This window comes from Blautia sp. AM28-27, from assembly GCF_003480905.1.
Taxonomy (GTDB): Bacteria; Bacillota; Clostridia; order Lachnospirales; family Lachnospiraceae; genus Fusicatenibacter; species Fusicatenibacter saccharivorans.
Genome location: NZ_QUJK01000007.1, coordinates 57,672 through 113,130, shown reverse-complemented (window position 1 = coordinate 113,130; position 55,459 = coordinate 57,672). Strand labels below are relative to the sequence as shown.

Genomic DNA, 55,459 nt, shown 5'->3' with positions numbered 1-55,459 from the left:
TTTTCCCCCCGGGGGGGCGAGCCGTTCCGCTTCTCTTGGGACTGGCTTGTGCCGTCGGGGCTTTCTACAAAGGACTTTATCGCCCCGTCCTCGTTCCGTTTTGGCGACGGGCGCACGTTCCGCATGGGGCGAAAACTTGGTGCGGTATCGTTCCTTGAAATCCTTGCGCCGGAGCTGAATGACCGTATGCTTTCGGACATTCTCGACCTTGAAAACGGGATAATCGTCAATATGCATATCCGCAGTATCGACCAGAGCGAAGCAATCAAGACTATCAAGCGCAAGATAACCGACCTCGACAAGATGAAGATTGAGGAACAGAAAAAAGCGGTACGCAGCGGGTATGACATGGATATAATTCCGTCCGACCTTGCTACTTTCGGCAGCGAAGCAAAAAATCTGTTGCAGGATTTACAGAGCCGCAACGAGCGAATGTTTCTGCTGACGTTCCTTGTGGTAAACATGGCAGACACAAAACGGAAACTAGATAATGACGTATTTGCTACGGCGGGCTTTGCACAGAAAAACAACTGCGCTCTGACCCGCCTTGACTATTTGCAGGAAGCGGGCTTTATGTCCTCTATTCCTCTTGGGGAGAACCTTATCCCCATTCAAAGAGGGCTTACGACCAGTAGCACCGCTATTTTTATCCCGTTCATCACGCAGGAGCTTTTCCAAAGGGGTGCAGCCCTTTACTACGGCTTAAATGCCCTTAGTAACAACATGATACTCTGCGACCGCAAGCAACTGAAAAATCCCAACGGGCTTATTCTTGGAACACCGGGAAGCGGTAAATCCTTTGCGGCAAAACGGGAAATGACAAACGCCTTTCTCATTACCGACGACGATATTATTATCTGCGACCCGGAAGCAGAATATTTTTCCCTTGTGCAGCGTTTGGGCGGGCAAGTGATACGTCTGTCGCCTGCCGGAAAAGGCATGGACGGCAAGCCCCAGTATGTGAACCCTATGGATATTAACCTCAACTACTCCGAGGACGACAACCCGCTTGCCTTGAAATCCGACTTTATCCTTTCCCTCTGCGAGCTTGTTATCGGCGGCAAAGAGGGCTTGCAGCCCGTGGAAAAGACCGTCATTGACCGCGCCGTTAGGAATGTGTACCGACCTTTCCTTGCAGACCCCGCCCCGGCAAAAATGCCGATTTTGGGCGACCTCTACAACGAACTGCTGAAACAGCCGGAGCCGGAAGCTGCCCGCATTGCGGCGGCATTGGAGCTTTATGTTTCCGGCTCTCTGAACGTCTTTAACCACCGTACCAACGTGGAGCTTTCAAACCGTCTTGTCTGCTTTGATATTAAGCAGCTTGGAAAGCAGCTCAAAAAATTAGGTATGCTCATTGTGCAAGACCAGGTGTGGAACCGCGTGACCGTCAACCGCGCCGAGAAAAAGGCAACCCGTTACTATATGGACGAATTTCATTTGCTTTTGAAAGAGGAACAGACCGCAGCCTATTCTGTGGAGATTTGGAAGCGTTTTCGTAAATGGGGCGGCATACCGACGGCTATCACACAGAACGTCAAAGACCTTTTAAGCAGCCGCGAAGTCGAGAATATCTTTGAAAACTCCGATTTTGTCCTCATGCTCAATCAGGCACAGGGCGACCGGGCTATCCTTGCAAAGCAGCTTAACATCTCCCCGCAGCAGATGAAGTATGTAACCCACACCGAAGCGGGCGAGGGGCTTATCTTTTACGGGAATGTGGTGCTGCCGTTCATTGACCGCTTCCCGACGGACACCGAGCTTTACTGTCTGCTTACGACAAAGCCGGAGGAAGTGAGCAAGCCATGAAAACAGACGTAATCATCAACCGCGACGCCCTCTATGCCCTGCGGGAGCTTCCGAGCGAAAGCGTGAACTGCTGCGTCACAAGCCCGCCTTACTATGGACTAAGGGACTACGGGCTTGACGCGCAGATTGGACGTGAGGACACGCCGGAGCAGTATATCGGGCGGCTTGTGGAAGTGTTCCGGGAGCTGCGCCGGGTACTCAAAGACGACGGGACATTTTGGCTGAATATCGCAGACACATACTGCGGCAGCGGCATGAAAGCGGGCTGCAAGCAAAAGGATTTAATCGGTATTCCGTGGCTTCTTGCCTTTGCCCTGCGCTCTGACGGGTGGTATTTACGCAGCGATATTATCTGGCTGAAAGAAAACCCTATGCCGGAAAGCTGCCGCGACCGACCGAGCCGCTGCTATGAGCATATCTTTTTACTGACGAAATCAAAGAAATATTACTATGACGCTGCCGCCATTGCAGAGCCGATCGCGCCGGGAACGGCTGCGCGCTACAGGCAAGGGCGCAGCGCAGGACACAAATACGCCGAGGAAGTACCAGGACAGGGCAAGGTACAGGGTATCAATCAGCCCCGCAGCGGCAGCTATTATGACGACGCCCTTATGCCGACCACAAGAAACAAGCGGGACGTTTGGCTTATCAATACCGTACCGTACAAGGGCGGGCATTTTGCCGCCTATCCCCCGAAGCTCGCGGAAACGTGCATACTTGCGGGCTGTCCGAAAGGCGGCGTTGTGATAGACCCGTTCTTTGGAAGCGGCACCACCGGGCTTGCAGCGCAAAGCCTTGACCGCCGCTATATCGGCATTGAACTGAACGCCGAGTATTGCGCCCTTGCAGGGGCGCGGATTGGAGGTGGTAACACTTGAAAGACCCATTAAAGCCCCGCGATAAAATCACGCAGAAAATGACCCGCGACGGGGCTATCGCAGAAAATCAGACCACGGGAGACACGGAACGTATCAGCAACCGCATACGGGACGCGGATTTACAAAAGACCCCGAAACAACAGGCGGCACAGGACGCTATGCAGCTTCCCCCGGTATCTGATACAAGCCCGCTTCCCCATGTGCCGGGAGCTGCCCCCAAAGCGGACACAGGCAAAACGGAGCGCGTCATGAAGCATATCGACGCCGCCCATACACGAAAAGCCAGTAAAAAGGCAGTACGAAAAGCACAGGCAGAAGCTACCGCCGGGACGAAATCTTCCCGGCTGCAATTTACCGACGAGGAACGCGCTGCCCCGGAGCTTGAAAAGTATATCAAGAAATCCGATAAAGCCGCCGACCGCTTGGATAAGGCAAAGGCAGCTATCCCCAAAGAAAAGAAACTGGTAAAAGAGCGCACCTTTGACGAAACCACCGGGAAAGGCAAGACCCGCCTGCACTTTGAGGAAAAGGACAAGCCGCCCGGATTTAAGGAGAAGCACAACCCGCTATCCCGCCCCACACAGGAAGCCGGGATTTTGGTACATAACAAAATCCATTCTGTCGAAAAGGATAATTCCGGCGTGGAGGGCGCACACAAGAGCGAGGAAGCCGCAGAACGGGGATTGAAGTACGGGGCGCGGAAAATCAAGCAGGGCTACCGCAACCATAAGCTGAAACCCTACCGGGAAGCGGCAAAGGCAGAAAAAGCGGCTTTTCGGGCAAATATGGACTTTCAGTATCACAAGACCCTGCATGAGAACCCGCAGCTAACCAGTAACCCCATTTCCCGGTTTTGGCAGAAGCAGAAAATCAAGCGGCAGTATGCAAAGGAAGCCCGCAATACCGCAAAGGGTATCAAGGGCGCGGCAGAACGCACCCGCAAGGCGGCAGCCAAAGCCGCCGAGAAAACGAAGCAGACCGCAGCATTTGTGGCAAGGCACCCGGCGGGTGTGGCAATCGCTGTCGGGGTGCTACTGCTCTTTATCATGGTTATGTCCGGGCTGTCCTCTTGTGGGGCAATGTTTTCCGGCACGTTAAACGGCGTGCTTGGAACGTCCTATACGTCCGAGGACAGCGACCTTGTGGAAGTGGAAAACAGCTACGCAGGATTGGAAAACGAGCTGCAAAGCAGGATTGACAATATCGAGCGCGACAATCCGGGCTATGACGAGTACCGCTATGACCTTGCAAATATCGGACACAATCCCCATGAATTAGCGTCTTATCTGACCGCAAAATACCAAAGCTACACCTGCGCCGAGGTACAGAGCGAATTACAGCGGATTTTCAATCAACAATACAAGCTGACGCTGACCGAGGAAGTGGAAATACGCTACCGGGAGGAAGAACGCACCGACACATGGACAGATGAGGACGGCAACGAGCATACGGACACCTACACGGTACAAGTGCCTTATGAGTATTACATCTTGAACGTCAAGCTGACGAATACCCCACTATCCACCATTGCGGAAAACAATCTGACCCCGGAACAACTGGAAATGTACCGGGTGTACTTACAGACAAGCGGGAACAAGCCCCTTATCTTTGGCGGCGGCTCTCCCGACACTTCCGCGTCGGAAGATTTAAGCGGCGTGGACTTTGTAAACGGAACGCGCCCCGGCAATACCGCTATCGTTGACCTTGCAAAACGGCAAGTCGGAAATGTGGGCGGCTATCCGTATTGGAGCTGGTACGGCTTTAATTCCCGCGTGGAATGGTGCGCCTGTTTCGTGTCCTGGTGCTACGGGCAAATGGGACTTTCCGAGCCGCGCTTTGCCGCCTGCCAGTCGCAGGGTATTCCGTGGTTTACTTCTCACGGACAATGGGGAGCGCGGGGCTATGAAAACATTGCCCCCGGCGACGCTATCTTTTTTGACTGGGATTTAGACGGCAGCGCAGACCATGTAGGACTTGTTATCGGCAGGGACGAAAGCCGCGTCTATACCGTGGAGGGCAATTCCGGCGACGCCTGCAAGATTAAGAGCTATCCCCTTGACTATGCCTGTATCAAAGGGTACGGGCTGATGAACTGGAACTGACACATTTTTTGAAAATCGAAAGGAGAAAAATTTTATGGCAATGAGTAAAATCGAAAGAATTGACAAGGAAATCCAAAAGACCCGTGAGAAAATCACGGAGTATCAGAACAGGCTGCGCGGACTGGAAGCACAGAAAACCGAAGCGGAAAATCTGCAAATCGTTCAGCTTGTGCGCTCTATGCGCCTTACCCCGCAGGAGCTTACCGCTATGCTTGCGGGCGGAGGTATTCCGGGCATTGCCCCTATGCCCGCAGACTATGAGGAACAGGAGGACAATGCAGATGAAGAATAAAATTCTTAGAAGCCTTACCGCACTTTGCGCCGCCCTTATGCTCATGGGCGGCTTTTCTGTTACCGCCTTTGCACAGACACCTACGACGGAAGAAACCGACGACAGCGGCGTGATCGTGGAAACCGAACCGCAGCCCCTTACCCCGGAGGGCAACATGACCCTTGTGGACGACATCGACGGGGACGCTGCCGAGGATAAACAGTTTATCGTCGTGAAAAGCAAAGGCGGCAACTATTTTTACATTATCGTTGACCGGGCAGCCGAGGGGGAAAATTCCGTCCACTTCCTAAATCAAGTAGACGAAAGCGACCTTATGGCGATTATCGGGGAGGAACAGACCGAACAGCCCCCGGCTGTCTGCAACTGTACCGAGAAATGCAAGGCAGGCGAAGTCAACACCGCCTGTCCTGTCTGCTCTGTAACTATCAATAACTGCACAGGCAAGGACACCGAGCCGGAAGCTCCCGCAGAGCCGGAGAAACCCAAAAACAGCATGGGCGGGCTTCTCATCTTCCTTGTTGTGGGACTTCTTGGCGGCGGCGCAGCCCTCTACTACGTTAAGTTTATGAAACCGAAGCAGAACGTAAAAGGCAGCACCGACCTTGACGAGTTCGATTTTGACGAATACGACGAGGACGAGCCGGAGGAAGAAACTGACATCGCAGACACCGAACAGGAGGACGAGGAAGAATGAAACTTGTGATTTGTGAGAAACCCAGCGTCGGGGCGGCGGTTGCCGCCGCCCTTGGCGTTACGGGTAAGAAAGACGGATATATCGAAAATGACAAGTACATCATTTCTTGGTGTATCGGGCATTTGGTACAGCTTTCCGAAGCTGCCGCCTATGGGGAGCAGTACAGAAAATGGAGCTATGACAGCTTACCCATTCTGCCGCAGGAATGGCAGTACACCGTAGCCGCCGACAAGGGAAAACAATTCAAAATCTTGAAAGACCTCATGCACCGCGCCGACGTTTCGGAAGTCGTGAACGCCTGCGACGCGGGGCGCGAGGGAGAATTGATTTTCCGATTTGTCTATGAAATGGCGGGCTGCAAGAAACCCTTTACCCGTCTTTGGATTTCCTCTATGGAAACGGACGCAATTCGAAGCGGCTTTGAACATCTGAAGGACGGGCGCGGGTATGACACCCTCTATCATTCCGCACTATGCAGGGCAAAGGCTGACTGGCTTATCGGTATCAATGCGACCCGCCTTTTCTCCTGCCTGTATGGAAAGACCTTGAACGTGGGACGTGTGCAGACCCCGACCTTAAAAATGCTTGTAGACCGGGACGCTGCCATTACAAACTTCAAGAAAGAAACCTACTATCATGTGCGCCTTATGCTCCCCGGCGCAGAAGCGGCAAGCGCGAAGATCTGCGCCGCTGATGAAGCGGGCAAACTGAAAGCAGCCTGCGAAGCGTCGGCGGCTGTCTGTACTTCCCTTGTGAAAGAAAAGAAAACCATTGCCCCGCCGAAGCTCTTTGACCTTACCAGTTTACAGCGGGAAACAAACCGTATTTACGGGTACACGGCAAAGCAGACCCTTGACCTTGCACAGACCCTCTATGAAAAGAAGCTCTTGACCTATCCGAGAACGGACAGCGCATTTCTGACCGATGACATGGGAGAAACAGCGACGGGCATTATCGCGCTGCTATGCGGGAAGCTGCCCTTTATGGCGGGCATTTCCTTTACGCCGGAAGTTTCCCGCGTTCTGAACAGCAAAAAGGTATCAGACCACCACGCAATCATTCCCACTATGGAGCTTGCAAAGGCTGACCTTACCGCGCTGCCGGAAAGCGAGCGCAATATCCTTACCCTTGCCGGGGCGCGTCTGCTTATGGCGACCGCCGAGCCGTACAGTTTTGAAGCGGTAACGGCGGTTTTCTCCTGCGCCGACCATGAATTTACGGCAAAGGGAAAGGCGGTAATCGCTGCCGGGTGGAAAGACATGGAACGGCTTTACCGGGTGACCCTCAAAAAGAAGCCGGACAGCGACGACGAAAACGAACTTGTTTTAGATGTGCCGGACTTTACCGAGGGACAGACCTTTGAAAACCCTGCTGCAAAGGTTACGGAGCATGAAACGACGCCGCCGAAGCCCCACAATGAAGCGTCCTTACTTTCTGCTATGGAACGCGCTGGGAATGAGGACACCGACCCGGACGCAGAACGCCGGGGGCTTGGGACGCCCGCTACCCGCGCCGCTGTCATTGAAAAGTTAGTAAAAGGCGGCTTTATCGAGCGCAAGGGCAAGCAGCTACTTCCTACCAAAGACGGCACAAACCTTGTGTGCGTCCTGCCGGACAGCTTAACTTCTCCGCAGCTTACGGCTGCATGGGAAAACAATCTGACGCAGATTGCAAAGGGTAACGCTGACCCTGCCGCTTTCATGCAGGGTATCGAAGCAATGACGCAGGAGCTTGTAAAAACCTATGCTTCCGTGTTGGGTGAGAAACAAGAGCTTTTCAAGACAGAAAAAACAGAGCTTGGGAAGTGTCCCCGCTGCAAGTCCCTGGTCTATGAGGGAAAGAAAAACTACTACTGTTCCAACAAAGAGTGCGGCTTTACCATGTGGAAAAATGACCGCTTCTTTGAGGAACGAAAAACCGCCTTTACCCCGAAGATTGCCGCAGCACTTCTTAAATCCGGCAAGGCAACAGTTAAAAAACTGTACTCTCCGAAAACGGGCAAAACCTACGACGGAACGGTACTTTTAGCCGACACGGGCGGTAAATATGTGAATTACAAAGTAACCATTTCAAAGAACAAAGAACTTGAATAGCAAGCATAGGAAGCGGGTACCCACTTCCGTAAATCCCCCGTTTTCGTCTGCCGACGATTGCGGGGGATTTTTCTTGTTGGGAAGTTTCCCAAACCCTCTGCAATTTTTCAAAATCTTTGGCAGAACAGGCGGCGCGTTGTATTTAGGAGCGTAACCACCAACGCGCAGCGTCTACGCTGCCATTTCAGAAAGGAGCGAATACATGAGCGAACAATTTTCCATTCTTATCGACAGCCGCACCCGCTTTGAAACAAGCGAACCGGGCGGCGTGTGGCTTTCCATGCCGACCACAAAGGAGCAGCTTCACGAAGCTATGCAGCGCGTCGGCATTACTGCGGATAACCCGCAGGACTTCTTTATCAACGGCTTTGCAAACACCGAGCAGCAGCCCTTTGACGTGCCGCTTCCCGTTATCCAGAGCGCAGGGCTTGACGAACTGAACTACTTAGGCAATCTGCTTGCCATGCAGCGCGACGAGGACAGGGACAAGTTTACGGCGGCGGTAGCTCTTGGGGAACGTGCCGGAAGTGTCAAAGACCTTATCAACCTTGCACAAAATCTTGACTGCTACTGGCTTTATCCCACCGTACAGAACGAAGAAGATTACGGCTATTACCTTATCGACGAACTGGACGAATTAGAACTGCCCGAAGAAGCAAAAAAGTATTTCATGTATGAGGATTACGGGCGGGACGCTGCTATCAATGACGGAGGACGCTTTACCGAACAGGGCTATATCTACAACAACAAGAACACCTTTACGGAGTGGTACAATGGCAGAGAAAGCGACATACCGAGGGAATACCGCGTTATGAGCTTCCCGCAGCCGCACCGCCCCGACCCGTCAAAGGTAGAAATGGACGCAGCCGCACCGGGACAGAAAACAGTGCAGACCATAGAGCAGCCGCAGGAGCCGCGCCCGGTTATCCCTATTGTGCTGACGAGCGAAAAACCCGCAGAGAAATTGAAAGAGATTACCGACCGTCTGGAACAGGGAATAACGGAACTCTTTGACAGCGAGCGTTACCGGGAATATCTGCGCGTCATGTCAAAATTTCATAATTACAGCTTTAACAATACGCTGCTTATCGCCATGCAGAAGCCGGACGCTTCCCTTGTTGCGGGCTTTTCCGCATGGAAAAATAATTTTGGGCGAAACGTGATAAAAGGGCAAAAAGGAATTAAAATCATTGCCCCGTCGCCTTACAAAGTCAAACAGGAAATGAAGAAAATCGACCCCCACACGCAGCAGCCTATCATTGGGAAAGACGGGAAGCCGGTTACGGAGGAAAAGGAAATCACGATACCCGCTTATAAGGTAGTGTCTGTCTTTGACGTGTCGCAGACCGAGGGGCGCGAGCTTCCCGACATTGCCGTAAATGAACTGACGGGCGACGTGGAGCGTTACAGGGATTTTTTCGCTGCCCTTGAAAAGACTTCCCCCGTTCCTATTGGCTTTGAGCAGATACCGGGTAGCTCTCATGGTTACTACCATTTGGAGGACAAGCGCATTGCCATTGACGAGGGCATGAGCGAGATTCAAACCTTGAAAACGGCGATACATGAAATCGCACACGCAAAGCTGCACGATATAGATTTGAACGCGCCGGAGAACGAACAGCAGCCCCATATTGACAGGCGTACCCGCGAAGTCGAAGCGGAAAGCGTCGCTTATACCGTCTGCCAACACTACGGGCTTGATACGTCGGACTATTCCTTTGGGTACGTCGCCGGGTGGAGCAGCGGCCGCGAGCTTTCCGAACTGAAAAGCTCCCTTGAAACAATCCGCAGCGCAGCCGCCGAGATTATCAATTCCATTGACGAAACATTAGCGGAGCTTTCAAAGGCGCAGGATAAGGAGCAGACTGCCGGACAGGAGCAGCCGGACAAAGAGGAAAACGCCGCGCCGGAGCAGCCGAAACAGGAAGCCTCCGCACAGGAAAAAGCAGCCTTTATCCCGGAAACAGTTTACCGGGTGCGCCGCAATCCTTACAGCGACAGGAAAGAGAACGCCTATCTGCTGCAAGCCTATGTAACGCAGGAAAACGGGCGGGCAAAAATGGGCGCGGTACTTTTCACAGGAACGCCCCAGAAATGCCGCGAGCTTATGGGGCAACTCAAAAGCGGCGAACTGACCGAGGGACAGGTCAAGGAGCTTTACGCAAAGGCACAGGAAACCGCTAAGACCGCCGAACAGGACAAAGGCACCTTTTCCATTTATCAGCTAAAGCATGGCGACGAAACGCGGGACTTGCGCTTTGAGCCATACGACCGCCTGCAGGCGACGGGAAATGTGGTTGATAAGGCGAACTATGAGCTTGTCTATTCCGCAGAGCTTACGCCGGGGACTTCCCTTGAAGATATTTATACCCGTTTCAATATCGACCACCCCAAAGACTTTAAGGGACACAGCCTTTCCGTTTCCGACGTGGTGGTGCTTCATCAGAACGGGCAGGACGCCGCCCACTATGTAGACAGCTTCGGCTATAAGAATGTGCCGGAGTTTTTACAGGAGCAGAAGCAGCTTACGCCCGACGAGTTGGAAACAGGCGAAACAATCAAAACGCCGCGCGGTACTTTCTATGTAACCGATATGAGCCGCGAACAAATGGAAGCCGCCGGATATGGCTTTCACCATCAATCCGACGACGGAAAATATTTAGTCATGGGAAATGGTACGCGGGCGTTTGCCATAGCAGCCGAGCAGCGGGAAAATCCCTTGAAAGCTGCCGAGCAGACCACCGAGCAAAACGAAAACATGATTGACGGGATTATCAACAATACGCCGACCGTTGACGAACTGGAAGCAAAGGTTAAGGCGGGAGAAACGATTTCCCTTGTTGACCTGGCTAACGCGGTCAAAGCCGATAAGGAGCGCGGCAAGGGCAAGCCGGAAAAGAAGCCCTCTATCCGGGCGCAGCTTAAAGCGGATAAGGAAAAGGCACAGAAGAAAGCCGCAGCGAAAACAAAAAATCACGATTTGGAGGTATGAGCATGAACAGATTTACCGTTGAGGAAACAAACCTTTTGAGCATTTACCATGAGGGAAGCAAGGCGCAGCTTACGGAGAACATCAACGCCGCGCTGCCTTACATGGACGCGGATATGCGGGAACTGGCGAAGCGCGCCCTTTCCAAAGTGGACGCGCTGACCGAGGAAGAATTTGCGGAGCTTACCATTTACGCCGCAGAGGAAGTATGAGCAGCATTAAGCGGCTTTCGCCGCCCCAGAGCCGGAAAGTCAATTCCCTTGTGCGCCGGGAGTGCTGCAACTGCGATAACGGACACTGTATTTTGCTTGACGACGGGGACGAGTGCGTATGCCCGCAGCTTATCTCTTATTCGCTGCTTTGCAAATGGTTTCGGATTGCCGTACTTCCCCTTGATAAGCTCCTGTATGCCGAGCTTTTTAAGACCGAGGATAAAAAGCGTTGTACTGTATGCGGCACGTTCTTTGTATCAAAGTCAAACAGCGTCAAATACTGCCCGGACTGCCGCAAGCGTATCACGAACAGACAGGCAGCGGAGCGCATGAGAAAACGACGCGCCCTTGTTACGCGATAAGGGCGAAAATAGCCTTGATTTACAGGGCTTGCAGCGCGTGAAAATCACTTAGGCGATACAGAATACCTTTTCCCTTAAAAACAGCTTTCTACTGCGTAACATACCAAAATCAGCACCCACAAAAAGACAGGGCGCGGGAGGTCATTACTGGCTTTCCGCGTCCTGTCTTTTTTTGCGCCTGTTTATCCGCGCTCTGTTTCCTTGCCCCGTTCCGGCTGCTTTCCTGTCTGCAAAATGCTGTCTATGTTCTGCTTGATAACGTCATATTCCCGGACTTTCTTTTTCAGCTTGCCATAATCGGCGTAAAGGGCTTCTTTCTGCGCTTGGAGTGCTTCATATTCCTTTTGCAGCGTGGCGGGATTGGGGAGCTTTGTAATGCCCGCCGTTTTGAGTGCCTTTGCCGCAGCTTCATGGAGGATAATATCGCGCTCATGTCCGGCGCGGTATCGCTCTTTGTTCTTTGCCTTGCGGTATGCGTCATAGACAGGCTTTGTCTTTTGATAAGTGGCGACGTGCTTCATCAGCACCGCCATATCTGCAAGCCGCTTTTCAACGCCCTTTAATACGTCTGCCGCCTGTTCGCTTTCTGCCGCCACTTCCTCAATCCGGCTGACTAAATCCGCGTACTGTTCAATCTTATTCTCCGTCAAGAAATTCATGGTCTTAGCTGCCTGTTTCAGATTGTGGATTTTCGCCCAGTGTTCATAGCCTTTGCTCTGCGCCGCCTTGATACTGTTTTCAATGTCAATCAGCAGGCTAACGCCGCCGCGATCTGCGCGGGGAGCTTTCGCAGCGCGGGCGCGTTTGCCCTCTATGCGTTCCCTTATGGCTTCCTCTGTATAGTCTGCGCCGAGGGTTTTAAGACGGGTAAAGCGTTCCTGTCCGGGAGCGCGGCAGGACACATATTTTCCCGGCTTTATCTCATAGCCCGCAGCTTGCAGCCGTTGTAACAATTCCTCAAAACTGGACACTTGGGGAATGAGTGCGTCAACGGCGATTTTCAGCTTGCCTTTCCGACTGGTTCCCGTTTTTTCCTCTTGATACTCTGCATAGCTCTTTCCCTTGTTTCCCTTTTTCGGGACAATGACGGATAAGCCGTTTTCCCGGCACAGCCTGTCGCTCATGTTCCGTATGCCGTAATAACTACGCTTATTGGAATTATACTTGTGGTGGTCTACAAAATTGACCGCGCAGAAAATAATGTGATTATGGACGTGTCCTTTGTCAATGTGCGTCGTCAATACATACTCATGCTGCCCTTTTGTTACCGCGTCGGCAAGCTGCTTTCCGATTTTGTGGGCGGTTTCATAATCCACTTCCCCCGGCTCAAAGGACTGTATCAGATGAAAGGCTAAATTGTTGCCCTTTTGGAGAGCTTGCGACAAGGTATATTCAAATTCAATGTCTGCCGTTTCATAGGAGCAGCCAAAAGAGGACACAAGCATTTTCCCGTCCGTCTTATCGGGATTTTGGATATAGTCAAGGGCTTTGCTCAACGTGCTTTTAATAGGCTTAATCTTTGTAACCGCCATATCTCCGCAAGCACCCCCTTTATTTCCTCTATGTCCTCTTGGTAGACGCTGCCCGTACTGTTTACGCGCTTTGCAATCTGGTTGACGTTGACACCGATTTTCTGTATCTCCGCTGTCATGGCTTTTATGTCGGTGTGGTCTACTTGGATAATGTATCCGTCAATGGCAATCTTCCTAAGATATGCCGCCATGTTCCGGGTGGGGACGAGCTTCATTTTTTCAAGAATTAAATCCCGTTCTGCTTCTGTTACTCTGAATTTGATTTGTACCGTTCTTTTGCGTCCGTCCATGCTTTCGCTCCTTTCCATTCCGAGGGTTTGGGACACTTCCCAACAAGCCATTTTCAACCGACGTGCCGCAGCGCAGGAGGGCGAAAATACGGAAGTGGGTACCCGCTTCCTATGCTTGCTACGAAAGTTTTTTCTTAATCCTTACTACAACGGAAAGCCCCGTTTTGCCAAACTTACACAAAAGAAAAACGCTGCAATCTCAAAAAGATTACAACGCTTCCTAAAGCCTATTTAGTTTTCGTTTTCGACTTCTGCAATTTCTTTCGCCGTCGCGGTAACAATCCGTATTCCTGTATCGCTCATATCATCAAGAAGCGCGTCAAGCTGCCGCCGCTTTGTGTCTTTCTCCGGCTGCGTATCTAAAAGAAACTGGTCTACGGATATATGATAGCGCAGCATAAGCTCAAAGAAAATCTGTAAACTTGGGTGCTGCCCGTTGTTCTCAATGTTTGCAAGGTAACGCGGGGAAATATACATTTCGTCGCTTACTTTCTTGCGGCTCTCTTTGCGCTCTTTCCGCGCGTTCTTTATTGCTTGCCCAAAAGCCTTGAAGTCGTACTTTTCTACTGGTCTTTTTGCCATATTCATTCACCCAGTTACATTTTACTGTTCCCCTTTCTTCTTGGATATGTCTATATACTTCCTATAACGAACCTAAATAATGCCTATTTCCGTACTTGCTATTATTCGCCATACCGTATATAATTATACTGATAAACTTTGAAGAAAGGACGGGTGGCTTATGGAATATATGTCTTGTGCAGAAGCAGCGGGCAAATGGGGCATTTCAGAAAGACGGGTGCAGAAACTTTGTGAGGGGGAGCGCATACCGGGCGTTTCAAAATTTGGTAGTATGTGGCTGATACCAAAAGACGTGGAAAAGCCAACTGATAGACGCAGAAAGGAGTTTCAACATGAATAATGTTTTAATTATCGAAGATGATAAAGAAATTTGCGTTATGATAAAAGACCATCTGGAAAAGTACAATTATCAAGTCTTCTTCACACTTACTGGTGCAAATGCGATTGAACGCATAAAAGAATTATCCCCAGATTTAATTATTTTAGATTTAATGCTTCCTTTTATCAGTGGAGATGAATTAATTAGAAATATCAGAAAATTTTCAGATGTACCTGTAATTGTTGTTTCTGCAAAAAGTTTAACATTCAACAAAGTCGAACTGCTACGCTTGGGTGCTGATGACTATTTAACAAAGCCGTTTGATTTGGACGAATTACTAGCGCGAATTGAACGCAATTTGCTAAGAAGTCAAAAAGATACTCCCCATCTTTGTTTGACCTTTGGAGAACTTTCCATTAATACATCTTCAAAAATAGTTACTGTTGCAGACGAAATTATTGTGCTTACAGCAAAAGAGTATCAACTTGTAGAACTACTGGCGAAATATCCTGATAAAGTTTTTTCTAAGCAAAATCTTTATGAAAGTATTTGGCAAGAACCATTTGCAAGGGATAATGATGTCATTAACACACATATAAGTAACTTACGAAAAAAATTAAAGGGCGAAGGCTGCCGAATTAAGACCATATGGGGCTTGGGTTACCGATTTGCAAAGTGAGCTTTAGATAATCTTTAGCTTTACCTTTAGATTATTCAAGGAATTGTCTGCGATACTAAATAACAAGAAAGGAGCTGTGAAAAAATGAACGTAACAGTTTTTGAAGCTATCAACATCACAAAAAAGTATCGCAATACACTAGCCCTAAATCAAGTATCTATGTCTGTAATGCAAGGAGATATTTATGGGTTTATCGGAGAAAACGGTGCCGGTAAAACAACAATGATTCGTTTACTAACCGGACTGGCAGAACCTACTACTGGCAAAATTGCTTTATTCGGTGAAAGCAATAAGAAACTTGCAAAGCAGCGTGAGCGCATTGGCTGTATTATTGAGAGCCCTTCTCTTTATCTTGATATGACAGCCTATGAAAATTTGGAGGTACAACGTTTGCAACGCGGTATTCCAGGAAAAGGTTGCATTGATAATGCTTTAGCATTAGTTGGTTTGAAAGATACCGGAAAGAAAAAAGCAAAAGATTTCTCTTTGGGTATGCGGCAGAGACTAGCTCTCGCAATCGCTTTGCTTGGGAATCCTGAATTTCTCGTACTAGATGAACCAATTAACGGACTAGACCCTACTGGAATTATCGAATTAAGAAACTTACTCAAAAGACTAAATAAAGAACGTGGAATCACTATTTTGATTTCAAGTCACATTCTCACGGAACTTCATCAATTAGCAAATAGATATGGTATCTTACATGAGGGGAAACTTTTACAGGAAATTACCGCTACAGAGTTAGACAAACGCTGCAAAAAGCATTTGTTGTTGCAAGTGAATGATGTAGCTGCTGCTAGTGTTTTATTGGAAAGCAAACTGAATACTTCAAATTTTTCTGTTATGCCAGACAAAAGTATTCATCTATATGATTATGTTGAAAATGCCGGAAAAGTATCAGCGTTGCTAAGTGCAAATAACATTACGATTTATCAGTTAGCACAATCTGGAGATAGTCTTGAAACTTATTACACTAATTTGATAGGAGGGTGCCAAAATGATTAACCATTTTAAAGCTGAATTTTATAAATTGCGTCACTCAAAGATATTGATAACTATATTAGGCGTATGTGCGGCGGTTATAATGGTCTCTTTTGCACTTGGTGACATGACTTTTTTTGGAGCCGGAGATGGAACAGAAAGTGTAATCGGATTTCAAGCTAAGTGTTATCTATCTAGTGAAATACCAACGTTTCAAACTGTTGCCCGCTCATCTCTTGCATATACAGCCTTTTTCTGGATTATTGGCATTTTATTTGCAACCATATTTTTTACAAAAGAATATAATACGGGTACAATCAAATTATCTGTTGCATACGGCACTAAACGAACTATTCTCTACTACACCAAAGCGATTACAATATTGGTGGTGTCTCTGATAACGTATCTGATTTTTGTAGCTACATTTTTCGTTATTGAAATCATACAATCCGGTTACATTCCAACTGCGAGTGAAGTAATAAACCTTTTGGGATGGGCTCTTGCTTGCGGAACGGTTTTATTAGCATTAGAAAGCATTTCTATTTTTTTATGTGTCGTTATTCAAAATACAGGGATTGTAACAGGGATTTGCTGCTTATATGTATTCAGTGGAGCGTCTGTTTACTTAATGCTATGGAGTGATATGGAGACGGTTTCAATACCCTTAAAATTTTTTGTATATGGAAATCCTATGTACTATTGGATGAATTTCAGCTCTTGTCGCACAATGGGTATTATTGAGCATTTACCATTCTATTTCATAGGGTGCATTTCTCTTTTGATTGTTGGCGGTCTTATTATGATTAGAAAAGAAATCAAGTAAAAGGGAGGTAGAATATGGGTTGGGCGATTATGTTTCTTGTTCTGATAGCATTGGTCATTATCCTTTCAATTTCTTTAATTAACTGGAAAATACAGATATATAAAGTAATCGTCCAACTAAATGCTATTCTGAATAGAAAAACGAAAAAGTTAGTTACAGTGTCTTTATCTGATAGGCGGTTAGAGCATTTGGTTGAAATCATAAATCAGATTGTATCAAAAGATAATATTTATCTGGGCGAAATTCAAAAAAAGGAGAATGAATTAAAAGAGAATATTTCTTGCCTTTCTCATGATTTACGGACACCACTAACTTCCATTCGCGGATATTTGCAACTTCTATCAAGTGCGCCTGATGAAAAAAGAGCGGAATATATTTCAGCATTATCCGGAAAAGCATTGAGATTAGAACGTCTCATAGATGACTTTTATCAAATCTCTCTTTTAGAAGCAGGACAATATCCATTTTACTATGAAAAGGTTGAGCTATGCTCATTGCTTACTGAAATCCTGCTAGACAATTATTCGATTTTCAGCGTTAATGGAATTGAACCCCAAATAGAAATACCTAATATGGACATCTATCTTAATGCTGACAGAAAGGCGTGTATTCGCATTATACAAAATCTTATATTCAATGCGGTAACATCCACTACAAATAATGTTGTAATTCAACTAATTAATATCGCAGATTCTGTACAACTCTGTATTAAAAATCCTGTTGCATCTATTCCTACAGAAGAATATTCAAAACTGTTGGAACGCTTTTATGTAGCAGATGTTTCAAGAAGTAATGGTACGTCTGGACAAGGACTTTACATTGTGAAAAAGCTATTACTTATGATGAATTGTACAAATCCAATAATTGAAATACATGACCATAATTTTATGATTACGATTGATTTTTCGCCCTTACTCATAAAGAAATAATCTGCCGGACGACGGCAAAAGAAAAAAAGCCGTCGCAAAGCAGAGGTATTTTCACGCGCCATTTCTAAATTACGGCGGCTTTGATTTTCAGAGCCGCCGTTTCTTTTTGCGCGACGACCCATAGCCATATAAAACGGCGGCTTTAGGAGGTAGCCGCCATGAGCGATAAACCATATCGACAATATTCTACTTTCTTTGACTTATCAAAAAAAGCCCGACCATCGCCGGGGACACTTCTACCCTTAGATATGAACTGTCAAATCATCTGAATACCGCTTTCAATTCCCTTGCGCTTGTCTGCGTCTTGCAGACAGGCGCATTTTGCATTTTCGGGAGGTTTTTTCAAAAAAGTTTCGCTTTCATTCGGCGTTTGAAAAAATCGCCTGTATTATCCCGCGAAAAGGGGAGGTACTACCTACCTTTCGGCACGAAAGGAGGTGAGAACATGGAACCTAATCGCGTGGAATTTCAGAAGCAATGTATCTTTCAAAGTTTCTGTAAACGGGTGCTGCACAACGAAGCCTGCAACGCCCATGAGGAAATCCGGCGTCGCAGAGCAAAGGAAGTGTCGTTTTCCGACCTTGCCTTGCATGAGGAGCGGCAGCTTTACACGCTTGACAAGTATTTTCAAGACGAAGAAGCCGAGCCGAGCTATCAGCAGGCGGGAAAGAAAATCACGCCGAAGCTGTTGCTTGAAGCAATCCGCACTTTGCCGGAAGAAAAAAGGAAAGCTATCATGCTGTACTATTTCGAGGGCATGACCGACGTGGAGATTGGAAAGTTATTCAATACGTCGCGCAGCACGATACAGTACAGACGGACAAGCTCTTTTGAAATCTTGAAGAAATATTTGGAGGAACACGCTGATGAATGGGACGAATGGTAAACAATCTGACTTCCCGGACGTTGCCCTTGTTCCCTATCCTGTCATTGTGGCAGCGACAAAGGGCGACCCGGACGCTATGAAAATTGTCTTGCAGCACTTTAGCGGTTACATAGCGAGCCTTTCTATGAGAAAGCTCTGCGACGAGCGCGGAAACGTCTATTTTGGCGTTGACGAGGATATTCGCCAACGGCTGCAAGCAAGGCTAATGAGGGCAATCCTCACATTTAGGGCTGAATAGCTGCACCGATACCGAAACGTCTTAACCCCTTTTTCGTTTCGTATCAATCCGCAGCAGCCCCGTATGTTCCTTGACAAAGAAAGCGACGCAAGATAACGGCGACGCAGTATAGGGCAAACCGGGTACGTCCTTTTTGCGCCGAGCCATACAGAGGGTGCGCCATGACGCTATTCCCCTATCGGGAAAAGCCGAGCGAGAAACACCACGATGGAAAGCAAGTTAGCAGCTTGCGGGCGACGACACGCATTGAGGGGAGATAAGCCTTTACAGCCACAGTCCGAGCGTTCAGAGCGTCGCAGGCAATGGGTAAAGCTGCCTTAAATGAGCAGGGGTGCAATTCCCGCGAGGTTGTGCTAACAGCCGCCCGGTTAAAGCCCACTTTTTGTAACTTGACTTTTTAGCCATTTATGAAAGGGGGTATTTTCCTATGGCAAAAAAGGAAACAACAAGCCCCGCTATCCCTGTATTCCCTATGTTAAAGACCGTTGAGCAAATGAGCAAGCTTAGCGGTATCGGGGAAAATAAGCTGCGCGAGCTTATGGATAGCGGCGAGCTTGAATATATACAGAATGGAAACCGCCGTTTGATAGCTGACGCTGCAATCTGGGACTGGTATCACAGGGCAAAGACGACAGCGAAGCCCCCGGCACGACAGGGAGGTTAAGCTATGGCTATATCAACAAGGCAGGTTAAGAATAAACGCGACAGCAACGGCGTACTGACCGGGCGACCGGGAACAGTTTACGACGTGAATATCAAGTACACCGCCCCGAATGGGGAAAAGAAAACCTATTCCAAAAAGGGCTTTCCGACAAAAAAGGAAGCAACGCAGCATGAAGCAGAGATGAAAGCAAAGCTCCATAATCCGGGGCAGATTGCGTCTATCGCTTCACAGCGGAAACAGACCGTTGCAAGCTATCTGAATGAATGGGTGGAAAGCTATGCAAGAGTGAACTTGCGCCCCTCTACTTACGACGGGTACAAAAAGACGATTGCAAACTATATCAATCCCTATATCGGCGGCGTTGCCCTTAATCAGCTTACCCCCGCTATGGTAGACAAAATGTTTCAGCAGATTATTGACAAAGGCTTGAAACCGTCCACCGCAGCCGGGGCAAAGCGTGTTTTGAGCGTGGCGTTGAGCCATGCCCGGAAATACCGCTATATCGAAACAAACGCAGCAAAGGACACGCTTACGAAGTTTGGAAAGAGCGACAAGACCCCCGACCCTTATACGCCGGAACAGGTAAAAGCCCTTATGCAGCGCGTCGAGGGTACCGTTTGGGAAATGCCCGTTATCTTAGGCGGGCTTTACGGTATGCGCCGTTCTGAAATCCTGGGCTTGCGCTGGCGTAATGTGGATTTGGAAAACAACACCTTTGACGTTTCCGAGCAGCTACCCTTTAAGGTGCCGTCGAAAACAAAAGTCATTGAGGAAATGGCACCGCCGAAATCCAACGGGCGAAAGCTGCCTATCACAGAGCTTGCCCGCCCGTTCTTCCTCAAACAGTTTGCTATGCAGGAAGCGCAGCGCGAACAGGCAGAAAAAGACGGAAAACCATACTATGACAATGACCTTGTTGTAGCGAAGCCGGACGGTTCCCCTATCTCCGCGTCGTGGGTATCTTCCCAGTTTGGAAAACTGCTTGAAGATTTGGATATGCCGCATATCCGCTTTCACGATTTACGCCATACGGCGGCTACGAATATGCACCAACTGACAGGCGACTTCTACACCGTAGGCGAAGTGTTAGGACATACGCTTGCGGGTATCGGCGTATCGCTTGGACTGTCTATGAACTTTGAAGCTGTTACCGCCCGTTATGTGGACGTGCGGCTTGAACGCAAGAAAGAAGTCTTAGACGCTTATCATGGGGCGGTCAAACAGTCTGACCCGGCAAAGGCAGAGAAAGCCGAGCCGAAGAAAGCAAAGAGCGCGGCAAAGAAAAAGAGCAGCGATTTAGAGCTTTAACCGCTGTATCTCTTTACCGCTTCTTATATCGTTTTATAGCCCCGCGTGGGATTTGGGCACCATTTGGGCACCATTTACCGAAAAAGCACCACTAATACAGGCGATAAAAGAAACGCCGAGAACCCGCAAAAACATAGAGTTTATGCGGGTTTCCGGCGTTTTCTAATCCCTCAACCGACCTAAAATCATCTTGCGGCAGAGAGAAAAATTCTACTATTTTTTATTATTTTCGACATTTTCCACGAAATCCTAAATTTCTGCACCATATTTTATACATATCACGATTTTCTTGACATCATCCGCAAAAATGAGTATGATAATCAATGTTTTTAAAACATGCAGGTCTACAACTGAAAAAAGGAGAATACCTATGCAGCCATCGTCAAACAATTGTTATGATACCGGTCTCCGGGAGGAATGTGGTGTTTTCGGCATTTACGATCTGGATGGTGCCGACGTCAGTCCTTCGATCTACTATGGCCTTTCCGCCCTGCAGCACAGAGGACAAGAGTCCTGCGGAATTGCCGTCTCTGACACCAGCGGTCCAAAGGGCCATGTGAAATCCTACAAAGGCCTTGGCCTTGTCAACGAAGTTTTCAAAGAATCCAAATTAGAAGAGCTGTCCGGCAATATCGGCATCGGCCATGTCCGGTACTCTACCACCGGTTCCACTACCGTAGAGAATGCACAGCCGCTCGTTCTGAATTATCTGAAAGGCTCCCTCGCCCTTGCGCACAACGGAAATCTGGTCAACGCTATGGAACTGCGCGAGCAGATGGAAAACACCGGCGCAATTTTTCACACTTCGATTGACTCTGAAATCATCGCCTACGGCATTGCGCGGGAACGCGTTCATTCCAAAACGGTAGAAGAAGCGATTCTGCGCACGGTAAAAGAAATCCGCGGCGCCTATGCCCTTGTCATCATGAGCCCGAGAAAACTCATCGGCGTGCGCGACCCATACGGCTTAAAACCGCTCTGCATCGGAAAGCGGGACAACGCCTGGGTTCTCGCCTCGGAAAGCTGCGCCCTCACTTCGATCGGCGCTGAATTCGTCCGCGATGTCGCTCCGGGAGAAATTGTAACGTTTGACAAAACCGGAAATCTGAAATCCGAATTTATGCCGGTTGACGTAAAAAAAGCGCATTGTATTTTTGAATATATTTATTTTGCCCGCCTCGACAGCAAAATAGACAACATCAGTGTCTATGAAGCCAGAATCCGCGGCGGCGCAACGCTTGCAAAGACCTATCCGGTTGACGCAGATCTTGTCTGCGGCGTTCCGGACTCCGGACTTGCCTCCGCAAAAGGCTATTCCGAAGAATCCGGCATTCCGTTCGGTCTTGCCTTCCACAAAAACAGCTATGTCGGCCGTACCTTTATCAAACCGACACAAAAGGAACGGGAATCCAGCGTAAAAATCAAGCTGAGTGTTCTGGAATCCGTCGTAAAAGGAAAACGAATTGTCCTCGTTGACGATTCCATTGTCCGCGGAACAACGATTTCGAATCTGATTACGATGCTGCGAAAAGCCGGTGCGACCGAGGTTCATGTCCGTATCAGTTCCCCGCCGTTCCTGTATCCATGCTATTTTGGAACCGATGTGCCTTCCAACAAGCAGTTGATCGCAAGCTCCCATTCCACCGAGGAAATCCGCCAGCAGATCGGAGCGGACTCCCTGGGCTACATGCCGATCGAAAAGCTCCAGAACATGGTCGGTGACCTGCCGATCTGTCGTGCATGCTTCGACAGTCATTATCCGATGGAAGTACCAAAGCAGGATATCAGCGCTCTTCTGGAAAGCTGATTTCGTTTTCTTTCCCCTTACCGTGCAGATCTTGCACCCGGTAGGGGGATTTCTTTTTTGAGCATGCATACTTTTCTGTATGGTTTGCATACAATACCTTCAAAAACAAAGGATCTCTTTATGGATCTTACGGACATCATCTATTCCAACGATTACATCAACATTCTGATTCAGAATTACGTGGCACAGTCCGAGCGGTACCAGATGCTCTTTCCGGAATCCAGTGCCCTTCTTACACTGAATTCGCAGTATTCCGTTCTCTTTCTCGAGCGCAGCCTGCTCCCGGAAAATCTCTTTGGTGAAATTCTTTTTACCGGACTCCCGAAACTTTTCACGCCGCTTTCCACCCTCTCTTTAGAAGTCTCCGGCATTGTACAGACGCAGAATCTCTACGGCGGCGGGTATACCGGCAAAAATGTAATCCTGGGTTTTCTGGACACCGGCATCGATTACCGCCACCCCGCCTTTCTGCGCAGCAACGGTCAGAGCCGGATTCTTTCCATCTGGGATCAGACCGACCGCACAGGCACACCGCCGCCGCAGTTTCCCTATGGCAGTCTCTACGAAAAGTCAGACCTTGACGATGCGCTTCGAAGCAGGGATCCTCTTTCTGTCGTTCCGGTCACGGATCCGGACGGACACGGAACATACGTCGCCGGAGTCGCTGGCGGTACTCCGAATGCGTCCGCCGGCTTTCTCGGTGCTGCACCGGAAGCCGATTTCGCTGTTGTTAAGTTAAAACCGGCGAAACAGAATCTGAAAGACTTTTATCTTGTCTCCACCAATGCTCCTGTCTTTGAAGAAGATGATCTTCTCTCTGCGATGCGTTTTCTAAACGAAGTCGCAGCCAGGGAGGGAAAACCACTGGTCATCTGTCTGGCACTTGGAACAAATCAGGGAAGTCATTCCGGAACCCTTCCCATCGCTCTGACGCTGGCGCGCTACGGAAATACGCCGGGCATTATTCCGGTCTGCGCCACCGGCAACGAGGGAAACGCCGCTCACCATTATTATGGCTCCGTATCCGAAAATGACTCCCCGAAAAATGTGGAGTTTCTCGTTTCCGAAGGCAGCCGCGGTTTTGTCCTGGAGTTCTGGGGACAGGTTCCGCAGCTTTTTTCCGTCGGATTCCGCTCTCCCGGCGGAGAAACGATTCCGCGGATTCCCGTCTCTTTGACTCAGGAACAGAGGATCACCTTTGTTCTGGAACGCACCGTCATCTACGTCAACTACGAAGTCGTTCAGACGACGACCGGCAGCCAGCTCATCCTGATCCGCATGCTGGATCCGACGCCCGGCATCTGGACACTTCAGGTTTACCGCGCCTTTCCTTCCCCGCCCGATTTCCACGTCTGGCTTCCGATTACCGGATTTTCCACTTCCGATGTGATCTTTCTGGAACCCGACCCGTACACGACACTGACGACACCCTCCGCCACCGTTCCCGTTCTGTCTCCCTCCACCTATCAGGCATCCAATAACAGTTTTTCACCGGAATCCGGACGCGGCTTTACCCGGCTTGGTGAAATCAAACCCGATTTTGCTTCCCCCGGGATTTCCGTCACCGGACCGGGACCAGCAGGCTCCTACGAAAACCGGAGCGGCGCAAGCGCGTCCGCTGCTATTACATCCGGTGCTGCCGCTCTCTTCCTGCAATGGGGCATTCAACGCACCCCATCCCGCTATTTTACGGCGCAGGAGCTGAAAAACTATCTGATCCGCGGCGCTGGCCGAACTGATACCATTACTTATCCAAGCCGCGAGTGGGGATACGGAAGATTGCAGTTATATCAGAGCTTTCTAAGCCTTATGACAAACTGATTTTCCCGCTCACAGGTTTGCTTCTATGGTATATCCGTTTGTTGATGCAAACTTTTAATGTGCAACTGCCTTGTTTTTGATTGTTTTCCGTTGTATCATTACGTATTATCATTATATTTATAAAACTAAAAGGGGGATTCCTGACTATGAATTACGAACGCTTGAACGATCTTCGCCTTCTTGGACTTACGATTGCCTACTACCGAAGAGCAAAAGGAATGACGCAGGCCGAACTTGCCGAGGCGGTACATATCAGTCGTACCCATATGAGCAACATCGAAGCGCCAAATACAAAAACCTCTATTTCGTTGAATCTTCTGTTCGATATCGCTGAGGCACTTGACATTCCGGTGAAAGAGCTTTTTGATTTTCAGGGACGCAGTCTGTAGGGTCTTTGAATTTTTCTCTTTAAGAGTAACCCCGCCCGGCAGTTTTTCATATCATGAATTGTAAGCAAAATGATTCCTTTGGAGGAACAAACATGAGTGATTTAGCTGCTACAAACTGTGGATGCGGATGTGACAACGGCTGTGGCTGCGATAATGGATGCGGTGTTTCCAACAACAACCTGTTCGGAAACAATGGCTGCAGTATTATCTGGATTCTGCTTCTCCTCTCCTGCTGCGGCGGATGTGGATGCGGAAACAACAACAATGGCTGCAATTCCGACTGCTGGCTCGTTCTGATTCTTCTGTTCTGCTGCGGCGGATGGAACAACAACGGCTGTGGATGCGGCAACAGCAATAACTGTGGATGCGGCTGCTGACCTTTTTTCAGTCCTCCCAGATGTTCGGGCAGAAAAAGCCCCGGGTGCGGATCAACCGCCCCGGGGCTTTTTTCACCAGAATTCTCTTTCAGCGAAACCGTTTCGGTTTCCGTGCTTCTCTTTCCCGCTTTTCCATCTCTTCTCTTTTTTCTTTTTTTCTCATACATTCCAGATCTATTTCATAAAAGGCATTCCCTTCGAGTACCTGTTTTCTTTTTGCTGTTTCTTTTCCATCCATTTTCCGGCGGTCTCCTTTTTCTTTCTTCCTCTTATCATATGTTTTTTCCCGCCTTCTGTCATTTTTTCCGGCCTGGAACATAAGATAAAGAGAAATAAAAAGACAAATGCAGGAATGCTGCCAGGAAGGATCTTAATTTGAATCAGGAACAGGAACAAAATGTGGAACAGATGACACCGCTGGACCAGATGATCGCACAGGATCAGCTTCAGATGCTGAAGGCTGCCATTCCCTACGCCTCCTTCGGCCTGCAGCCCTCCCTTGCGATTTTGAGCAAATGGCTCGAGCTCCAGCGGACCATTCAGCTTTTTTCCCGTCCGGCCGACCTTTCCATGATGTCTGTTGATGCCCCGCACGTCTCTCCGCTTGAGATGCTGCAGGATATTTCCCGTTTTGCCGCCGGTCCGCAGCGGGATCTTCTCTCCCAGATGTTTCAGACCATGCAGATGGTCCAGATGCTTCAGAATATAAATCCCGGAAATGAGGAGGATCTGCTATGAGTTCGGATGATAAGCAAAACGACTGGTCGCAGGACCCCTCTCTTTCCGGAATTGACTTTGCCCGGCTTCAGGCACTGCAGCAGATGGCCTCTCAGAGCCGTGGAAAATCCCAGGCGGAAATGATGCCGTTTCTTCTCTCCCTGATGCAGGGAAATCAGGGCGGCGCACAGTTTTCCGCCTCCGAGGCGGACCTGATCATCTCTGCCATCAAAGCCGGAAAATCCAAACAGGAAGCGGCAAAAATTGACCAGATGGTACGCCTCTTCCGCTCCGCTGCTTCCGGGAAAAAACGCTGAAAAACTACAAACCAAAAAACGCTGCCGGTCTGGAATCCCAAACCGGTCAGCGTTTTTATTCTGTGCTTTTTCCTGTCTAGTTCTGCATGGAAAGCACGTTTTTATTTTTTACCAGGTAATCAATCAGAGAAACAACGGTCAGAATCAGTGCAACCCAGATCAGCACGGTATTCAGCACGGAAAGTGCCGGAATGTCGGCGATCAGAAGAATGATCATAATCATCTGGCTGATTGTTTTCGATTTTCCCCACCAGCTTGCTGCGATGACAATTCCATTGTCCGAAGCAACCAGGCGGAAACCGCTGATGATAAATTCTCTTGCGATGATAATAATAACCATCCACGCCGGAAGCTTGTCCAGCTCTACAAAGCAGATCAGTGCAGAGCATACCAGCAGCTTATCTGCCAGCGGATCCATAAACTTTCCGAAATCGGTAATCAGATTGTCACGTCTTGCAATGTAGCCGTCCAGCGTATCCGTGATGCTGGCAGCGGCAAAGATTACCAGTGCAATCCATTTGGACGCGCTTCCGCCCACGCCAGACAGCAGGAAGAACACGAAAAACGGAATCATAATTACCCGCAGAATCGTTAATTTGTTTGGTAAATTCATTGGCTTATCTCTCCTATCAGATCATATTCCAGAGCGCCGGTAATTTTCACTCTTACGAAGTCGCCGGATACGAGTGTTTCCGGTGTATTGACAAATACATAGCCGTCTACACCCGGTGCGTCCGCCTGGCTTCTGCCCACATAGGCATCCTCATCCGCCACTTTGCCCTCGATCATAACAAGAAGCTCCTGGCCGATCCTGCGCTCGCCGAGTTCTGCAGAGATATCCTGCTGCAGCTCCATCAGTTCTGCCTGACGGTCCAGTTTTACCTCCTCGTCGATCTGATGCTCCATCGCAGCAGCCGGTGTTCCCTCCTCCGGAGAGTAGGTGAATACGCCGAGACGGTCGAACTCCATGTCGTTGATAAACTCGAGGAGTTCTTTGTGCTGCTCTTTTGTCTCTCCCGGGAATCCTGTGATCAGCGTGGTGCGCAGTGTGATATCCGGCATCTCGCTTCTCAGGAAATCAATTTTGTCGATCAGCTCCTGTTTGGATGTTCTGCGACCCATGCGGCGCAGGATCTCATCGTTGGCATGCTGAATCGGCAGATCCAGGTAGTGACAGACTTTCGGCTCTTCCTTCATCGTCTGAACGAGTTCCGGATAGATGTCCTCCGGATAGCAGTACAGAATCCGGATCCAGTAGAGCTCCTGAATTTTGCAGAGCTCTTTTAACAGAAGGTGGAGAGACGGCTTTCCGTACAGATCGATACCATAAATGGTTGTCTCCTGCGCAACGAGAACGAGCTCTTTGACACCCTGTTCTGCCATCGTCTTCGCTTCTGCTATCAGTTCCTCCATCGGAACGGAGCGGTACGGTCCGCGCAGCTTCGGAATGATGCAGTAGGTACAGTGCTTGTCACAGCCCTCTGCAATTTTCAGATATTCGTAATGGCCGCCTGTCGTTACAACGCGCTGTGCGTCAATTTTCGGCAGTCCTTTCAGATCGGCATACTCCTGGAAGCGGTCGCCGCCGAGGACATCCTGAATGGCATCCAGGATTTTGTCATAGCTGTTCGTTCCAAGTACGGCGTCAACCTCCGGAATCTCCTCAATGATTTCATCGCGGTAGCGCTCTGCCATACAGCCCGTTACCAGAAGAACCTTACAGCTTCCCGCTGTACGGTACTTCGCCATTTCAAGAATATTTTGAATGCTTTCTTCTTTGGCGTCGTGGATAAAGCAGCATGTGTTTATCACGATAACCTCTGCATCTTCCTCGGAATCGGTGATCTCGAAGCCATGCTCTACCAGAAGACCCAGCATATGCTCGGAATCTACCAGGTTTTTATCGCATCCAAGGGAAATAAACAGAATTTTCATATTATTCAATTACTGGCTCCTCTTTTGTTTCCTCTTCCGCTTCAACTTCAGATTCCGGAAGGATTGTAACCTCTCCTTTGTACATCTCCTCTACGGCGATGGAGAGCGGTTTCATGCCTTTTTTCACTTTTACAAGCGGTTCAGCTCCGCCGATGATCTGTCTTGCACGTTTGCTTGTTGCAAGTACCAGAGAGTAACGGCTGCTGACAACCGGTGCCTCGTCCAGATCCTGGCCCTCGTTAATAGTTGCAATCAGTTCCTGATAAGATGGATGAATCATAATAAATGCTCCTTTCTATTTTTCCAGACTTTTTTTCATCTGTTCGATAAAGTCTTTCTGGTTGCTGCTCATGAAATGCTGGCTCTGAATGGTCTCATGCATCTGTTTTACGCAGGTTTCGAGGTCGTCGTTGATCAGGACATAATCGTACTGGTCCATGCCCTGTGCTTCCTCTTTTGCACGCTCCATTCTGCCTTTGATAACTTCTTCTGTTTCCGTTCCGCGTCCCCGGAGGCGTCGTTCCAGCTCCTCGGCGGTCGGCGGTGTGATGAACACAAGAAGGGTGTCCGGACGTTTTTCCTTGACCTGAAGTGCTCCCTGGATTTCAATCTCAAGCAGAACATCTTTTCCGGCATCCAGCTGCTCCTCTACGTATGCCTTCGGCGTTCCGTAGGAATGTTTTACGTAACGCGCATACTCGAGGAAGGCATCCTCTTCTACCATGCGGTCAAACTCTTCTTCTGTACGGAAAAAGTACGATACGCCGTCTTCCTCGCCCGGACGCGGGTCTCTTGTGGTGACGGAGATGGACAGCGCATAGTTGTCGTACTCCTCCATCAGGCGTTTCATCAGTGTTCCTTTTCCTGCTCCGGAAAAACCGGATACTACAGTAAGTATTCCTCTACTCATTTTCAGATTCCCCTCGCTCTTTTTCTGTTTCCCAGCCGCCGTTGAATCTACGGCTGATCGTTTCCGGCTGCAAAGCCGAAAGGATGATAAATTCTTCTCCGGTGATGAGCACTGCTTTCGTGCGTCTTCCCTGCGTCGCATCGATGATGCGGTTGCTTTCCTTTGCACGCTGCACCATACGCTTGACGGGCGCCGCCTCGGGACTCACCACTGCTATTATTTTATCCGAATTTACGACATTGCCGAATCCGATGTTGATCAGTTTTGCCACAATCCGTCCTTTCCTGTACCTTCTGAAGTCTTTTTCAGAAAATACATCTACCCATACGGATTTATTATAATTCATTCAGAAAGCCTAGTCAAATCTTTTTTTCTGTATTATAATGAAAATACTAGAATTTCAAACAAAGGAGATATTTTCTATGGCTTTTGATGGAATTACCATTGCAAATATTGCACAGGAACTGAATCAGACCATCGTCGGCGGAAAGATCAACAAGATCGCACAGCCGGAAAACGACGAGCTGATGATTACAATAAAAAACAACCGTACCGTTTACCGTCTTCTCCTCTCGGCAAGTGCTTCGCTTCCGCTGATCTACCTGACGGACAACAATAAGCCCGGCCCGATGACCGCACCGAATTTCTGTATGCTGCTCCGCAAACACATCGGCAGCGCCCGCATTCTCTCCGTTACCCAGCCGGGACTCGAGCGTATTCTTATTTTTGAGCTCGAGCATTTGAACGAACTCGGCGATATCTGCCGCAAGAAGCTGATTGTGGAGATCATGGGAAAACACAGCAACCTGATCTTCTGTCAGGAGGACAATACGATCCTTGACAGTATCAAACATATTTCCGCCAACATGAGTTCTGTCCGTGAGGTTCTTCCGGGCCGCACCTGGTTCATTCCGCACACGCAGGATAAGAAAGATCCGCTCACGATCACAGAAGAAGAATTTTTCGATTTCGTCTGCACGAAACCGATGGCTGCCGCAAAGGCAATCTACACTTCCCTTACCGGCTTCAGCCCGCTGATGGCGGAGGAAGTCTGCTGCCGCGCCGGCATCGACGGCGGATTTGCGGTCAATGCACTCGAAGAAAATGCGAAGCTTCATCTGTTCCGCACCTTCTCTTATCTGATTGAGGATATCAAAAACGGCGCATTTACGCCGAACATCGTATACCAGGGCGATGAGCCGAAAGAATTTTCCGCACTGAAACTGACGCAGTATCAGGATTTGCGGGAGGAAACATACGATTCGATCTCCGGTGTACTGGAAACATACTATGCCATGAAAAACCGCATCACCCGCATCCGTCAGAAATCTTCCGATCTGCGCCGTGTCGTCAATACCGCACTCGAACGGAATGTCAAAAAATACGACCTGCAGCAGAAACAGTTAAAAGACACCGACAAGCGGGAAAAATACCGGATTTACGGTGAGCTTTTAAATACGTACGGCTACAGCTGCCAGCCGGGCGATACTTCGCTGAACGCCGTCAATTACTATAACGGCGAGGAAATCACGATTCCACTCGACGGAACGCTCTCTGCCGGCGAAAATGCAAAAAAATACTTCGACCGCTACGGAAAGCTGAAGCGGACCCGTGAGGCACTCGAGGAACTTCTTGTCGAGACGAAAGAGGAAATCGACCATCTCGAATCCATCAGCACGGCGCTTGATATTGCGCTCGATGAGGCGGATCTGGTGCAGTTAAAAGAAGAGCTGATCGAGTACGGCTACATCCGCCGCAAGGGACCGACAGGGAAAAAGCAGAAAATCACCTCCCATCCGTTCCACTACCGCTCTTCCGAGGGCTTTGACATTTATGTCGGCAAGAACAACTTCCAGAACGAGGAACTTTCGTTTAAATTCGCCTCCGGCAACGACTGGTGGTTCCACGCGAAAGGCCAGCCGGGCAGCCATGTCATCGTAAAGACGAACGGTAAAGAGCTGCCGGATTCCGTCTACGAAGAGGCCGCTGCTCTCGCCGCCTATTACTCGAAAGGCAGACAGGCACCGAAGGTGGAAATCGACTACACCTTAAAGAAAAACCTGCGCAAACCAAACGGAAGCAAACCGGGCTTCGTTGTTTATTACACCAATTACTCCATGATGGCGGAGCCGAACATCCGCAATCTTCAGGAAGTACAGGACTAAATTCAGAATACAAAAGACTTTTCGCACATTCCTATCTGTTCCTCTTTGCGAAAAGTCTTTTTTTCGTAAAATTTAATACTTCCTTCATTTCTTTTTCGATGCTCTATGGTATACTTCTTAGTATGGAAAAAGATTCCAGACGTGATCTTTTTCAAACAAACCACAGTGAGGCTGTCTCTTCTTTATCAGGACGGCCGGAGAGGAATATAACTGTTATGAACAAAACAATTCCCGAAATCATTCACCGCCGTGTTCCAACGACGCGTTATGAGGCAGACCCTTCCGAAGGCCTTTCCGCCGAGCAGGTTGCCGAGTACCGCGAGAACGGCTGGACCAACCGTGCGGTGGAACCTCCGTCCAAGACAACGGCCGAGATCGTAAAGAGCAATGTCTGTACGTATTTCAACCTGATTTTTCTGATTATTGCCATCTTTCTGATCCTTGCCGGTTCGTTCCGGGATCTTACGTTTCTGCCGGTCATCATCGCGAACACGCTGATCGGTATTGTACAGGAGATCAAGGCGAAAAAGACGCTGGAAAAGCTGTCTGTTTTAAACGCGCCGAAGGCTACTGCGATCCGTGACGGGGCTGAGGTAACACTCGCCGCGGAAGATCTCGTACTCGATGATATTGTTGTATTTACCGCAGGAAAACAGATCTGCGCTGATGCCGTCGTGCTTGAAGGTGAGGTACAGGTCAACGAATCGCTGCTTACCGGTGAATCCGATGAGATTACCAAGCGCCCGGGCGACGAGCTGATGTCCGGAAGTTTTATCGTCTCCGGAAGCTGCAAGAGCCGTCTGACCCAGGTCGGTGAAGATTCCTACATTTCCCGTCTGACCCTCGAGGCAAAGGCCATGAAAGAGGGCGAACAGTCCGAGATGATCCGCTCCCTCAACAAGCTGGTAAAGGTTGTCGGCATTCTGATCATTCCGATCGGTCTTCTGCTCTTCGGCCAGCAGTTTTTCGTCTCCCACGAAACGTTCCGTGAGAGCATTACCTCGATGGTGGCCGCCGTGCTCGGCATGATCCCAGAAGGTCTTTACCTGCTTGCAAGCGTTGCCCTTGCCGTCAGCGTTATGCGGCTGGCTTCGCAGAAGGTTCTCGTGCATGATATGAAATGTATCGAGACGCTGGCTCGCGTCAACGTGCTCTGTGTCGATAAGACGGGAACCATCACCGAGACAAATATGAAAGTACATGATCTGATTCTGGTCGGCTCCAGTTCAGTCCCTGATACAGAATCCGGCAAAAATGCTCCCGCACTGCAGAAAGAAGAGCTTTCCCTTGCGGTCGGTGATTTCGCATCTGCCATGTCAAACGACAACATTACTATGGCGGCACTGAAAGAATATTTTAAAGACAACAACGGCAAAACTGCCGTTTCGATGACTTCGTTCTCCTCGGAATTCAAGTATTCCAGTGTGACATTTTCGGATGTCTCCTACGTGCTCGGTGCCCCGGAGTTCGTTCTCCGCGATGATTTTGCACGCTATCAGAGTGAAATTGAAGCGTATACCTCAAAGGGATTCCGTCTCCTCGTCTTCGGCACATCCGAAACTGTACCGGATGGAAAAGCACTCTCCGGCCGTGTCACGCCGCTTGGCTACGTGCTTCTCTCCAATCCGATCCGAAAAGAAGCACCGGAAACGTTCCGCTACTTCGAAGATCAGGGTGTCCATGTCAAGGTCATCTCCGGTGATACTCCGGTAACGGTATCTGAGGTTGCCCGCCAGGCAGGGATTGCACACGCAGAGGATTATATTGATGCTTCCACTCTAAAGACACCGGAAGAGCTCGAAGAAGCAATCCTGAAATACACCGTGTTCGGCCGTGTCACACCAGACCAAAAACGCCAGTTTGTCCAGGCTTTAAAGAAAAACGGCAAGACCGTTGCGATGACCGGCGATGGTGTCAACGATGTGCTCGCATTAAAGGATGCCGACTGCTCCGTTGCGATGGCATCCGGAAGTGACGCTGCCGCACAGGCTGCACAGCTCGTTCTGCTGGACAACGACTTTTCGAAGATGCCTTCTGTCGTACTGGAAGGCCGCCGCGTTGTCAACAACCTGCAGCGCTCGGGAACGCTGTTCCTGGTAAAGAACATTTTCTCGTTCCTGCTGTCCATCTTCTCACTGATCTCGATGGTGACGTATCCGCTGGAGCCGTCCCAGATCTCGCTGATCAGTATGTTTACGATCGGTATTCCAGGCTTCCTGCTCTCGCTGATGCCGAACAAAAACCGGATCGCGGGCCACTTTATCACGAACATTCTGACACGGGCCCTGCCTGCGGCGCTGACCGACTTTTTGATGGTCGCAACACTCGTCGTCTTCGGCCAGGAATTTGCGGTCGGCTCGGAAGATATTTCGACCGCTTCCACCGTACTGCTCGCCATTGTCGGTTTTATGATTCTCTACCGGATCAGCAAGCCGCTCAACTGGATGCGCTGGACGATCCTGATCGGCTCGATTATTGCCTTCATTTTCTGCAGTACCTATCTGAACCAACTGTTCGCCATTTCTGATATGTCCAGAAAATGTATCATGCTGCTGGTCGTATTCTCTGTCGCAACAGAGCCGGTTCTGCGATATTTGAGCATCCTCGTGGATTCCATTTCCTCTTTTTACCGGAAGCAGAAAATTTTCTTCCTGCGAAAACGGGAAGCGAGAAAAGCGAAATAAAACGTAAAACCAACCATCAAAAATGCCGTACAGCGTTGGAAATTTTTCCTCCGCCTGTACGGCATTTTTTGATTTACAAATCACAGTTTCTTACTTTCTCATCTCCGGATCTTCCGCGTAATGCGTCCGCTCGCCGCCGATGTATTTCGGTCTTGTCCGCGCGCAGACAACGTGCGCATCTCCGATCGTTTTCTGCGATACCCGGACCGGAACGGCTACTGCCTTCAGCTGCATGCCGATCAGCACATCACCGATATCAATACCTGCATGCGCCTGCACACGCTCTACGGTGACAGCGTCCTCCAATCCATAGTATGCCGCCATCGCAAACGATCCGCCGCCATGCAGCCACGGTACCGCGCAGACCGGCTCGTAACCGTATTTTTCTGCCGCCGCACGCTCCAGAACAACCGCGCGGTTCAGATGCTCACAGCACTGCGCCGCCAGATACAGCCCATGCTCCTTCGTACACGCATACAGCGCCTCAAACACCGCCTGCCCGATCTCCTGGCTGGAATCCGTTCCAAGCTTACTGTTGTGAATTTCACTCGAAGAACATCCCACTACCAGAGTCTGTCCCGGTTTCATCTGCGCCGTCGTAATCAGCTCCTCTGCGACGGCACGCGCTTCCTGTCTGATTGTTTTAAGATCCATTTTGTATCCCTCCTTGCTAAACAGCAATATTTATGCAAAAGGAGACTGACTCTTTTTCCAAGAATCAGCCTCCTTTCTTCAGCTTACATAATTATTATTTCTGAACGATATTCACAATTCTTCCCGGTACGTAAATTTCTTTTACGATGTTTCCGGTCAGTTTGTCTGCAACTGCCTCTTTTGCAGCGGCGATTGCGGTCTCTTTATCTGCATCTTTGGCGATTTTGATCGTTCCGCGCATTTTACCGTTGATCTGAACAGCGATCTCGGCTACTGCCTCTACCGTCTTCTCCTCGTCAAACTCCGGCCATGCGGTCTGATACAGACGGCCTTCGTATCCAAGGTCTGCCCACAGTTCCTCGGTCATATGCGGTGCAACCGGATTCAGCAGGATCAGAAGGGTTTCGAACTCTTTTCTCGTTACTTTTCCGGCTTTGTAGAACTCGTTGACCAGGGTCATCATGGCTGCGATCGCTGTGTTGTATTTCAGGGACTCATAGTCGCTGGATACTTTCTTGATGGTCTGGTGCATTTTGGACTCCAGCTCTTTGGAGTAGGAATCTCCGTCTACCAGGCTGTCCTGCAGTTTCCATACACGCTCGAGGAAACGACGGCATCCTTTTACGCCTTCCTGAGACCAGGATGCACTTAAGTCGAAGGCACCGATGAACATCTCGTACGTACGCAGGGTATCTGCACCGAACTCAGCTACGATATCATCCGGGTTGACAACGTTTCCACGGGATTTACTCATCTTCTCGCCGTTCTCGCCGAGGATCATTCCGTGGGAAGTACGTTTCTGATACGGTTCCGGGCAGGTAACTACGCCCTGATCGTACAGGAATTTATGCCAGAAACGGGAATACAGAAGGTGAAGGGTGGTGTGCTCCATTCCTCCGTTGTACCAGTCAACCGGCAGCCAGTATTTCATAGCTTCTTTGCTTGCCAGAGCCTCTTTGTTCTTCGGATCGGTATAGCGGATGTAATACCAGGAAGAACCAGCCCACTGCGGCATGGTATCGGTCTCACGTTTTGCAGGTCCTCCGCAGCACGGGCAGGTGGTGTTGACCCAGTCTGTCATGGCAGCCAGCGGAGACTCGCCGTTATCGGTCGGCATGTAGCTCTCTACATCCGGCAGCTCCAGCGGAAGGGATTCTTCCGGAACCGGAACGTAACCGCATTTGTCGCAGTGTACGATCGGAATCGGCTCACCCCAGTAACGCTGACGGGAGAATACCCAGTCACGCAGCTTATAGTTTGTTTTTGCTTTTCCAACGTGGTTCTCTTCGAGCCACTCAAGAATTTTCTTTTTTGCTTCCGCAACGGAAAGTCCGTTCAGGAAACCGGAGTTGACAAGAGTTCCCTCTGCAACGTCGGTGTAAACTTCGTTCTGTACGTCGCCGCCTGCAACAACCTCGATGATCGGCATGTTGAATTTCTTTGCGAACTCCCAGTCACGCTCATCGTGTGCCGGTACTGCCATGATGGCGCCGGTGCCGTAGCTCATCAGTACATAATCGGAAATCCAGATCGGGATCTCTTTTCCATTAACCGGGTTGACTGCGGAAAGTCCGTCGATCATGACACCGGTCTTGTCTTTTGCAAGCTCGGAACGCTCGAAATCGGATTTTCTGGCTGCCATCTCACGGTATGCGCAGACCTCATCCCAGTTCTTGATCTCATCTTTGTACTGGTCGATGTACGGATGCTCCGGGGAGAGTACCATGTACGTAACACCGAACAGGGTATCCGGGCGTGTGGTATAGATAGTCAGCTTCTCCGGTTTATCTTTCAGGGAGAAATCAACCTCTGCTCCGTGGGAACGTCCGATCCAGTTTTTCTGGGAAGTTTTGACACGCTCAATATAGTCAACGCCGTCCAGACCGTCGATCAGCTTGTCTGCATACTCGGTGATCTTCAGCATCCACTCGCTCTTTACTTTGCGGACAACCGGGCTTCCGCAGCGCTCGCACACGCCGTTTACAACTTCCTCGTTTGCAAGACCTACCTTACAGGAAGTACACCAGTTGATCGGCATTTCTTTTTTATATGCCAGTCCGGCTTTGAAAAGTTTCAGGAAAATCCACTGGGTCCAGTGATAGTATTCCGGATCCGTCGTGTTGATCTCTCTGTCCCAGTCGAAGGAATATCCAAGAGACTGAAGCTGGTCTTTGAAGTGATGTACGTTGTTTTTGGTAACGATCTTCGGATGAATGTGGTTTTTGATCGCATAGTTCTCCGTTGGAAGACCAAATGCATCCCAGCCCATCGGATACAGAACGTTGTAACCCTGCATTCTGCGCTTTCTGGCTACAATGTCCAGTGCGGTGTACGGACGCGGATGACCTACGTGAAGTCCCTGTCCTGACGGATACGGGAACTCAACGAGTGCATAGTATTTTGGTTTTGTATAATCATCTGTGGCGGCAAAGGCTTTCTCGTCCTGCCAGATCTTCTGCCACTTTTTCTCAATGTTCTGTGGCTCATATCTTTTACTCATAGGTAACCTCCTGCATGTTCAAGTTCAAAGTTCTTTTTTCTCACACTGCCGCATAGGACAGCATGCACATTTGAACATATAGCTGTATTCTATCACTCTTTCCCTGTTTTTACAATTTATTTTTTCCTATATCCTCCGTTTTTCTTCAAAAACCGCAGAAAAATCCGGTTTCCGGGCAATTCTGCTCCCGAAACCGGATTTTCTCTGTTTTATCACACTATTTTATAAAGCTTTATTCTTCTGCTTTTTCAACCTTCGAAGCTCTTGCTTCAATCTCTTTTGCCTGGATATCGGACGGAGCCTGCTCATATCTCGCAAACTCATAGGAGAAATCACCGCTTCCGCCTGTCATGGAGCGGAGTGTTGTGCCGTATCCGTAGATCTCAAGTTCCGGAACATCAGCCTCGATAATCGTATGGCCCTTGTGATCCGGGTTCATGCCGAGCACACGGCCGCGGCGTTTGTTGAGATCGCCCATGATATCGCCGGTGTATTTATCGTCTACAGTGATCTTCATCGAAACGATCGGCTCAAGGAGAACCGGGGATGCTTCCATAAAGCCTTTCTTGAACGCCTGGATCGCTGCGGTCTTGAATGCCATCTCGGAGGAGTCTACCGGATGATAAGAACCATCATACAGAACGGCTTTGACGCCGACTACCGGATAAGCAGCCAGAGGGCCTTTCTGTACGGCTTCCTGGATACCTTTTTCAACAGCCGGGAAATAGTTCTTCGGAACGGCGCCGCCGACAACTTCCTGCTCGAAAACGTATGGTTTTTCGAGATCTCCGGAAGCGGAGAAGCGCATTTTTACATGACCGTACTGGCCGTGGCCGCCGGACTGTTTTTTGTATTTTGCTTCTACATCCGAATTTTTGCGGATCGTCTCGCGGAAGGCTACCTTCGGACGGGACAGCTCTACTTCTACTTTGTAGCGCTCCAGCAGCTTGCTAACGATAATATCGATGTGCTGGTCGCCCATGCCGTACAGCAATGTCTGATGGTTTGCAGAATCATTGACTGCCTTCATAGTCAGGTCTTCCTGCATCATCTTGGCAAAGGCCTGGGAGATCTTATCTACATCGGCTTTGTTCTTCGGTTTATATCGTTTTGCGGTGTACGGAGTCGAAACATCCGGTTTTCCGTAGCGGACCTGATTGTTCTTTGTCGCAAGGGAATCGCCTGTTCTTGCATCGCCGAGTTTTGCGATGGCACCGATATCTCCTGCATGAAGCTCCGGTACTTCAATCGGCTTGGAGCCTTCGAGCACGTACAGCTTGCTCAGTTTTTCTTCGGATTCCTGATCTACATTATAGAGCACATCATCGCTTTTAATAACGCCGGAGCAAACCTTAATCATTGAATATTTTCCAAGGAACGGATCCACGATCGTCTTGAAAATGGTCGCGCTCTTCGGTTTCGCGAAGTCGTAATTTGCCTCGAAAATTTCGTTCGTATTGAGATTGATGCCGGCACACGGACGGGTGGACGGATCCGGGAAGTATCCGCAGATATCATCCAGAAGGTTCGATACGCCCTGCAGATTGACCGGGGAGCCCATGCATACCGGAACGATGGTGCCGTCTCCTACGTTCATGGCAAGCGCTGCGGAAATCTCTGCTACCGAGAACTCTTCTCCGCCAAAGTAGCGGTCCATAAACTCTTCACTTGTTTCTGCCACGGATTCCATCAGGGTTTCACGGTACTTCTCCAGATATTCTACGGAGTAATCCGGAATCGGGCATTCTTCTTTTTTATCTTTTTCGATATATCTGCGGCCTTTGTTCTTTACAATATTGATATATCCTACAAATTTACCGTTTTCACGCAGAGGCATATGAAGCGGTGCGATTCGTTTTCCGTACAGTTCGGTGAGCTGCTCAACGACTTCTCGGTAGCTGACATCGTCCTGATCCATTTCCGTTACGAAGATCATACGCGGAAGATTGTATTTCTCGCAGAGTTCCCATGCTTTCTGGGTTCCGACCTGCACGCCGGCCTTTCCGGATACCACGATTACAGCGGCATCTGCTGCGGAAGCGGCTTCCTGTGCTTCTCCTACGAAATCAAACATTCCAGGAGTATCCAGAACATTGATCTTATTTTTTCCCCATACGACCGGGACAAGCGTTGTGGAAATAGAGCATTTGCGCTTGATTTCTTCTTTGTCAAAATCGCTGACGGTATTTCCGTCTGTCACTTTTCCGAGACGGTTTGTCATACCGGAAAGATAAGCCATAGCTTCGGTCAGACTTGTCTTTCCGGAGCCGCTGTGCCCCAGCAGCACCACATTTCTGATTCGGTCAGTTCTAAAAACGTCCATATGTAATACCTCCCATGTAAGTAAATTTGCAGATTGCAAGGCCGCTCTTATTCGCCTTTCTGCTTTTTATCAAGATTCACGTCTTCCGTTCCTCTTATCATAGTCACTATTCTACTAAAGTTTTTGCTTTTTTGCAAGTATATTATTCATATTTCACAATATATTTCTGAATTTTTAAATTTTGTATGTATTTTAGCTGGTTATTCTGCCCTTCTTCCGCTTTTCTATCTGGCTTTTCTGTGGAATCTGCCGGATTTTGCAAAACAAGCAAAATTGCTGCCTTTCAAAAATGCTTTGTCGCTTTAAAGCAAGAAATCTTTGACATTTGATTTCAGATGCTTTACAATGTCTTTTATACGATTTACCTACGAAAATTGTCAGAAAGGACTACTTGAATTATGTGTGATACATCCGAAAAAATCTGTATCGGCTTTATCGGCCTTGGCCTCATCGGCGGCTCCATTGCAAAAACCCTCAGAAAGGTTCACCCGGAGTATAAACTGATGGCCTACTGCCGCACCAAAGCGACGATCGAAGAGGCAATTCAGGAAGGCGTGATTGATATCGCGCTGGAAGAACGGGACGACCGCTTTGCCGACTGTGACTATATCTTCTTATGTGCTCCTGTCAGCACCAACATCTCCTATCTTCCGTTCGTAAAAGGCATCGCAAAACCGGGCTGTATCATCACAGACGTCGGAAGTGTAAAAGGAGAAATCCATCAGGCGGTTGAGACCCTCGGCATGACGCACCAGTTTATCGGCGGCCATCCGATGGCAGGCTCCGAAAAGACGGGATATTCCAGCGCCACCGATTACCTGCTGGAAAATGCTTACTATATGATTACACCCGGACCAGATGTTGAGATCGCGACAGTTTCCGCTTTCGTTGATCTTGTCCAGTCCTTAAAGGCGATCCCGATGGTTTTAACATACGAAGAGCACGACTACATCACCGCAGGTGTCAGTCATCTGCCGCATATCGTTGCCGCTACCCTGGTCAATGCACTCGCATCCCTGGACACACCGGAAGAGCAGATGAAAACCGTTGCTGCAGGCGGCTTCAAGGACATCACCCGCATCGCTTCCTCCTCCCCGGAGGTATGGCAGCAGATCTGTCTCTCAAACCAGAAGCAGCTCTCGAATGTGCTGGATTCCTATATCCGCCTTCTCGTCCAGGCAAAGTATCTGGTCGATAACAAAAAGGGGCACGAGCTCTACAATATGTTTGAAAATTCCCGCGAATACCGGAATTCCATGGAAGATTCTTCCTATGGACCGACAAAGAAAGAATACGTCGTTTACTGCGACCTGCTCGATGAAGCCGGCGGAATCGCAGCCGTTACAACAATTCTTGCCATCAACCAGATCAGTATTAAAAATATCGGCATTACGCATAACCGCGAGTTCGAAGAGGGTGCTCTCCGCATTGAATTTTATGAAGAGCAGGCAGGCATTCTTGCCCGGAAGGTCTTAAAAGACCATGGCTATACCATTCATATCCGCAATTAAAAGCGCGTATATCTTGACAGGAGGAAGTTACGTTATGCAGTTCCAGAAAGCAGTACGTCCTCTGCGCGGAGAAATCTCCGTGCCGGGCGATAAATCCATTTCCCACCGCGCCGTCATGTTCGGTGCCATTTCAGAGGGAACCACAGAAGTCACAAACTTTTTACAGGGTGCCGACTGTCTCTCCACCATCTCCTGCTTCCGCAGTATGGGCATTGAGATCGAGAACACGCCGGAGCGCATCCTCGTTCATGGAAAAGGCCTGCACGGGCTTTCGGCTCCGTCCGCCGTTCTCGACTGCGGAAACAGCGGAACAACGACACGCCTGATCTCCGGCATTCTTTCCGGCCAGAACTTTTCCAGTACACTGACCGGTGACACCTCCATTCAGAAACGGCCGATGGGACGCATCATCAATCCGCTGACCCAGATGGGCGCTTCCATCCGCAGTATTCTGGAAAACGGCTGTGCGCCGCTTGCGATCAACGGCCATCCGCTCCACGCCATCTCCTATCTTTCGCCGGTCGCATCCGCACAGGTCAAATCGTGTGTCCTGCTTGCCGGACTGTATGCTGACGGAAAAACAAGCGTTACCGAACCGGCTCTTTCCAGAAACCATACGGAGCTGATGCTGAAATTCTTCGGCGCCGACGTTGCCTCCGAAGGGCTGACCGCATCGGTTCTGCCGGACCCGGATCTCCATGGAAATCTCGTCCGTGTGCCGGGAGATATTTCCTCCGCCGCCTACTTCATCGCCGCCGCGCTGATAGTTCCAGGCTCTGAGGTGCTCCTGAAAAATGTCGGCATCAACCCGACCCGCGACGGTATACTCCGCGTCTGCCGCGCCATGGGTGCTGACATCACACTTCTGAATGAGCAGAACTCCGGCGGAGAACCGGTTGCAGACCTTCTCGTGCGCTATACGCCGTCTCTTTCCGGCACCGTCATCGAGGGCGAACTGATCCCGACCCTGATCGATGAAATCCCGATCATCGCGGTTCTTGCCGCCACAGCGAACGGTACAACCGTGATCCGGAATGCGGAGGAGCTGAAAGTCAAAGAATCGAACCGTCTTGATATCATGGTAAACGAACTCACCGCGATGGGTGTTTCCTTGGAAGGCACGGACGACGGCATGATCATTGAGGGCGGAAAACCATTCCACGGCGCCCAAATCGACAGCCGCCTCGACCACCGCATTGCGATGTCGTTTGCAATCGCTTCGCTTGCCGCAGAGACACCGACGGAAATCCTGCGCGCCGGCTGTGTGGATATCTCGTATCCGACATTCTACCAGGATCTGGCACGGCTGCAGGCATAAAAAACGTTTAAACAAAAAATGGATTGTGAAGATCATTTCCTCACAATCCATTTTTTTTGCTTTTACCCTGTTCTTCCGGCCGTCCCAACCGTTTCTCCCTGCCGTACCCGTGTTTCGATTCCAAGCCGCGAATAATTCCAGATCCGTTTTTCCGGCACTGCGCTTCCCTTCTGTGCCAGAACGATCACTGTCGAACCACCGAAGGCAAAATAGCCTTTCTCTTCGCCGCGCTGTACACGTCTCGCCGCTCCGGCATTTTCATTGACAATCTTTCCGACCATCATCGCGCCGACCTCCATCTGCAGCAGTGTGCCGAAATTTGCGGACTGCAGCAGCGTGTAGGTTCTCGTATTTTCTTTATAGATCGGGCAAAAATCATTCGCCGCCGGATTGACCGTGTGGAGCACACCCTCAATCCGCCGTTCCGTCGAACAGACGCCGTCATCCACAAAGAGATACCGGTGATAATCGTCCACGGAAAGCCGAAACAGAAATAACGTTCCGCCCTCATACCGTTTTGCCAGCTTCTGGTCGCGCAGAAGCTGTTCCAGCGTATATTCTGTGTTCTTGATCTCAAACTTCCCGTTCTCATGAATCGGATAAACCGTAAGCCGCGCATCACACGGGCTGATAAAATCCTGCGGCGCATTGGAAAACGGACGTGCATCCATTTTCAGCTTCCGCACAAAGAAATCATTGAACGAGATAAACTGCTTTGCGGTACATTCCTTCAGTGAAATATGATTTTTCTTTACAAACGGTGCAACCAGCGGCACCGATAAGCGGCTGTCCAGAAAGCAGCCTGCCGCACGAGATACAAATGACTGAACCAGCGGCTGCATCGCGGCTCTTCCGGCGGCATGGCTGTACATCATGTGTAGAAAACGGTCCTGCAGATCATTTTCCTCGCGGATCAGATCAAGCTTTGGATAATTTTTCCCCTGTTTTCGGTAAGGATAAGCGCAGAGTCTCAAACCGTTCTTCCTCCCTTCCAGATCAGAAGTCCGCGGAGCACAGCCACTCCAACGACCGCTACCAGCACAGCAAGCTCTTTATTCGTCGGCTTGCGGAAGCGGAAATCCGTGATAAACAGAACGCCGACCGCCAGCACCAGCAGATGCAGCCAGATCAGAAAGTATCCGCGGCAGAGCGGTGCAAAGACGAACAGCAGCGGCAGGGCTACTGACATCGAGGTAATCGGCAGTCCCTGGTAATATTTCCGGTTCTCCGAAGTTTCATTCTGACGCTTCTCTTCCATCACGTTAAAATATCCCAGACGGATCACGCCCGCAAGACCGTAGAAAATAAGAATCGGAATGCTGTAAAAATGTGTCATGCCAAGCTCATAGCAGAGCACGATCGGAAAGACGCCGAAACAGACCACATCGCAGAGCGAATCGATCTGAATGCCGAACCGCTTTTCATCTTCGGTCCTGTTTTTCTTCGTCCGCGCAATTTTTCCATCGAACATATCGCACAGTCCGGAAAAAGCAAGACAAAAAATCGCCCAGTTAAAGTGTCCCCGCGTTGCAAGAAAAATGCCGCTGATGGACGATGCAAAGCTGATATATGTTAATATTACGGTATAATCATAGAACCCTATCATATGTAGTTCCCCCTCTTTTTTCTCTTTTCGTATTCCCGATCGTAAGCTGTGCGACGATGGTAAAGACTGCACTCACCAGCAGCTCCCCGTAGTAGCCGAGCCCTCTGGAAAGCACCATTGCCGGAAGAAGCAGCGTGCTTCCAAAGACCGGCGGGAAAATTTTTAGAAACAGTGTCTCGCTGATTCCCATTCCTCCCGGAAGCGGCAGCATGTCAACCGATACGGAAATGACCGCCTGCAGCAGCACAATGGTGATAAAGGAAATGCCTGATAAATGGAAGGCGCGGTATACAAACCATGTTGCTGCAAACAAAGCAAACCTCTGTGCAAAGGTAATCGCAAGGACATTGACCAGCACCATTTTGTGGGTGCCAAGATACGCTGCCGTATTCTGGTAGACTTCCATGGAAGCTTCCAGTTTTTTCAGGCGGCTTTCTTTTCGTTTCATCAAATGCAGTTTTTCCACGATTTTCAGTCCCAAAACCAGAATTGTCCGCGCAAGCGCCGGATGAAAAACCAGAATAAGCATGGCTGTGACACAGAAGACATTCAGACCGATTCCCAGATAGAAAACCGGAAGGATTTCCGTCAGATACCGGTGCAGGAAGCCCTGTCCGAACAGAACAAGCCCAAGTCCCACCACGACCAGCACCGCTTTGTAGGTGATCGTGACGATCATCAGAATCACCGTTGATACCGGAAGAGATATTTTCTCCTTTTTCATATAGTAGAGCTGCATCGGCTGGCCGCCGCTTGCGGACGGTGTGATACAGCTGAAAAAGAATCCGACGGAAGAAAACAGAAAACATGTCCGCTTCTTCACCGGAATCTGGAAGGAATGCATCATGTACCAGATGATGATCGATTCTCCCCAGATAAAAAACACGACACAGAACAGTCCCGGCAACAGCCACCGCACATCTGCCCGCCGCATTGCTTCCATCATTGCGCCAAGGTCTTCGCCGTGGAAAACACCGTATATCGTCAACGCAAAAATCACAACGAGAAAAACGGTATTCACGATCATTTTTTTCTTACTCTGCACGGCGTTTCCACCTCCTTCGTTCCAATATCATGCCATACCATGCACCAAGATGCGTGCGTCCCGCGATCTGCCACGTCACTTCTGCCAGAAGCGCTCCGCCAATCACATCTGCAATCACATGCTGCTTTGTTGTCAGCGTAGAGACAAACACGGCAAGTGCCGCCCAGAAAGAGAACCGCTGATACCAGCGCGGAATCTCCCGTCTTCCACGGACTGCGATATAGCAGAACCAGCTGTTCAGGCAGTGAATCGATGGGAACAAATTGTCCGCCGCATCCATCTGGTAGAGCAAGGCAAGCATCTGATTCCAGAATCCCTGTTCCGGGATCGACGGCCTTACGTTCGTTGTCGGCAGCAGCAGATAAAATGCCATACAGACAAGCCGCGCCAGAACATCTGCTGCAAAGAACCGCCAGACAAATTCTTTCTCTCTGCTTGCGGCAATCAGATAATTTACAATCCAGACCAGATAACAGCCAAAATAAATCACGATCGTCCACGGGATCACCGGGATCTGCTGGTCCAGCACCGTTTCTATATTGTAATGTTTCCACGAACTGGTAAACGGCCGCGTTCCAAAATAAGCGATAAAATTCGCTGTCAGCGTCAGAATTAGCGGCAGGATACCATAGTATGGAAACTTTCTTCTCTCGTCTCTCTTCAAAATCCGTCCTCCCTTGTCTCAAACACGTATCAGTATACGCAAAAACATTCCCTGACACAACCCAGTTCCGCTCGTTTTCAGAAACCTTAATAAAATCTTCTGTTTTTCGGCAGGGAAAAAGAAAGATTTAGAAGATTCGCAGAGAAAAAAACGACCATATAGGGCTTCACGGGTGTTCCTATATGGTCGTTTTCTTTCAGCATCGTATTTTTGTCATAAACGAATTTTTTATTCAATCATCATGGCATCGCCGAAGGAGAAAAAGCGGTATTTTTCTCTTACAGCCTCTTCATAAGCTGCCATAATATGCTCTTTTCCAGCCAGTGCCGATACCAGCATCACCAGTGTGGACTCCGGCAGATGGAAATTGGTGATCAGTCCGTCGATCATCTTGAAGCGGTAACCCGGATAGATAAAGATCTCGGTCCAGCCGCTTCCGGCTTTTAAAATGCCGTCCTCGCCGGTTGCCGACTCCAGAGTACGGCAGCTCGTTGTTCCGACTGCGATCACACGGCCGCCTGCTGCTTTCGTATCGTTGATCAGTTTTGCCTGATCTTCTTCTACCACATAGAACTCAGAGTGCATGTGATGCTGGGTGACATCCTCCACTTTCACCGGACGGAAGGTGCCAAGGCCGACATGCAGGGTTACATGGGCGATCTTTACACCGGCATCCTGTACCTGCTGCAGAAGCTCTTTTGTAAAGTGCAGTCCTGCGGTCGGAGCGGCTGCGCTTCCCTCGTGTTTCGCGTATACCGTCTGGTAGCGGTTCTTGTCCTGCAGTTTGTGTGTGATATACGGCGGCAGCGGCATTTCACCAAGCTGATCCAGAATTTCTTCAAAAATGCCTTCATAGTGGAACTGGATCAGGCGGTTTCCTTCATCCACGATATCGACTACTTCGCCTGTCAGAATTCCGTCTCCAAAGGATATTACGGTTCCGACCTTGCATTTTTTGCCCGGTTTTACCAGCGTTTCCCAGATGTCATTTTCTTTTCTCTTTAAAAGAAGAATCTCAATTGCCGCATCCGTTCCGACCTTGGAACCATAAAGACGCGCCGGAATTACCTTCGTATCATTGATAACCAGACAGTCGCCTGGTTTCAGATACTGCAGAATATCACGGAAATGACCATGCTTATATTCACCTGTCGTTTTATCCAGATGCATCAGGCGGGAAGCGCTGCGGTCTTCCAATGGATCCTGTGCAATCAGTTCTTTTGGCAGATCATAATAAAAATCTGATGTTTTCATTTGTTTCCTCCATTCTATGGCAGCCGGCATGATTCGCCGGATTTGCTCTGTTCATTCAACTTTTTTTGCCCAACGGATCCATTATAGCATTTTCCGTACTTTCTGACAAGGAATTCTCTCGAATCCCAATCATCTCCTGTGTGGTCTACTCGATCACTGCCCGGCTTCCTACACCATCCCGGCTTCGATTTTTCGTCACAATGATTTTTTTCTCAATCCGCTCTTTTAACTTGGGCACATGAGAAATAATTCCGACCAGACAGTTTCCATCCGCCAGACCTTCCAGTGCTTTCACCGCCTGATTCAGGGACTCTTCATCGAGAGAACCAAAACCTTCGTCCACAAACATGGAATCTAACCGGATTCCTCCTGCATACGACTGAATTTCATCTGACAGGCCAAGTGCCAGCGAAAGCGATGCCTGAAACGATTCGCCGCCGGAGAGCGTGCGGACACTCCGCTCCGTTCCGTTATAATGGTCAATCACATTCAGTTCCAATCCGGCTTTTTCTTTCTTATTCGTGCCGTCTTCCTGCCGTTTCAGCTCATACTGTCCCTGGCTCATCGTCAGGAAACGCACATTGGCTTTTCGCAGAATCCGGTCAAAATACGCCATCTGCACATACGTTTCCAGTTCAATCTTTTGCTTTCCGCTCACATTTCCACATGCGGTATCCGCAAGCGCATTGACCCATTTGTACTCTTCTTCCACGGTCTGCATCTGACTTTGCTGATTCCGAATGGCATCATATGTGTTCTGATTCGTATTTGCCGCGTGATACTGCTCGTTATAACGCTGATCCAGAACCTGTTTCTGTTCGGAAAGTCCCCTTAAATCTTCCTGTAATTCTATTTCTGACGGGAGCGGCTGTTCCTGTGAATCCGCTGTTTCTAACGCCTGAATCGCCGTAAGCGCCGCCTGTACTTCCGTCAGTTTTTTCTGTATGGCATCCAGTTCCTCTTTTGCTGTTTTCTGTGCTTCTTCCAGCCGTTCTTTCTGTGCTTCCCAGGCTGCAATATGTTCCAGAAGTTCTGTTTCTTCTTTTCCCGCAAGCTGCGCCTCTTTTTCCCGGATCTTTTCCAGCAGTGCTTTTCTTTCAGCCTTTTGTTCCGTTTCCCGCAGCTCTTTTTTGCGAATTTCCTGTTCTCTTTGCTCCGTTTTCTGTGTTTCTTCCTGGATTTCCTGTCGGATCTTTTTCAGTTCCTCCTGTTCTGCAAGAATACATTGTTTCTGTTCTGTCAGTTCTTTTCGCTTTTGTTTCAGCCAGTGCTGTTCCCATACAGACCGAATCCACAGTTCTCTTTCCGCATCTGCAAGTTTTTCTGCGATTTCCGATCCCGTAAATTCATTTATCTGTTTTTTCACCGTTTCTGCACTTACCAGATCCTTCAGCTGCTCCTTCCCATCTCCAGGCCTGCCTTCGGATTTCGCTCCTGTTTTCTGCTGATCCTGTTCTGCCCAGATCGCTCTCTGCTCTTCCAGATTTTCCAGCAGTTTCTCTTCTTGTTCCTTCCATCTCTTCCGATCGCTTTGCAGTACTTCAAGACGGCTCCGCACCTTCTGCAGCCGCTCATGATCCTCTTTCCGCTCAGCTTCCGCTTTTTTCTGCCGTGCGATACATTCTGCACGGCGGCTCACCTTTGCCCGCGTGGCAGCAATCTCTCCCTCACACTGTTTCTGTCTGTTTTTCCGGAAGGAAATCACCTGGGCAATCTGATCAGCCAGGGAGTTTCTGTCCTCGCTCTCCCCCGGACCCTTTCTTTGCGCAGGATTCTTTTTCTCCATAAAAGCAGTCGTTTTTTGCGCCTCCGCAATTTCTTTTTCCAACTGTTCTTCCAGTGCTCTTTTGGTTCCTTCTGCCCGGCCAAGCTGTGTCTGTTCCGCTGCAATGGTCTTTTTTATGCTTTCCAGTCTTTTCTGCCGTTCTGTCTGTCTTTTTTCCAGTTCCGCATATTCCATCTGACGTACTTTCTGTGTTTCTTCTTCCTTCCGAAGCTGCTCTGCCTTCTCGACCGCTTCCTGTTGAAATAAAACATCCGGCATCTGTGAAAGTCGCTTCTGTTCGTGTTCTTTCTGACTCTCGGGCAGTTCTCTTAACAGCCATTCCGTTAGCTGTGCACGTTTTTCCTTTACCTGTCTGCGGCAGCTGCCCGCAGCCTCGCTTTGTCCCGCAGCCGCTTCCTCCTGCATCCGAAGTTCTTCTTTCTTGTGATCCAGCGTTTCTTTATCTGGCGTATGTTCTGCTCGTCTGGCAGGCTGCGGATGATGAATAGCGCCGCAGACCGGGCATGGTTCTCCCTCTGTCAGTTTTTCTGCCAGAATTCCCGCCTGTGCATCCAGAAATAAAGATTCCATCGCCTGATATGTTTCCCGTAAAGCATCTCTCTTTTTGATTTCACGCTGGTATGCACCTTGCTTTTCTTCCAGTTCTTTGCGTCCCTGCTCCCAGCTTTCCAGCAGATTTTCCAGCGTTTCCAGCTTCTGGTGGTATTTTTCCTGCAGCAGCGCGGCTCCGTCTCTTTCGGCCAGATATTCTGCCGTTGTCGCGATATCCGCCTGTAAGTTCTCTTCTTCCTTTCGCAGTTGTGTCACCTGCGCGGCAATCTGCGTCCTTTCAGCCGTCGTTCTCTCCAGCTGTTTTTTCGTTTCTTCTAAAGTGTGGATTTTCTGTTCCAGATTTTTCTTTTCATCCAGCAGTTTTTCGCAGACCTGATCCTGCCCGGCCAGCCTTTCTGCCTCTTCGGCTGCCCTGGCCGCTGTCTCCTCTGTTTCTTTTATTTTTTTACAAAGAACGCTTTCCTCTTCTTTGTTTGCCGTTTCCTCTTTGACTGCGCCTGCAATTGTCTCGCAGTATGCTTCCATCTGCTGTATCTGCTCTGCGGCATACGCTTCTTTTTGTTCCGTCCGTGCAAGTTTCACCTCCGCATCAGAGAGACGTTCTTCCCGTGCTTTCTTCTGTTCCAGGACTTTTTTTGCACGCTCCTGCTCTGTCTGAAGCTGTTCTTTTGCTTCTGTTGCTGCCTGCAGTTCCTTTTGCAGCTGTGTCATTGCACTTTGCTCCTGCTGCACTTTTCGCAGCAGTTCCAGACACACTTTTTCTTCCCGAATCTGCTCTTCCAACTGCTTACAAATCTCCGCCTCTTTCTCTGCCTGCTCACTTCTCTTTTTCTTTTCTTCTTCCTTCGGAAGCAGAGTCTCCCATTCTTTTTCTTTCTGCTCTTTCTCTTTTTGTCTCGTCTGTCGCTCTTTTATTTTTCCCAAAAGCTGGTTTTTCTTTTCGATCTCTTCATTTAGCGTACTCTGCTCGTCTTGCAGCGCCTTTAATTTCTCATCGTCCCATTCGATGCAGCGTGCAAGCAGTTCCATACCGCGCATAACCTGGCCGTCGAATTTATTTTTCTTCAGCCGGTCAAACTCTTTTTTCCATTCTGCCTCTTCCGGGCAGACAACATTGTCCAGATACTGGCTGATGCTGCGTTTCTTTTCATCGTATATTTTCCAGCGCTCCTTTGCTGCTTCCCGCAGGCGCTTCTGCAGCTCCTGATAAATCTCTGTGTGAAACATTTTCCGGAAAATTTCACTCCGATCCGCTGTTCCTGTCAGCAGAAGCTTCTGGAAATCTCCCTGCGCAATCATCGCAATCTGTCGGAACTGACGCTGATCCAGCCCGAGAAGTTCTGTCACTTTCTTTGTCACTTCCGAAGTTTTCGTAACCGGCTGCCGCTCATCCGGAAAAATCAGTTCTGCATTCGCTTTCTCCATCGTCATGCCCTGTCCGCGGTCCTTCGGGCGCAGATATTCCGGGTTTCTCTTTACCGTATAGTCCTTTCCCTGATACGTAAACGTAAGCTCTACGAAGGTACGCACCTCCGGTTTTGCATACTTACTGCGGAACATTTCGCCTTTCCGGATTTCACCGCTCGCTTCCCCGTAAAGCGCAAACGTGATGGCATCAAAAATCGTTGTTTTTCCAGCGCCGGTGTCCCCCGTAATCAGATACAGACCGCCGCCCAGCCGATCAAAATCAAGTTCCATCCGGTCCGCATACGGTCCGAATGCACTGATGACTAATTTCTTTGGTTTCATCCCTTCATCCCCCGTAACAATTCTTCCACCAGCGCTTCCTGCTGTGCGGTCATGCTCTGATTATTCTGTAATTCATAAAATTCCCGGAACAGTTCCAGTTCTGATTTTTCCTCCACTCGTTCCGCCGTGCCAATGTCTGCAGCAGACCGGGTTCTTTTGTTATCGTACTCCAGGCGCATCAGGTTCGGATAGATCGTTCGGAGTTTTGCCATTCCATCCGGCACATCTTCTTCATCCGTCAACGTCACCAGAAGGTAATCCTCGCAGTCGCTGTTCTCATAAAATCTTTTTGCCGTGACTTCCAGATACGTCCCCTGGATTTTCCTGAGATCGTGCAAGGGCTTTAATGGAATTGTTCTAAGCTCCACCGTTCCTTTTTCTTTTAATTTGATCACCGTAATCGTTTTTTCCTGTCCTGCTTCCGAAAAAGAATATTTCAGCGGCGAACCGCAATAGCGAACCGTGTCTCTTTCCACCTTCTGTGGGCTGTGGATGTGCCCCAGTGCAGCATAATCAAACTTTTCAAACAATTCTGCCGGAATCTGATCCAAGTCGCCAACCTGCAGTTCTTCTGCATCACATCGTTTTGCCCCGGTTACGAACTGGTGGGCCAGAATCACATTTCGATCCTGTTCATCAACCAAATCCTGTTCCAGTGCAATCCGAACTGCATCCGCTGTACACATTACTTCTTCCGCACGCTCCGGCAGGGCATGACGCACCACCGCAGGCCGTAAAAACGGAAGCAGATGAATCCACACCGTGCCATACGCATCCTGCAGCGGAATTTTCTCTATCGTTCCATTGTATACCTTTGAAAAATAGATCCCGCTTTTTCCCATCAGGCTGGATCCAAATGCCAGACGCTCGGCGGAATCATGGTTTCCACTGATAATAAAAGTGGGAATCCGATTGGTGGAAAGCTCTGTCAGAAACGCGTCAAAAACCTGAACCGCTTCTGCACTTGGAATCGTACTGTCGTAAATATCTCCGGAAAGCAGTACACCATCTGGTCTCTCTCTTTTTGCAGTATGCAGAATCTGCGACAAAATGTACTTCTGATCCTCGATCATCGAAAATTCATTGACTCGCTTTCCGATGTGGAGATCGGATAAGTGGAATAATTTCATAAGCGCCTCCCTGTCATTTTCCATGGTATTGTAATCTGCAGGGCCCGCCACTGGCAGCCCCCTCCGAACGTAAAACAACAAAAGCCCCTGCTTTCGCAGGAGCTCTCTCTTTCGTAGCGAGAGGGGGATTCGAACCCTCGACACCGCGGGTATGAACCGCGTGCTCTAGCCAACTGAGCTATCTCGCCATACTATATTTTTAGAAGTATGGGGCCTACAGGGCTCGAACCTGTGACCCTCTGCTTGTAAGGCAGATGCTCTCCCAGCTGAGCTAAGACCCCATATCTGTTTTCTAGCAGTTCTTACGTCCTGCTGACAATATGTATATTAGCACGCTTTGTTCTGTTTGTCAACGATATTTTTTGAAATTTTTCAAATTTTTTCTTTTGTTTCTACAATACCAGCGATTTCATGTCCTTCCGGCATACGCTGTCTTTAACTATCCAAAGTTATTTTTTCTATGCATCTTTCCGTTTTCTCATCTCTTCCAGTTTCTGGTTCATGCTTTCCGCCACCATATGGTCATTTACATATACGATCAGATTCACCGTAACATAAACTCCAATAATCAAAACCTCCATCAGCACATACAAACGCCCATTTAATGCGGTATGAACCGAAACAATACGATCCGCATTTACAATCGTTGTCTTTGATGCACGCTTCATACATTTTCTTGTTATTTTCTCTTCCAGCTGATACAGTCTGCTTTTAATTTCATAAAACTTATTTGACGTATAAGCAAACACCTTGTTTTGCACTGCCTCGAAATATAAAATATCTTCTGTTCTTATGGAAACACATTCTTTCTTTTCTGTGTATCCCCGGATAGATTCCCCTTTGCTTCTTACATACTCTTTTATTTCTGCAAATTCTTTCGTAAAATTTACATATTCGAGTATAACGCCCTCTTTTTCCGGGTCATCGATCTCTCTTTCTGTAATATTCATAACTGTCTCTTTTCTCATTTTTTATTCATTCTATAGTCGAAGGATATATTTACTTCCCATCTTTCTCCGGAAGAGCTGTCATGCACAAAAAAATAATTCCAAATACCACAACACATCCAACCATAAGCATCACCATCTGATTTACACTTACTACAGACCCCTGGAACTTCGGGTTACAATCCAGTGTATCACGAATCGCAGTAATCATTTCTTCTGGCAGCTGATTGTTCTCCATCTCTTCGAAGATTCCACGGAGCATATGATTTTTCAACAGAGAAGTTCCGTAGGTACTTGGCAGATACGACAGTACTTTCTGCAGGCCGCTGCCGAAATTTGAAATCGGCATGTAAGCTCCGCATAAAAATCCATACCCGGCACTTACGATCGTTCCCACTGCGGATAACTGACCCTGGGTTGTCAGTGGAAAACTGACGATGCTTGACAACGTGCTTCCAAAGAGTACCAGTAAAATTTCATCGAGAAGAACCCAGAATACATCTACAGCGCTCATATACCAGCCCATTTTGTACATATAGCCAAGGCATAATACAAGCGCAAGCCCATTTACCAGCAGGGAATTGACTACAGTAGATAAAAAATACCCAAGATAAAGCTGTGCTTTGCTGATTGGCGATACATTAAAATCTTTCCTTGTTCCGTTTGCCCGGTCCTGTACCATCGTAAGATTCACGCAGAATGTCACAGTCACACAGCTGACTGCCAGAAGAGCCGCGGCAAGCTGTGCGGCCACCGTTCCATCGATCAGTTTGTCTGAGATTGTAATCATGTCCGGGATCGCGGACACAAAGGAATCTCTGTATACGTTTGCCAGAAATGTAGCATACAGCAAAATCAGAATTCCCGGAGTAATTAAAGCCGAAAAAAACATTCCTCTGTCTTTAAAAAACAATTTTCTGTTTCGACTTATAAGTGCAAATACTGCCTTCATCTGTGCTCACCTCCCAATGTTTTTCCGGTTACAGCAAGAAATACATCATCCATTCTGCCCTTTACCACTTCATAATCACGGAATATTTCCTGATGTTCCACGATCAGCCGGGTAGCCTCTGCGGTATTTTTTACTTTTAACTGATAGCCATCCCGGATCTTTTTATACTCTCTGCCCAGTGTTTTGATTTCTTCTTCTGTCACACCATAAACAGACATAGTGTCCTGCACATACTCATTTTTCAGCTCAAAAGGAGTTCCTTCTGCCACGATGCTTCCTTTATCCAGAATCACCACATAACCGGCATTTGCAGCTTCTTCCATGTAGTGCGTAGTCAGAAAAACTGTCAGCTTTTCTTCCACTCGAAGTTTTTCAATGATATCCCAGATCAAAAGCCGCGTCTGTGGGTCAAGTCCTGTCGTTGGTTCATCTAAAATCAGAAGTTCGGGCCGATGCAGCAAGGCTCTTGCAATATCAATTCTTCTTCTCTGTCCGCCGGACAGTTTTCCGACCGGCCGGTTCAGATAATCTCCGAAATCAAAAATCTCCACCAGTTCCCGCAATCTTTTTTCAAACGCTTTTCCTGTTATTCCATAAAGCGCTGCTCTGTTTTTCAGATTTTCCCTGACGGTAAGTGGCTTGTCCAGCACACTGTCCTGAAATACCACGCCAAGCATTGTTCCAACTTTCCTTCCGATCTTATCCAGATCTGTGCCCTGGATCTGAACCGTTCCGCTGTCTTTGTGAAGCTGCCCGCAGATGATCGAAATCGTTGTGCTCTTCCCTGCCCCGTTTACACCAAGGAATGCAAAGAGCTCTCCTTTTTTCACCTGAAAACTCAGATCATTGACTGCTTTTACATCACCAAAGCTTTTCTTTAAATGAGTGATTTTAATCATATCTGTTTCCATTACGCCTGCCCTCTCCTTTGATTTCTTTGCTGTTCCACATAAAAAATATCAGACAATTTCAATTGATACAAAACGTGATTTTTATATCCACATACCGATGTTTGTCCAAATACAGCTTCCCGAACATTCTGCACCCAGGATGCTTCCCTGTTGTGGCAATATACCATAACATGTTCTTCCTGCTTTGGATCAATCTGTTCCACCTCACATTTCATCCATCTCACCCCCAGTTATTCCTATTTCTTTTATATATGATTTTACAGCATTCGTCCAGTCTGCATGATGTGAAATGCAGAAATTCGCGGGTAAGATGCCAATTTCTGTTGTCTGCTCGTCTGGCGCATAGGAATTCATAAAAATAAGTGGAAAGCCATGTCAATGGACATGCAACTTTCCACTTATTCATTTTCATAAATTTTTTAATCCAGTGCTTCCTCTCCGTCATTACACGTGTCTACCTCATAACCTGCCTGGTGCAGACTTTTCGCAATCATATCACATAATTTCTTCTCATCTTCAACAACTAATAATCTCAATTTATTTTTCTCCATTTTCTTAACAGGAATTTTACACCCTCTATTGTACAATGCAAACATCGAAAGGTCAATAAACGGACTTTGAACATTGAAAGGAGTATTTTAATGAAATCTGAAAAAGCAACACAGATTCTTTTACTTGCAGCCGGTCTGGTGTTTTTCCTTGTCGGGATCTTCCGCGGAGAAGCAGCGGTTGTTCTTAGCAAGGCAATAAAATTATGTATGGAGTGTGTAGGA

General features: G+C 48.8%; 51 protein-coding genes, 2 tRNA genes and 2 pseudogenes (1 of these 55 running past the window's edge). 29 read left to right on the top strand and 26 right to left on the bottom strand.

Annotation, left to right across the window (positions count from 1 at the left end; genetic code table 11):
• From DW743_RS11225 to DW743_RS11185, 9 genes and pseudogenes are all read left to right on the top strand, one after another.
• Positions 1 to 1,809 (top strand): VirB4-like conjugal transfer ATPase, CD1110 family (locus tag DW743_RS11225; RefSeq protein WP_243106633.1); only part of this gene is annotated, 1,809 nt, incomplete at its 5' end.
• A complete protein-coding gene (locus DW743_RS11220; RefSeq protein WP_005928563.1) occupies positions 1,806 to 2,687 on the top strand; it encodes a DNA-methyltransferase in 882 nt (293 codons plus the stop codon). The genes DW743_RS11225 and DW743_RS11220, both read left to right, overlap by 4 nt.
• Before the next feature lie 38 nt (positions 2,688 to 2,725).
• Positions 2,726 to 4,789, top strand: a complete 2,064-nt coding sequence (locus DW743_RS11215; RefSeq protein WP_117524192.1) for a CHAP domain-containing protein — start codon at positions 2,726 to 2,728, stop codon at positions 4,787 to 4,789.
• A gap of 34 nt (positions 4,790 to 4,823) precedes the next feature.
• On the top strand, positions 4,824 to 5,081 hold the full coding sequence (locus DW743_RS11210; protein WP_005928569.1) for a DUF4315 family protein: 258 nt from the start codon (positions 4,824 to 4,826) through the stop codon (positions 5,079 to 5,081).
• Entirely contained in the window at positions 5,071 to 5,775 is a 705-nt protein-coding gene (locus DW743_RS11205) for a DUF4366 domain-containing protein (protein ID WP_117524145.1), read from the top strand. Before DW743_RS11210 ends, DW743_RS11205 begins: the two co-directional genes overlap by 11 nt.
• Positions 5,772 to 7,868, top strand: a complete 2,097-nt coding sequence (locus DW743_RS11200) for a DNA topoisomerase 3 (RefSeq protein WP_117524143.1) — start codon at positions 5,772 to 5,774, stop codon at positions 7,866 to 7,868. Before DW743_RS11205 ends, DW743_RS11200 begins: the two co-directional genes overlap by 4 nt.
• A 196-nt stretch (positions 7,869 to 8,064) precedes the next feature.
• Positions 8,065 to 10,860, top strand: a pseudogene (locus DW743_RS11195) (YodL domain-containing protein); the annotation flags it as partial.
• Positions 10,857 to 11,069, top strand: a complete 213-nt coding sequence (locus DW743_RS11190) for a transposon-transfer assisting family protein (protein ID WP_442857729.1) — start codon at positions 10,857 to 10,859, stop codon at positions 11,067 to 11,069. The pseudogene DW743_RS11195 and the gene DW743_RS11190, both read left to right, overlap by 4 nt.
• A complete protein-coding gene (locus DW743_RS11185) occupies positions 11,066 to 11,431 on the top strand; it encodes a cysteine-rich VLP domain-containing protein (protein ID WP_117524139.1) in 366 nt (121 codons plus the stop codon). Before DW743_RS11190 ends, DW743_RS11185 begins: the two co-directional genes overlap by 4 nt.
• 182 nt (positions 11,432 to 11,613) lie before the next feature.
• Here the strand turns inward: DW743_RS11185 and DW743_RS11180 are convergent, their stop codons facing one another.
• The 3 genes from DW743_RS11180 to DW743_RS11170 all read right to left on the bottom strand — a co-directional run bounded on the left by DW743_RS11180 (position 11,614) and on the right by DW743_RS11170 (position 13,835).
• Positions 11,614 to 12,963, bottom strand: a complete 1,350-nt coding sequence (locus DW743_RS11180) for a relaxase/mobilization nuclease domain-containing protein (RefSeq protein ID WP_117524137.1) — start codon at positions 12,961 to 12,963, stop codon at positions 11,614 to 11,616.
• Complete coding sequence (locus tag DW743_RS11175) at positions 12,924 to 13,253, bottom strand: plasmid mobilization protein (RefSeq protein ID WP_117524135.1); 330 nt, start codon at positions 13,251 to 13,253, stop codon at positions 12,924 to 12,926. The genes DW743_RS11180 and DW743_RS11175 overlap by 40 nt, the downstream gene beginning before the upstream one ends.
• Before the next feature lie 231 nt (positions 13,254 to 13,484).
• Positions 13,485 to 13,835: a helix-turn-helix transcriptional regulator gene (locus DW743_RS11170; RefSeq protein WP_117524190.1), complete on the bottom strand. Its 351-nt coding sequence runs from the start codon at positions 13,833 to 13,835 to the stop codon at positions 13,485 to 13,487.
• Between the two features lie 160 nt (positions 13,836 to 13,995).
• Here DW743_RS11170 and DW743_RS18470 point away from each other — a divergent pair, with 160 nt between their 5' ends.
• The 13 genes from DW743_RS18470 (at position 13,996) to DW743_RS11105 (ending at position 25,056) form a co-directional block, all read left to right on the top strand.
• Complete coding sequence (locus DW743_RS18470) at positions 13,996 to 14,175, top strand: helix-turn-helix domain-containing protein (RefSeq protein ID WP_015533991.1); 180 nt, start codon at positions 13,996 to 13,998, stop codon at positions 14,173 to 14,175.
• Entirely contained in the window at positions 14,168 to 14,833 is a 666-nt protein-coding gene (locus DW743_RS11160) for a response regulator transcription factor (RefSeq protein WP_117524133.1), read from the top strand. Before DW743_RS18470 ends, DW743_RS11160 begins: the two co-directional genes overlap by 8 nt.
• An 84-nt stretch (positions 14,834 to 14,917) precedes the next feature.
• Positions 14,918 to 15,838 (top strand): ATP-binding cassette domain-containing protein, encoded by a 921-nt coding sequence (locus tag DW743_RS11155; protein ID WP_015533989.1) that lies wholly within the window; start codon positions 14,918 to 14,920, stop codon positions 15,836 to 15,838.
• Positions 15,831 to 16,637: an ABC transporter permease gene (locus tag DW743_RS11150; RefSeq protein ID WP_055057437.1), complete on the top strand. Its 807-nt coding sequence runs from the start codon at positions 15,831 to 15,833 to the stop codon at positions 16,635 to 16,637. The genes DW743_RS11155 and DW743_RS11150 overlap by 8 nt, the downstream gene beginning before the upstream one ends.
• A 14-nt stretch (positions 16,638 to 16,651) precedes the next feature.
• The gene (locus tag DW743_RS11145; RefSeq protein ID WP_014081148.1) at positions 16,652 to 17,566 is read left to right on the top strand and encodes a sensor histidine kinase; all 915 of its coding nucleotides are present in this window, start codon (positions 16,652 to 16,654) and stop codon (positions 17,564 to 17,566) included.
• 445 nt (positions 17,567 to 18,011) lie between these two features.
• Positions 18,012 to 18,452: an RNA polymerase sigma factor gene (locus tag DW743_RS11140; protein ID WP_033120017.1), complete on the top strand. Its 441-nt coding sequence runs from the start codon at positions 18,012 to 18,014 to the stop codon at positions 18,450 to 18,452.
• Positions 18,433 to 18,690, top strand: a complete 258-nt coding sequence (locus tag DW743_RS11135; RefSeq protein ID WP_087361314.1) for a helix-turn-helix domain-containing protein — start codon at positions 18,433 to 18,435, stop codon at positions 18,688 to 18,690. The genes DW743_RS11140 and DW743_RS11135 overlap by 20 nt, the downstream gene beginning before the upstream one ends.
• Positions 18,691 to 19,117: 427 nt before the next feature.
• Positions 19,118 to 19,354 (top strand): helix-turn-helix domain-containing protein, encoded by a 237-nt coding sequence (locus tag DW743_RS11130; RefSeq protein WP_117524131.1) that lies wholly within the window; start codon positions 19,118 to 19,120, stop codon positions 19,352 to 19,354.
• Positions 19,355 to 19,357: 3 nt separating this feature from the next.
• Positions 19,358 to 20,662, top strand: coding sequence for a tyrosine-type recombinase/integrase (locus tag DW743_RS11125; protein ID WP_117524129.1), 1,305 nt, complete (start codon positions 19,358 to 19,360; stop codon positions 20,660 to 20,662).
• A 370-nt stretch (positions 20,663 to 21,032) separates the two neighbouring features.
• A complete protein-coding gene (gene purF, locus DW743_RS11120) occupies positions 21,033 to 22,469 on the top strand; it encodes an amidophosphoribosyltransferase (RefSeq protein ID WP_117761558.1) in 1,437 nt (478 codons plus the stop codon).
• Between the two features lie 120 nt (positions 22,470 to 22,589).
• Positions 22,590 to 24,290 (top strand): S8 family peptidase, encoded by a 1,701-nt coding sequence (locus DW743_RS11115; RefSeq protein ID WP_158565941.1) that lies wholly within the window; start codon positions 22,590 to 22,592, stop codon positions 24,288 to 24,290.
• 146 nt (positions 24,291 to 24,436) lie between these two features.
• Positions 24,437 to 24,679 (top strand): helix-turn-helix transcriptional regulator, encoded by a 243-nt coding sequence (locus DW743_RS11110; protein WP_022462361.1) that lies wholly within the window; start codon positions 24,437 to 24,439, stop codon positions 24,677 to 24,679.
• 92 nt (positions 24,680 to 24,771) lie between these two features.
• Positions 24,772 to 25,056, top strand: a complete 285-nt coding sequence (locus tag DW743_RS11105; protein WP_055228247.1) for a hypothetical protein — start codon at positions 24,772 to 24,774, stop codon at positions 25,054 to 25,056.
• An 88-nt stretch (positions 25,057 to 25,144) separates the two neighbouring features.
• Here DW743_RS11105 and DW743_RS18155 read toward each other — a convergent pair whose 3' ends face one another.
• Entirely contained in the window at positions 25,145 to 25,294 is a 150-nt protein-coding gene (locus DW743_RS18155; RefSeq protein ID WP_172680771.1) for a hypothetical protein, read from the bottom strand.
• Between the two features lie 137 nt (positions 25,295 to 25,431).
• Between DW743_RS18155 and DW743_RS11095 the strand changes: the two genes are divergently transcribed.
• The gene (locus tag DW743_RS11095; RefSeq protein ID WP_055217741.1) at positions 25,432 to 25,794 is read left to right on the top strand and encodes a hypothetical protein; all 363 of its coding nucleotides are present in this window, start codon (positions 25,432 to 25,434) and stop codon (positions 25,792 to 25,794) included.
• The gene (locus DW743_RS11090; protein WP_022461427.1) at positions 25,791 to 26,090 is read left to right on the top strand and encodes a hypothetical protein; all 300 of its coding nucleotides are present in this window, start codon (positions 25,791 to 25,793) and stop codon (positions 26,088 to 26,090) included. The genes DW743_RS11095 and DW743_RS11090 overlap by 4 nt, the downstream gene beginning before the upstream one ends.
• 76 nt (positions 26,091 to 26,166) lie before the next feature.
• Here DW743_RS11090 and pgsA read toward each other — a convergent pair whose 3' ends face one another.
• From pgsA to DW743_RS11065, 5 genes are read right to left on the bottom strand one after another with little or no spacing between them, the layout of a single operon-like run.
• Positions 26,167 to 26,703, bottom strand: coding sequence for a CDP-diacylglycerol--glycerol-3-phosphate 3-phosphatidyltransferase (pgsA, locus tag DW743_RS11085; protein WP_055228244.1), 537 nt, complete (start codon positions 26,701 to 26,703; stop codon positions 26,167 to 26,169).
• Positions 26,700 to 28,025, bottom strand: coding sequence for a 30S ribosomal protein S12 methylthiotransferase RimO (gene rimO / locus DW743_RS11080; RefSeq protein WP_055217739.1), 1,326 nt, complete (start codon positions 28,023 to 28,025; stop codon positions 26,700 to 26,702). Before rimO ends, pgsA begins: the two co-directional genes overlap by 4 nt.
• A gap of 1 nt (position 28,026) precedes the next feature.
• Positions 28,027 to 28,305, bottom strand: coding sequence for a DNA-directed RNA polymerase subunit omega (gene rpoZ / locus DW743_RS11075; RefSeq protein WP_022461424.1), 279 nt, complete (start codon positions 28,303 to 28,305; stop codon positions 28,027 to 28,029).
• A gap of 15 nt (positions 28,306 to 28,320) precedes the next feature.
• On the bottom strand, positions 28,321 to 28,935 hold the full coding sequence (gene gmk / locus DW743_RS11070; protein WP_022461423.1) for a guanylate kinase: 615 nt from the start codon (positions 28,933 to 28,935) through the stop codon (positions 28,321 to 28,323).
• On the bottom strand, positions 28,928 to 29,206 hold the full coding sequence (locus DW743_RS11065) for a DUF370 domain-containing protein (protein WP_055218332.1): 279 nt from the start codon (positions 29,204 to 29,206) through the stop codon (positions 28,928 to 28,930). Before DW743_RS11065 ends, gmk begins: the two co-directional genes overlap by 8 nt.
• A gap of 151 nt (positions 29,207 to 29,357) precedes the next feature.
• Between DW743_RS11065 and DW743_RS11060 the strand changes: the two genes are divergently transcribed.
• Positions 29,358 to 31,100, top strand: coding sequence for an Rqc2 family fibronectin-binding protein (locus tag DW743_RS11060; RefSeq protein ID WP_117761560.1), 1,743 nt, complete (start codon positions 29,358 to 29,360; stop codon positions 31,098 to 31,100).
• Between the two features lie 215 nt (positions 31,101 to 31,315).
• Entirely contained in the window at positions 31,316 to 33,784 is a 2,469-nt protein-coding gene (locus DW743_RS11055) for a cation-translocating P-type ATPase (protein WP_117761561.1), read from the top strand.
• 90 nt (positions 33,785 to 33,874) lie between these two features.
• Here DW743_RS11055 and DW743_RS11050 read toward each other — a convergent pair whose 3' ends face one another.
• The 3 genes from DW743_RS11050 to DW743_RS11040 all read right to left on the bottom strand — a co-directional run bounded on the left by DW743_RS11050 (position 33,875) and on the right by DW743_RS11040 (position 39,261).
• Complete coding sequence (locus tag DW743_RS11050; RefSeq protein WP_117761562.1) at positions 33,875 to 34,438, bottom strand: TIGR01440 family protein; 564 nt, start codon at positions 34,436 to 34,438, stop codon at positions 33,875 to 33,877.
• 94 nt (positions 34,439 to 34,532) lie between these two features.
• Positions 34,533 to 36,938 (bottom strand): leucine--tRNA ligase, encoded by a 2,406-nt coding sequence (gene leuS / locus DW743_RS11045; protein WP_117761563.1) that lies wholly within the window; start codon positions 36,936 to 36,938, stop codon positions 34,533 to 34,535.
• Between the two features lie 232 nt (positions 36,939 to 37,170).
• Positions 37,171 to 39,261 carry an elongation factor G gene (locus DW743_RS11040; protein ID WP_022461417.1) on the bottom strand — a complete coding sequence of 697 codons (2,091 nt, stop codon included), beginning with the start codon at positions 39,259 to 39,261 and terminating at the stop codon, positions 37,171 to 37,173.
• Positions 39,262 to 39,659: 398 nt separating this feature from the next.
• Between DW743_RS11040 and DW743_RS11035 the strand changes: the two genes are divergently transcribed.
• Together DW743_RS11035 and aroA are read left to right on the top strand one after the other, a co-directional pair.
• Positions 39,660 to 40,772, top strand: coding sequence for a prephenate dehydrogenase (locus tag DW743_RS11035; RefSeq protein WP_117761564.1), 1,113 nt, complete (start codon positions 39,660 to 39,662; stop codon positions 40,770 to 40,772).
• Between the two features lie 34 nt (positions 40,773 to 40,806).
• Positions 40,807 to 42,090: a 3-phosphoshikimate 1-carboxyvinyltransferase gene (gene aroA / locus DW743_RS11030; RefSeq protein WP_117761565.1), complete on the top strand. Its 1,284-nt coding sequence runs from the start codon at positions 40,807 to 40,809 to the stop codon at positions 42,088 to 42,090.
• 62 nt (positions 42,091 to 42,152) lie between these two features.
• Here aroA and DW743_RS11025 read toward each other — a convergent pair whose 3' ends face one another.
• The 14 genes and pseudogenes from DW743_RS11025 to DW743_RS18955 form a co-directional block, all read right to left on the bottom strand.
• Positions 42,153 to 43,064, bottom strand: coding sequence for a phosphatidylserine decarboxylase (locus DW743_RS11025; RefSeq protein ID WP_243004576.1), 912 nt, complete (start codon positions 43,062 to 43,064; stop codon positions 42,153 to 42,155).
• Positions 43,061 to 43,696: a CDP-alcohol phosphatidyltransferase family protein gene (locus tag DW743_RS11020; protein WP_117510194.1), complete on the bottom strand. Its 636-nt coding sequence runs from the start codon at positions 43,694 to 43,696 to the stop codon at positions 43,061 to 43,063. The genes DW743_RS11025 and DW743_RS11020 overlap by 4 nt, the downstream gene beginning before the upstream one ends.
• The gene (locus DW743_RS11015; RefSeq protein ID WP_117761566.1) at positions 43,680 to 44,741 is read right to left on the bottom strand and encodes a lysylphosphatidylglycerol synthase transmembrane domain-containing protein; all 1,062 of its coding nucleotides are present in this window, start codon (positions 44,739 to 44,741) and stop codon (positions 43,680 to 43,682) included. The genes DW743_RS11020 and DW743_RS11015 overlap by 17 nt, the downstream gene beginning before the upstream one ends.
• Positions 44,731 to 45,405 (bottom strand): phosphatase PAP2 family protein, encoded by a 675-nt coding sequence (locus DW743_RS11010; RefSeq protein ID WP_022461411.1) that lies wholly within the window; start codon positions 45,403 to 45,405, stop codon positions 44,731 to 44,733. The genes DW743_RS11015 and DW743_RS11010 overlap by 11 nt, the downstream gene beginning before the upstream one ends.
• Positions 45,406 to 45,633: 228 nt before the next feature.
• Positions 45,634 to 46,659, bottom strand: coding sequence for a tRNA preQ1(34) S-adenosylmethionine ribosyltransferase-isomerase QueA (gene queA, locus DW743_RS11005; RefSeq protein WP_022461410.1), 1,026 nt, complete (start codon positions 46,657 to 46,659; stop codon positions 45,634 to 45,636).
• 145 nt (positions 46,660 to 46,804) lie between these two features.
• Positions 46,805 to 50,746, bottom strand: coding sequence for an AAA family ATPase (locus DW743_RS11000; protein ID WP_117761568.1), 3,942 nt, complete (start codon positions 50,744 to 50,746; stop codon positions 46,805 to 46,807).
• Entirely contained in the window at positions 50,743 to 51,876 is a 1,134-nt protein-coding gene (locus tag DW743_RS10995; protein WP_117761598.1) for an exonuclease SbcCD subunit D, read from the bottom strand. Before DW743_RS10995 ends, DW743_RS11000 begins: the two co-directional genes overlap by 4 nt.
• Positions 51,877 to 51,990: 114 nt before the next feature.
• Positions 51,991 to 52,064, bottom strand: a tRNA-Met gene (locus DW743_RS10990).
• A gap of 20 nt (positions 52,065 to 52,084) precedes the next feature.
• A tRNA-Val gene (locus tag DW743_RS10985) sits at positions 52,085 to 52,157 on the bottom strand.
• 177 nt (positions 52,158 to 52,334) lie between these two features.
• Positions 52,335 to 52,826, bottom strand: a complete 492-nt coding sequence (locus tag DW743_RS10980; RefSeq protein ID WP_158568564.1) for a LytTR family DNA-binding domain-containing protein — start codon at positions 52,824 to 52,826, stop codon at positions 52,335 to 52,337.
• Positions 52,827 to 52,875: 49 nt separating this feature from the next.
• Complete coding sequence (locus DW743_RS10975) at positions 52,876 to 53,775, bottom strand: ABC transporter permease (RefSeq protein ID WP_117761570.1); 900 nt, start codon at positions 53,773 to 53,775, stop codon at positions 52,876 to 52,878.
• The gene (locus tag DW743_RS10970; RefSeq protein ID WP_117761571.1) at positions 53,772 to 54,686 is read right to left on the bottom strand and encodes an ABC transporter ATP-binding protein; all 915 of its coding nucleotides are present in this window, start codon (positions 54,684 to 54,686) and stop codon (positions 53,772 to 53,774) included. Before DW743_RS10970 ends, DW743_RS10975 begins: the two co-directional genes overlap by 4 nt.
• On the bottom strand, positions 54,686 to 54,889 hold the full coding sequence (locus DW743_RS10965; RefSeq protein WP_147326118.1) for a hypothetical protein: 204 nt from the start codon (positions 54,887 to 54,889) through the stop codon (positions 54,686 to 54,688). The genes DW743_RS10970 and DW743_RS10965 overlap by 1 nt, the downstream gene beginning before the upstream one ends.
• Positions 54,890 to 55,108: 219 nt before the next feature.
• Positions 55,109 to 55,282: pseudogene (locus tag DW743_RS18955) on the bottom strand (response regulator transcription factor); the annotation flags it as partial.
• Between the two features lie 45 nt (positions 55,283 to 55,327).
• Between DW743_RS18955 and DW743_RS10955 the strand changes: the two are divergent.
• A protein-coding gene (locus DW743_RS10955) for a CD1871A family CXXC motif-containing protein (RefSeq protein WP_020435933.1) crosses the window boundary here: on the top strand, positions 55,328 to 55,459 show its 5' portion. The gene runs 9 nt beyond the window's last position; the window shows 132 of its 141 coding nt (coding positions 1-132); its start codon is at positions 55,328 to 55,330; the stop codon falls past the right edge of the window.

What these genes read in the sequence shown, in the direction of transcription:
- DW743_RS11220 (WP_005928563.1), top strand. Translation starts at nt 1,806, where the DNA reads ATGAAAACAGACGTAATCATCAACCGCGACGCCCTCTATGCCCTGCGG.
- DW743_RS11215 (WP_117524192.1), top strand. Translation starts at nt 2,726, where the DNA reads ATGACCCGCGACGGGGCTATCGCAGAAAATCAGACCACGGGAGACACG.
- DW743_RS11210 (WP_005928569.1), top strand. Translation starts at nt 4,824, where the DNA reads ATGGCAATGAGTAAAATCGAAAGAATTGACAAGGAAATCCAAAAGACC.
- DW743_RS11205 (WP_117524145.1), top strand. Translation starts at nt 5,071, where the DNA reads ATGAAGAATAAAATTCTTAGAAGCCTTACCGCACTTTGCGCCGCCCTT.
- DW743_RS11200 (WP_117524143.1), top strand. Translation starts at nt 5,772, where the DNA reads ATGAAACTTGTGATTTGTGAGAAACCCAGCGTCGGGGCGGCGGTTGCC.
- DW743_RS11190 (WP_442857729.1), top strand. Translation starts at nt 10,857, where the DNA reads ATGAGCATGAACAGATTTACCGTTGAGGAAACAAACCTTTTGAGCATT.
- DW743_RS11185 (WP_117524139.1), top strand. Translation starts at nt 11,066, where the DNA reads ATGAGCAGCATTAAGCGGCTTTCGCCGCCCCAGAGCCGGAAAGTCAAT.
- DW743_RS11180 (WP_117524137.1), bottom strand. Translation starts at nt 12,963, where the DNA reads ATGGCGGTTACAAAGATTAAGCCTATTAAAAGCACGTTGAGCAAAGCC.
- DW743_RS11175 (WP_117524135.1), bottom strand. Translation starts at nt 13,253, where the DNA reads ATGGACGGACGCAAAAGAACGGTACAAATCAAATTCAGAGTAACAGAA.
- DW743_RS11170 (WP_117524190.1), bottom strand. Translation starts at nt 13,835, where the DNA reads ATGGCAAAAAGACCAGTAGAAAAGTACGACTTCAAGGCTTTTGGGCAA.
- DW743_RS18470 (WP_015533991.1), top strand. Translation starts at nt 13,996, where the DNA reads ATGGAATATATGTCTTGTGCAGAAGCAGCGGGCAAATGGGGCATTTCA.
- DW743_RS11160 (WP_117524133.1), top strand. Translation starts at nt 14,168, where the DNA reads ATGAATAATGTTTTAATTATCGAAGATGATAAAGAAATTTGCGTTATG.
- DW743_RS11155 (WP_015533989.1), top strand. Translation starts at nt 14,918, where the DNA reads ATGAACGTAACAGTTTTTGAAGCTATCAACATCACAAAAAAGTATCGC.
- DW743_RS11150 (WP_055057437.1), top strand. Translation starts at nt 15,831, where the DNA reads ATGATTAACCATTTTAAAGCTGAATTTTATAAATTGCGTCACTCAAAG.
- DW743_RS11145 (WP_014081148.1), top strand. Translation starts at nt 16,652, where the DNA reads ATGGGTTGGGCGATTATGTTTCTTGTTCTGATAGCATTGGTCATTATC.
- DW743_RS11140 (WP_033120017.1), top strand. Translation starts at nt 18,012, where the DNA reads ATGGAACCTAATCGCGTGGAATTTCAGAAGCAATGTATCTTTCAAAGT.
- DW743_RS11135 (WP_087361314.1), top strand. Translation starts at nt 18,433, where the DNA reads ATGAATGGGACGAATGGTAAACAATCTGACTTCCCGGACGTTGCCCTT.
- DW743_RS11130 (WP_117524131.1), top strand. Translation starts at nt 19,118, where the DNA reads ATGGCAAAAAAGGAAACAACAAGCCCCGCTATCCCTGTATTCCCTATG.
- DW743_RS11125 (WP_117524129.1), top strand. Translation starts at nt 19,358, where the DNA reads ATGGCTATATCAACAAGGCAGGTTAAGAATAAACGCGACAGCAACGGC.
- purF (WP_117761558.1), top strand. Translation starts at nt 21,033, where the DNA reads ATGCAGCCATCGTCAAACAATTGTTATGATACCGGTCTCCGGGAGGAA.
- DW743_RS11115 (WP_158565941.1), top strand. Translation starts at nt 22,590, where the DNA reads ATGGATCTTACGGACATCATCTATTCCAACGATTACATCAACATTCTG.
- DW743_RS11110 (WP_022462361.1), top strand. Translation starts at nt 24,437, where the DNA reads ATGAATTACGAACGCTTGAACGATCTTCGCCTTCTTGGACTTACGATT.
- DW743_RS11105 (WP_055228247.1), top strand. Translation starts at nt 24,772, where the DNA reads ATGAGTGATTTAGCTGCTACAAACTGTGGATGCGGATGTGACAACGGC.
- DW743_RS18155 (WP_172680771.1), bottom strand. Translation starts at nt 25,294, where the DNA reads ATGGATGGAAAAGAAACAGCAAAAAGAAAACAGGTACTCGAAGGGAAT.
- DW743_RS11090 (WP_022461427.1), top strand. Translation starts at nt 25,791, where the DNA reads ATGAGTTCGGATGATAAGCAAAACGACTGGTCGCAGGACCCCTCTCTT.
- pgsA (WP_055228244.1), bottom strand. Translation starts at nt 26,703, where the DNA reads ATGAATTTACCAAACAAATTAACGATTCTGCGGGTAATTATGATTCCG.
- rimO (WP_055217739.1), bottom strand. Translation starts at nt 28,025, where the DNA reads ATGAAAATTCTGTTTATTTCCCTTGGATGCGATAAAAACCTGGTAGAT.
- rpoZ (WP_022461424.1), bottom strand. Translation starts at nt 28,305, where the DNA reads ATGATTCATCCATCTTATCAGGAACTGATTGCAACTATTAACGAGGGC.
- gmk (WP_022461423.1), bottom strand. Translation starts at nt 28,935, where the DNA reads ATGAGTAGAGGAATACTTACTGTAGTATCCGGTTTTTCCGGAGCAGGA.
- DW743_RS11060 (WP_117761560.1), top strand. Translation starts at nt 29,358, where the DNA reads ATGGCTTTTGATGGAATTACCATTGCAAATATTGCACAGGAACTGAAT.
- DW743_RS11055 (WP_117761561.1), top strand. Translation starts at nt 31,316, where the DNA reads ATGAACAAAACAATTCCCGAAATCATTCACCGCCGTGTTCCAACGACG.
- DW743_RS11050 (WP_117761562.1), bottom strand. Translation starts at nt 34,438, where the DNA reads ATGGATCTTAAAACAATCAGACAGGAAGCGCGTGCCGTCGCAGAGGAG.
- leuS (WP_117761563.1), bottom strand. Translation starts at nt 36,938, where the DNA reads ATGAGTAAAAGATATGAGCCACAGAACATTGAGAAAAAGTGGCAGAAG.
- DW743_RS11040 (WP_022461417.1), bottom strand. Translation starts at nt 39,261, where the DNA reads ATGGACGTTTTTAGAACTGACCGAATCAGAAATGTGGTGCTGCTGGGG.
- DW743_RS11035 (WP_117761564.1), top strand. Translation starts at nt 39,660, where the DNA reads ATGTGTGATACATCCGAAAAAATCTGTATCGGCTTTATCGGCCTTGGC.
- aroA (WP_117761565.1), top strand. Translation starts at nt 40,807, where the DNA reads ATGCAGTTCCAGAAAGCAGTACGTCCTCTGCGCGGAGAAATCTCCGTG.
- DW743_RS11020 (WP_117510194.1), bottom strand. Translation starts at nt 43,696, where the DNA reads ATGATAGGGTTCTATGATTATACCGTAATATTAACATATATCAGCTTT.
- queA (WP_022461410.1), bottom strand. Translation starts at nt 46,659, where the DNA reads ATGAAAACATCAGATTTTTATTATGATCTGCCAAAAGAACTGATTGCA.
- DW743_RS11000 (WP_117761568.1), bottom strand. Translation starts at nt 50,746, where the DNA reads ATGAAACCAAAGAAATTAGTCATCAGTGCATTCGGACCGTATGCGGAC.
- DW743_RS10995 (WP_117761598.1), bottom strand. Translation starts at nt 51,876, where the DNA reads ATGAAATTATTCCACTTATCCGATCTCCACATCGGAAAGCGAGTCAAT.
- DW743_RS10980 (WP_158568564.1), bottom strand. Translation starts at nt 52,826, where the DNA reads ATGAATATTACAGAAAGAGAGATCGATGACCCGGAAAAAGAGGGCGTT.
- DW743_RS10975 (WP_117761570.1), bottom strand. Translation starts at nt 53,775, where the DNA reads ATGAAGGCAGTATTTGCACTTATAAGTCGAAACAGAAAATTGTTTTTT.
- DW743_RS10970 (WP_117761571.1), bottom strand. Translation starts at nt 54,686, where the DNA reads ATGGAAACAGATATGATTAAAATCACTCATTTAAAGAAAAGCTTTGGT.